The sequence below is a fragment of the Amycolatopsis sp. M39 genome, from assembly GCF_001651785.1.
GTDB classification, from domain to species: domain Bacteria; phylum Actinomycetota; class Actinomycetes; order Mycobacteriales; family Pseudonocardiaceae; genus Amycolatopsis; species Amycolatopsis rubida.
Genome location: NZ_LWSF01000001.1, coordinates 445,346 through 503,016, shown reverse-complemented (window position 1 = coordinate 503,016; position 57,671 = coordinate 445,346). Strand labels below are relative to the sequence as shown.

Here is a 57,671-nt window from a genome sequence, read left to right as displayed (position 1 = left end):
GACACTTTCAAGCCATGCGGGCGCAGTCCGAGCCTTACCGGGCCGTCGTCGAGCCCTTGCAGCTCGACGGTGCCCAGCTTGGTCCGCACCACCCCTTCGGTCGCGGTGCCGTCCAGGAACGTAGTGACCCCAAGGAATCGCGCCACTTCGTCGTCGACCGGCTTGTTCCACACCGACCGGACCGCGCCCTCCTGCCGGATTTCCCCGGCGTCGAGCACGGCCACGCGATCGGCGAGGGTGAACGCTTCCTCCTGATCGTGCGTCACCAGCAGCGCGGTGATTTTGCTGCGCCGCAACAGATCCGCCAGGTCGATCGCCAACTGCTCGCGCAGGCCGGCGTCCAATCCGGACAGCGGCTCGTCCAGCAGCAGCAAGCGCGGTTCCGGCGCCAGCGCGCGAGCCAACGCGACCCGCTGCGCCTGCCCGCCGGACAGCTCGGTCACCCGTCGCCGTTCGTAGCCTTCCAGCCCGACCAGCTTCAGCAGCTCCTCGACGCGTGCCGCGTGCCGCTCGCGAGGCACGCCGTGCATCCGCAGGCCGAACGCGATGTTCGCCGCGACATCGCGGTGCGGAAACAGCTGTCCGTCCTGGAACACCAGACCGAACTCGCGCTTGTGCACCGGCACCGCGGCGAGATCAGTACCGTCCCACGACACCGAACCGGACGACACCGGCTCCAGTCCGGTGATCGCCCGCAGCAACGTCGACTTGCCCGAACCGGACGGGCCGAGCAACGCGAGCACCTCGCCGTCGGCGATGTCCAGCTTCGCGTCGCGGACCGCGGCGAATGATCCATAGTGGACAGTCAGATCCCGTACCGTTAAGGCCATCAGAACTCCCCGACCGTGCTGCGGCCGCGGACCGAGCCGAACCGGTCGATCAGCGCCACCGCCACCACAGTCACCACCATGAGCAGGGCGCACGAGGCGTACGCCATCTGGTTGTTCAGCTCCCCCGGCCTGCCGATCAGCGTCGCGACGGCCACCGGGAGCGTCGGCGCGTCCGGCCGGGCGAGGAAGCTGGTCGCGCCGAACTCGCCGAGCGCGACGACGTACCCGAAGCCCGCCGCGGCCACCACCGACCGCGCGACCAGCGGAAAGTCGATCTCCCGCCACACCCGCGCCGGGCTCGCGCCGAGCGTCGCGGCGGCCTGGCGCAGCCGGACGTCGACCGCGCGCAGCACCGGCAGGATCATCCGCACGACCAGCGGCATGATCACCAGCGCTTGGGCGAACGGCACGAGCAGCGGCGACGTGCGCAGGTCGCCGGGCAACGCGTCGAGCGTCACCAGATAACCGAAGCCGACGGTCACCGCGGACACGCCCAACGGGAGCATCAACGCGACGTCCATGGTCTCGCCCATCCCGCGTGCCAGCCCGCCGGGCGAACGGCGAAGCGCCACCAGCACGACGCTGGCGACCAGTCCGACAGCCATCGCCAGCAGCGTCGCGTCAGTGGCCGCGGCGAGCGAATTCTGCGCTGCGATCCAGCCGGACACCTGCAGCGCGTCGTTCTGCCCGACAGTGTTCAGCGCCCGGTATCCGGCGAGGCTCCATCCGTCCGAACTCGATACCGACTCGACGAGCAGCGAGACGATCGGCGTCAGCAGCAGACCGAGCACCACGACCGCCGCGCCGACTGTCCACCACTCCCCGCCGCGCGGCCGACGTGCGGTGACCTGCGCGGACCGCAGCTTCACCGCGTTCTCCCGCTTCCGGCGCGCCACCGCCCCGAGCACCAGCGCGGCGACCACGGCGGCGAACTGGATCAGCGACAACGCGGCCGCGCCGGAGAGGTCCAGCAGGTCGACCGTCCGGAGGTAGATCTCGGTCTCCAGCGTCCGATAACTCCCGCCGCCGAGAATCAGCACCACGCCGAAACTGGTGGCGCAGAACAGAAACACCACTGCGGCGGCGGACGCGACAGCCGGGCCGAGCGCGGGCAGAGTCACCGATCGGAACGCTCGCCACGGCGAGGCCCCGAGCGCCCGCGCTGCCTCGGTCGCTCGCGGATCGAGGTGCGCCCACAGTCCGGCGACCGTGCGCGCGACGACGGCGACGTTGAAGAAGGCGTTGGCCAGGATGAGCGGCAGTACGCCCCCGTCCGGCCAGATCGCCCGGAAAGCCAGTCCGACGACGACCGTCGGCAGCACGAACGGGACCAGCACGATCGTGCGCGCGAGTCCGACCCCGGGCAGCCGGACTCGCGCCAGCAGGTACGCCACCGGCAGCCCGGCGAGCACCGCGACCGCGGTCGACGCGGCCGCGCTGGCCAGCGTGAACCCGGCGAGCCGCCACGTCTGCGGGTCGCCGAGCACGGTGTCGACGCCGCCCGCGGAAAACCCCCGGCCGACGATCGCGACGACCGGCCAGGCGAAGAACACCACCAGGAACGCGACCGGCAGCAAGCCGAGCAGCGTGAGCCCGAGAGTGCGCGCGGGGATCACGCGCCCATGAGCGAGCGCCATTCCCCGATCCACTTCTCCCGGCCGGCCTGCACCTTGTCCGCGGGCAGGGTCGCCGGCGTCTGCGGCAGCGGAGCCGCGGTGGCCCAGCCTGCGGGCAGTTCGACGCCCTGGCGCGCCGGGTAGACGTACATGTTCGCCGCGACCGTCGTCTGGAACTGCTGCGACAACAGGAAGTCGACGACCTTCTGTGCCTGCGGGATCTGCTTGCCGTTGGTGAGCACGCCCGCGTACTCGACCTGGCGGAAGCACGTGTCGAGCAGCGCCTTGGTACGCGGCTTGCCGTCCTCGCCGAGTTCGGCGGCCGGCGACGACGCGTAGGACACGACGATCGGCCGCGAGCCCTTGCCCGACGAGCCGGAGAAGTCCTTGGTGTAGGCCTCCTCCCAGCCGCTGACGGTCTTGAGGCCGTTGTCCTTCAGCTTCCGCCAGTAGCCCTGCCAGCCGTTCTCGCCGTACTTCGCGACCGTGCCGAGCAGGAAAGCCAGCCCCGGCGACGCAGTGGCCGGGCTCTCCGCGACGGTCAGGTCCTTGTACTTGGGGTCGGCGAGGTCGTCGTAGCTCTTCGGCTCCGGGAGGCCCTTGCTCGCGAAGTACGCCGGATCGATGTTCACGCAGACGTCGCCGAGGTCGACCGCCGCCAGCCGGTGCTGCGGGTCGACGGAGTAGCGCTGCGGGCCGCGGTCGGCCTCCGGGCTCGTGTAGGGCTGGAAGACGCCCTCGCTGAGCGCGCGCGAGGCGAAAGTGTTGTCGACGCCGTACGCGACGTCGCCGATCGGACTGCCCTTGGTGAGCACGAGCTTGTTGGTGAGCGCGCCGGCGTCGCCGGACTTGAGGATCTTGAGCTTGATCCCGGACTGGCGCTGGAAGGCGTCGAGCACGTCCTGCGGGGCGGCGAACGAATCGTGCGTGACCAGCGTGACGGTCGGCGTCTGCTGGTCCTGGCTCGCGGACGACCCGCCCGAGTCGCCGCTGGACAGCGAGCAGGCGCTGGCGAGCATCGAGACTCCGGCGAGGCCTGCCACTGTGCGGACGGTCCGCGACATCATTCTTCCCCTCCTGCACTGCGCCGGACGAGGGAGAGCGATACGGCCTCCCTACGCCGGCATGATCCGGATCCAGGTGCGAACGGTCGCGGGTTGACGGCCCGCCTCTCAGTCCGGCGTACCGGACTCCCGTGGCAATGCCGCAGCGTAGCCGACACCATGGAGTGATGACGCAGCTATTGAACGACTCGGCAGTGGAGCAGGCCCTCGGCAGCGTTCCGGAATGGCGGCGCGAGGACGACAGCATCGCGCGGACGGTCGAACTCCTGTCCTTTCCGGCGGCGATCGAGGTGGTGGACCGGGTGGCCGAACTCGCCGAAGAAGCCGACCACCATCCCGACATCGACATCCGCTGGCGCACCCTGACCTTCCGCCTCAGCACCCACTACCTCGGCGGCCTGACCGAACGCGATTTCGCACTGGCCCGCCAGATCGACGAGGTCCTCGCGGCCCGCTGACCAGGTGTGATGTCGGCAACCCTGGCAACACAAGCGGCCCCTTCGCGCGTCTTCCGGACAGACGCGAAGAAAGGAGGCCTCATGGTTCAGGCACTCGTGGTGGGAATGGGTTCGTTCGGCCTGATGGTGGCCGCCGCGGGCGGGGTGCTGTGGCACACCGCGCGTAATCGACGTGACCTTGATCACAAGAGGTAACAGTGAGCTAGATCAAGGCGCTATCCCAGCGGAACCGTCGGCACTCGCCCCGCTAGGACTCGCCATGAACAGCACAACCGCCCAGCTCACCGCCGCACAGCGCACGTGGGTCGCGGCTTTCTCGACCGCTGTCGTCCTCCTGTCGATGATCGTGCTCGGCCTGCTCGGCTGAGCGTCACGGCAGCGGAAACATCCGGATGAGCCAGCACATGGCGATCCCGATGAGCCCGAGCACGACCGATCACCCACATCCTGGCCGGCCCGCAGGGTTCACCGGGACCTGACGCCTCGCACCTCGCCGCGGCGAGTTGTCGCTGACGGTCTCGGGAACGCCCTGATCGGCCAGCGATCGGCACGAGTGGGACGTTTCGCCGAAATTGCCTCGCGCGGGTCAGGTCACCGCGTCCCCGGGCGGCAAGGCCGGGACTCTCCGATGCCACCTCGCGTGCTCGACCCAGCCAGGCGGCAGCCACTGTCCGGTGACGAGCTGCGGATGCCGGGGATGTTCGGCGTTCGCCCAGGTCACGAAGAGCAGTTCGGCCCACTCCGACTGGATCAGCCAGGACACCGGGCCGTCCTTGCTGTTCCCCGTCACGTGCACGACCGCGGGAGCGACCATCGCCGCGCCAGTGATCGCCCCCCAGCGCCACGAAAGCACGCGCGGCGTGTAGAGGTGGAAGCCGTGCACGCTCAGGTATAGCCCGCCTTGCTCGATCGGCACCCAGCGCGGAACCGCGGCCGCGGCCGCCGCCTGCCGTGCCCGGGACCGCGCGATCGCCCCGCCCACCAGCGAACCGGCCACGAGCCCGACCCCCAGTGCGCCCGTCCCGGCCACGAACGGCGTCGAGACGCTCCAGCTCCCGTCTCCGACCGCACGGAAGTCCGAAACCACAACCTGCCCGGTAGCCCAGAATCGTTCGCCGGCCACGTTCCGGCCGGGAAACGGCGCGAGCACTTCCTCGACGTGGCCGAGGTCGGCGTTGTCCGCCATCAAGCCCGCCAGGTAGCAGGTATAGCTCAGCACGTCGTCGCGATAGGTCCAGGGCGGTGTCATCGGGGACGACTGTTCTTTCGCCATTCAAACCCCCTCGCTGAATGAGGGACGATCGTAGCGGTACGCACCGCCTGGATCCGAAATCGGATCATGGAGTATGGTCCCGCTGCACTCAGTGGAGGGGAGCCATTCCGGTGCAGGAAAATGTGCGCGCTGCGCACCTGCTGCAGTTCTGGCGCACGGTGGAAATGTTCGGTCCGCAGAATATTCCAGACTTGACGTCGCCTCGTTCCATGGCGAAGACCGAGTACCTCGTATGCGACGTCGAGCCGGGCCAGCCAGCCCCGTGGGAGGCAGGACATCCGCTGTCCCAGGCCCGGTTGCCGCACGACAAGACCTGGCAATTCGTCGTGTACGGCGCGTTGTACGACGTCTCGTCGGTCCACGCTGAGCTCAGCGCGCAATTCGGCAAGGAAGACACCCCGGAGGAACGACGAAAAGACGGAACCACGGCGGTGTACGCCTTCACAGTGGACTCCGAGGGAACCCTCATTGAGGATTCCCCGGTATTATCCGCGTGCGCCTGGGCAATCAGCAGACTGAAGTCTCCAGGACCGCGTGATCCGAAGTGGCTGGACGGTTTCGACGACGAAAGCGGTTCCTTTGCCGAACAGCTCAACCGGCTTTCGCCGAAGAAGAAACCGGGTGGCAAGCTGGCCGCCGCAGTAGCCGGCCAGGTCAAGGAAGCCGCCCACGAAGCGGCTGCTGCCGGGGCGAAGGCGACCGGCTCCGCGGTGAAGACCGCGGTAGCGGCCGGTGCGACATCGCTTGCGGGCCCCGTCGTCGGGCCGGTCGTCGGCGGGATCGCCGGAGCGACAGCCGGAGCCTTCGCCGAACGGCTCCTGACCCCGCCCGGCGCGAAGAAAGCCGCGGACGAAACCGAGCAAGACCGCGAGCCGCGAGTGGAACTGACTTCGAGGACGTTGCATGCGTTCACCCGGGAACTGGTCACGGCCCTCGGGCTGAAGGACAGCCTGCACGCGACCGGGATCCGAGTGAAGTGCTTCCAGATTTCCCGCCGGAACGCGGGCAGGGCGGACGATCAGGATTTCCTCAACAGCTCGATCGCCGGGGACCTCGGGCTCCTCGGGAAGGAGGTCCGGGCCGGCCACCGGGGCGAAGCGCTGCGCGCCTTCCTCAGCGAGGAGCCTTCCGCAGCCGGGTCCGACCGCGTCGATCTCCGCGAGCAGCCCGGTGCGCTGCTCGCCGGTGTCGAACCGGCCGCCATCCCCGGCGGGCGCTGGCCTTCGGCATACCCTCTCGTCACCGGACAGCAATTCGCGGTCGACTGGATCATGGCCGGACCTGATGCGGGTCTGTTCGCGGTGAACGGACCGCCCGGCACCGGTAAGACCACGATGCTGCGGGACGTGCTCGCGGGGATCGTAGTCAAGCGGGCGAGGTTGCTCAGCCGGCTCGGAACTCCGTCGGACGCCTACACCGAACCACGGGAATCTGTTCGCCCTTACTCAAGTCCGGTTCGCGCGCTCCGGCCTGAGCTGACCGGGTTCGAAATCGTCGTCGCGACTGCAAGCAACGACGCGGCAGCCAACATCACCCAGGAGATGCCGGCGCTGAGCGCGGTGAAGGGAGTCGAGGAAGAGGCTGTCGCCGCTGACTACTTCACCGAACTGGGCAGCCACGTACTGGGGAAGCCGGCCTGGGGCCTGGTCGCGGCGATGCTCGGGAAGATGGAGCACCGCAGGGATTTCGCGAACAAGTTCTGGTGGAGCGCGCACACCAAGTCGAAAGCCGAAGCGAGCGCCGCGGGCGAAGTCCTCGGGATGAAAGGTCAGCTCAAGGAAGTCCGCTCGGCACCAGAGCAGTTCGACGGCTGGGAAGGCGCGGTCAAAGCCTTCGCCGAAGCGGACGCAGCAGTCCGCGATCTGACCACCGCCCGCCAAGCCGCGGCCGCCAGCCTCGGCGAGCACGCCCGGTGCACCCAGGCCGTCGCGTGGACGACCGAACGCCTCCGGCAATCGCACACCTACTGCGGTCAGCTCGGCGAGGCCGCGCGGCAAACCGAGGAACTCCGCGCGAGGTCAGCGCAATCGCTGAACGAAGCCGATCAGCGGATTCGCGGCTGGCTGGATTGCCGGCCAAGTTTCTGGACCTCTGTGCTCACTTTCTTCCGCGCGTCACGGGAATGGCGGACGGCCTATCGCGAAGCCATCAAAGCCCGGATCGCGACCGACCAGACCTACCAGCAGCACGCGGGTGCCGCGGCGCGACTGGCGGATGAACTCCGGCAAGCGCAGCAGAACCACGCTCGGCTGGCGGCCGAGCACGCTGCCGCCGAGCAGGCGCTAGCGCGAGTCCGGGGGCAAGTGGACGCGGCATGTGCCCGCTGGCCGGGCGTCGTCCCGTTCGGACCCGCGATCGCCGGAGACGAGCAACTTCAGCTGTGCGCGCCCTGGGCGGATCCCGAGTTCATCGCGGCCCGCACTCGGCTGTTCCTTCGCGCGCTCGCCCTCCACAAAGCCTTCCTCTGCTCGACCGCGGAACAGACCGACGTCAATCTCGCCGCCGTCGTCCAGCTCATCCAGGGCAAAGCGAAGGTCGGGCCGCGGACCGCGCTCGCCGCCTGGCAAACGTTGTTCCTCGCCGTGCCAGTCGTGTCCACCACTTTCGCGTCGCTGCCCCGGCTGTTCTCGGATCTCGGCAGCGAGTCGCTCGGCTGGCTTTTCGTGGACGAGGCCGGACAGGCCACGCCACAGCAGGTGGCAGGCGGAATCTGGCGCTGCCGCCGCGCGGTGCTGGTCGGAGACCCACTCCAGCTCGAACCGATCGTCACACTGCCGGTGCCCGCGCAACACGCGCTCCGCCGGTATCACGGAGTCGCTGAACAGTGGAGTCCAGCGGCCCTTTCCGCCCAGCAGGTCGCCGACTGCCACGCCCGGTACGGCACCTGGGTCCCGGCACCGGCCGGTGACGAGAAGGTGTGGGTCGGCGCGCCGCTTCGAGTCCACCGGCGCTGCGACTATCCGATGTTCCACATCTCCAACACCGTCGCCTACGGCGGCGACCTGATGATCTACGGCACTCCCGAGCGCCCGGAATTCCCCGGGCGAAACGAATGGCTCGACGTCCGTTCCGATCAGGCGAAGGACCATTGGATCCCGGCGGAAGGAACGGCGTTGATCGCGCTGCTCAACACTCTCACCGGCCACGGCACCGCGCCCCAGGACATCCGCGTCGTCAGTCCCTTCACCGACGTCGTGCGGGGTGTCAAGACCTGCGTCGCCGACGCCTTCGCCGACGCCTTCCCGGCGCGCAACATCGGCACCGTGCACACCGTGCAAGGCCAGGAATCCGACGTTGTGGTGCTGCTACTGGGCAGTGCGCCGAACCGGTCGGGGGCTCGGCAGTGGGCCGCGGAGAAGCCGAACCTGCTGAACGTCGCGGTGTCCCGGGCGAAACGGCGCTTCTACGTCATCGGCAACCGGGAACGGTGGAAGGACCTTCCGCACTTCACGGTGCTGGCGGCGCAACTAGCGGTGGCGGAACCGGTGCGATGACCAGTCCGGCCACCTCGTTAACCGATCCGGAACCGCTCGCGGTATTCATGCGGCGTCGTGGTCAGCGTCCGCCGAAATGAGCGGTTCAACGTAGAAACAGTCCCGAATCCGCAAGCCCCGGCGATCCGCGACAACGTCTCGTCAGTCGTCTCCAGCCGATGCCGCGCGGCTTCGACCCGCGCGTGCTCGACGTAGGCGGCAGGGGTCATCCCCAACTCCGCCTTGAACACGCGCGTGATCTGCCGGTCCGTCACATGCGCGTGCGCGGCGAGATCGGACACCGTCAGCGGATCCGCCAGATGAGCCGCGATGTACTGCCGCAGTTCGTCGACCCGCCGGGTCGCGGACGCGGGCTCCAGCGACACGCTGAACTGGCTCTGCCCGCCGGGCCGCCGCAGGAACATCACCAGTTGACGAGCCACTCGCGAGGCTGATTCCGGACCGAAATCGTCGGCTACCAGCGCCAGCGCGAGATCGAGGCAGGCACTCAGCCCAGCCCCCGTCCACACGGACCCGTCGCGGATGAAGATCGGGTCCGCGTCGACGGTCACCTCGGGATGCTCCGCGGCCAGCTGCCGGGCCGTCGACCAGTGCGTAGTGGCGCGTTTGCCGTCAAGCAGCCCCGCCGCCGCCAGGATGTGCGCGCCGACGCAGACGGACGCCACCCGGCGCGCCCGCCCAGCCAGGCGGCGCACCTCCTCGACCACCGCTGGGTCGCACTGGGCGACGATCTCCCCGCTTTCCCCTGTCGTCACCGCACCGGGGACGATCAGGGTGTCGATCGCCTTTCTCGCCAGCTCAGCGAACGTCACGTCCGGCAAGACGCGCACCCCGGCCGAGGTCGTCACCGGGTCCAGCGTCTCAGCCGCGAGCACTACCTCGTAGCCCGTCGGACGGTCCAGTTCCCGCTGCAGCAAGGAAAACACCTCAGCGGGACCGGTCACGTCGAGCAGGTCGATCCGGTCGAACAGGACCACGACCACCAGTCTCGTCATTCGCACCCCATGTCGGTTTCTGCGCTTTGCATGTCATTGCCGACATCCGGAGCCGAGTCTAGCGTCGGTCGAGCGGAACAGAAACGAGAGGAAACCCCCACCATGGCAAGGAAAACGCTGCGAGAGCTGAACGGTCTCGACCAGACCCCGGCAACGCTGGCCGACGCGACGCTGATCCTGGTCGACTACCAGAACACCTACACCCGCGGCGTGATGGAGCTGGAAGGCTGGCGTCCGGCGTTGACCGCGGCGAAAGACCTGCTCGCCAAGGCCCGCGCCGCCGGGGCGAAAGTGGTCCACGTCGTCAACGACGGTGGCGAAGGCACGCCGTACGACATCCGGGCCGAGATCGGCAGCATCCACCCGGACGTCGCCCCGATCGAGGGCGAACCGGTCGTCGTCAAGGGCGCGCCGAACTCGTTCGTCGACACGGACCTGGGCGCACAGGTCGACGCGGCCGGGCACAAGAACGTGGTGATCGCCGGGTTCATGACCAACATGTGCGTCACGTTCACCACCGAGGGCGCCTTCCTGCGCGGCAACCACCCGACCGTCGTCGCCGACGCCTGCGCCACCCGTCCGCTGCCGACTCCGGCCGGGGAAGTCAGCGCGGATCAGCTGCACAACAGCGCGCTGGCGACCATCGGGGATCTTTACGGCGTGGTCGTGCCGAGCGTTGCCGAGCTGAACTGAACCCCCTGGCCTCGGCAGGCCTGTTCTGCCGAGGCGGGTTCTTCAGAACTCGATGAACCCCGCGACGACCTCACGCACGGTCCCGTCTGCTTCCGGAGTGCCATAGAAGTAGACCGGCCCTTAGCCCCAGAGATACTCCTCGACCGGCCAGCCCTCTTCGTTGACCCGAAAGAGAAACTGATGCCCGTCGGCTCGTACGGCATCGGCGTAGCTCGGCTCGTTTCGAATCAGCACCGGTTCGACCCGAACTGGACAAGGGCGATCGCGTCTTCCGCGTCAGGCATCTCGGAGCGCGCCGCCGAGCGAAGCTCAGGCCACCCGAGGTCGGCTCGCTCACCGCGCGGTGAGGGTGCGTGTACTAGCGTCCACATCGTCGATGTCGAATCCGTTGTGCAGCACCACGGAAACCTCGTAGCCCGGGACCATGGAGTTGCGGGGACGGTCAGCAGGTAGCGATGCGTCGCGAGAAGCGGATGCGCCTCGATCGCAACGGGCGGCGCGCCACCCGGACGACCTCCCCCGCGCTATCCGGCAAGGGAGGAGGTGAAGAGCCCCGGCAATCAGTCGAAGACTGACGACCGGGGAAGCCGTTCAGCCGCGAACCCGATCAGACGTTGAAGCGGAACTCCACGACGTCGCCGTCCGCCATCACGTAGTCCTTGCCCTCCATGCGGACCTTGCCCGCCGAGCGCGCGGCCGCCATCGAACCCGCCTCGACCAGGTCCTCGAAGGACACAACCTCCGCCTTGATGAAGCCGCGCTCGAAGTCCGTGTGGATGACGCCGGCGGCCTGCGGGGCGGTCGCGCCCTGTGAGATCGTCCAGGCGCGGGATTCCTTCGGACCGGCCGTGAGGTACGTCTGCAGGCCGAGCGTGTGGAAACCGGCACGGGCCAGCGCGTGCAGGCCCGGTTCCAGCTGGCCGACGGACTCCAGCAGCTCGCGAACGGACTCCTCGTCGTCCAGCTCCAGCAGCTCGGCTTCGACCTTCGCGTCCAGGAACACCGCGTCCGCCGGCGCGACGAGCTTCGCCAGCTCCTCGCGGCGCGCCTCGTCGGTCAGCACGGCCTCGTCGGCGTTGAAGACGTACAGGAACGGTTTCGTGGTGAGCAAGCTCAGCTCGCGCAGCGCCTCGCCGTCGATGTCCTTCTGCGCCTGGAACAGTGTGCGCCCGGAGTCGAGGATTTCCTTGGCCTTCTGGGCGTTTTCGAGCGCCGGACGCGCTTCCTTCTTGGTGCGCGCCTCTTTCTCCAGCCGCGGCAGCGCCTTCTCCAGCGTCTGCAGGTCGGCGAGGATCAGCTCGGTGTTGATGGTCTCGATGTCGGACATCGGGTCGATCCGGCCGTCGACGTGCACGACGTCCGGGTCGTCGAACACGCGGATGACCTGGCAGATCGCGTTGGCCTCGCGGATGTTCGCGAGGAACTTGTTGCCGAGCCCCGCGCCCTCGGACGCGCCCTTCACGATGCCCGCGATGTCCACAAAGGACACCACGGCGGGCACGGTCTTCTCCGACGAGAAGATCCCGGCCAGCCGGTCCAGCCGCGGGTCCGGCAGCGGCACGACGCCGACGTTGGGCTCGATCGTGGCGAACGGGTAGTTCGCGGCGAGCACGTCGTTGCGCGTCAGCGCGTTGAACAGGGTGGACTTGCCGACGTTGGGCAAGCCGACGATACCGAGGGTGAGACTCACGGCCGGTAAGTCTACGTGCTGCGCGCGGACCGTCGCCGACCCGGTAACGTCGTGTCGGTTTTCCGCCAGTCAGAGCTCTCACCTGCTGGCATCATCGACCACATGGCTACCTCGACCATCCCCATCTGGCGCGACACCGAGCGCTGCTACCGCGCGGTGACCGCCCGCGACCAGCGGTTCGATGGCCAGTTCATCATGGCGGTGCGCACCACGGGCATCTACTGCCGCCCGTCCTGTCCGGCGCTCACGCCGAAGGCGCAGAACGTCCGGTTCTACCCCACGTCGGCAGCCGCGCAGGCCGGCGGTTTCCGCGCTTGCCGCCGCTGCCTGCCGGACGCGGTCCCCGGTTCGCCGGACTGGAACGTGCGCGCCGACCTGGCCGCCCGCGCGATGCGACTGATCTCGGACGGCCTGGTCGAGCGCGAAGGCGTGCCCGGCTTGGCCCGTCAACTCGGCTACTCGGAACGCCAGCTCGGACGCGTTTTGACAGCCGAACTGGGCGCAGGCCCGATCCGCCTCGCCCGAGCACACCGCGCCCACTCGGCGCGCTTGCTGATCGAGATGTCGCAGCTGCCGCTCACCGATGTCGCATTCGCAGCCGGGTTCTCCAGCATCCGGCAGTTCAACGAGACCATCCGCGAGGTGTTCGCGACGACCCCGTCGCAGCTCCGAGCAGCTTCGCTTCGCCGCGGAAACCGCAACGAACCCAGCGGCGCGACGCGGCTCAGCCTTCGCCTGCCGTTCCGTGCCCCGTTCGACGCCGCGAGCGTGCTGAACTACCACGCCTCGCGGGCGTTGCCAGGCATCGAAGCCGTCTCCGACGACGGCTACGGCCGCACCTTGCGCCTGCCGCACGGCCCGGCGTCAGCGTGGGTCAGCCCGCGCGCCGGTTACGTACAATGCGACCTGGCTCTCTCGGACCTACGCGACCTGAGCAGCGCCGTCAGCCGCGTACGACGCTTGTTGGACCTGGACGCCGACCCGGAAGCCGTCTCGCGTGTGCTCTCCGCCGACGATGCGCTGGCCCCACTGGTCGCCGCCGTCCCCGGCATCCGCGTGCCAGGCGCTGTCGACGGCCCGGAAGTCCTGCTCCGCACCCTGCTCGGCGAGGACGTGGCCGACGTTGTCGAACTCGGCGAGCCTGTCCCACCCGCCGACCCGCCCATGGACACCCTGACAACCCTTTTCCCGACCCCGTCCGCCATCGCCGAGGCAGAGGTAAAACCCCTGGTCAAGAAAGTCGCCGCCGCAATCGTCGGCGGTGCACTGGACCCGCACGTAGGCCGCGACGCGGACGAGCTCCGCACCGAAATGCTCGCGGTCGGCGTCGACCCCGCCACCGCCGACTACGTCGTGATGCGCCTGCTCGGTGCCCCCGACGTCCTGTTGACCGCCGACCCAGCCGTCCGCCGAGGCGCGGCCGAGCTGGGCATCGACCTGGCGACGTCCGCGCGCGGCTGGCAGCCGTGGAGTTCGTACGCCAGCCGGTATCTCAGTTCCCGAACCGCTTGAGGAGACTTTTCCCGTGCCCACCGCCTTCTGGTCCACTTTGGACACACGCATCGGCCCGTTCACCGCAGTAGTGACCGGCGACGGCGCCGTACTGGCCTCCGGCTGGACCGCCGACGTCGCCGAGCTGACACCCCTCATCTCGCCGTCCCTGGCCCCGGCGGCTCTGACCGAACGCCGCGACCTGGGCCCCGTGACGACCGCAATCCGCCGCTACCACGGCGGCGACCTCGACGCCGTCGCCGACATCGAGGTACGCCAACGCTCGGGCCCGTTCCGCGAGCACGCCTGGGAGATGCTGCGCAAAATCCCAGCAGGCAGCCCGGTGAGCTACGCGGAGTACGCCGCCCTCTCCGGCAACCCGTCGGCAGTCCGCGCCGCAGCAACTGCCTGCGCCCGCAACGCTGCGGCTCTGTTCGTGCCGTGCCACCGGGTGGTGCGGACTGGCGGAGCGATCGGCAACTTCCGCTGGGGCGTCAACGCCAAGCGGTGGCTCCTGCACCACGAAGAGTCCGCCTGACGATCCGCTACGGGTCGGGGGTTGGCTTGGCTGGCTCAAGTTGGCTTGGCTGGCTCAAGTTGGCTTGGCTGGCTCGGGTCGGCAGGCTGGCTCGGGTCGGCTGGGCTGGGCCGACGCGGCGAGCGTGGTTGGGGCGGCTTGGCTGGCTCGGGTCGGCGGCCTGGGTCGGCTGGGCTGGGCCGGGTCGGCAGGCTGGCTCGGGTCGGGTCGGGCCGGGCCGGGCCGGGTCGGCTGGGCTGGGCCGACGCGGCGAGCGTGGTTGGGGCGGCCAGGCCGACGTGGCGAGTCTTGCTGAAGTGACCGGGCTGAGCCCGCCGCTTCAGCAGCGTCCCGCCGCAGCACTCGGCCCGCCACCGCAACGGCCGCCCGCCGCAGTGTTCAGCCCCGCTCACCAGCCAGCGACACCCGGCTAGGCGAACTGCGAGCATCACGACGTGACTGTCGCGCTTCCCTCACCACACCAGCCGCACAGCACCAGCGGCTTTGCGGCTGTGGCCACGCAACATGCTTCGCGGTCGACGCTCCGCGGCCAGCCAGCACCTTGACACCAGCTTCCGGCTTGCCCGCTTCCAGCTCAGTCCGTTTCCAGCCCAGCCCGCTTCCAGCCGAAACGTCCGGCTACCCGGTCACAAGCCAGCCCCGCCATCCAGCCGCACCAACCGTTTGGCCGCCGCGCGCCCCAGTCATCGGCTGCTCAGCCATCCGGCCACGCGGCCAGCCCAGCGGCAACTCGGTGCAGGAGCCAACCGCCGTCCGGCGCAGGCTCATCCTGCTCTCGTCAAGCCATCTGCAGCTCCACTCTCGACCCGGTGCGGGACTTCCGCACCCGCAGCCGCGTGGGGATGCGCTGGCGGAGTTCCTCGACGTGCGACACCAGGCCCACCACGCGGCCGCCAGCGCGGAGTTCGTCGAGGATGTTCATCACCACGTCCAGCGTTTCGGCGTCCAGGGTGCCGAAACCCTCGTCCACGAAGAGGGTGTCGAGCAGCGCGCCGCCGGTTTCGCCTGCCACCACATCGGCCAGACCCAGCGCCAGCGACAGCGACGCGAGGAACGACTCGCCGCCCGACAGCGTTTTCGCTGGGCGCACCGCGCCGGAGTAGTCGTCCAGCACGTCGAGGCCGAGGCCGCCCCTAGTGCCGCGCGCGCCGGCCGCGTCCGAGTGCACGAACGAATAGCGGCCCTGGCTCATGGTCCGCAGTCGTGCGGTCGCCGCGAGCGCGACCTCTTCCAGCCGGGCAGCCAGGACATACGAGCGCAGCGACATCTTCCGCGCGTTCTGCCCTCGTCCATTGACCACTTCGGACAACGCCCGGAGTTCGGCGTGTTCCTCCTCCAACGGCACCAGCTCCGACAGTGCCTTGCTCAACCGCCCGGCCAGCTTCACCAGTTCGCGGTGCTGCGCCGAAACCGCTTGCTGCGCGGCGAAAGCGGTATCCGCGCGAGCCCGCGTCTCCTTCGCTTGCTCGGCCAGCGGCGCGACGTCCACCGCGTCGTCCGGCGAGATCCCGAACAGTTCCGGTTGCGCGAGCATCTCCCGCGCACCGGCGGCGGTCGCTTCCGCCTCGGCGAGGCCCTGTTCGAGCTTCGTGATCTGCTCTTCGGTCCGGACGGCGGCGCGCATTTCCACCAGAGTCGAGAAACCCTTGGCATGCAACGAGATTTCCACCAGATCCCGTTGCTCCGCAAGCCGGGCCTCCGCCCCGGACACCGCCGTGTGCGCCTCCGCCGCCAGGTCGAGCGCGCCGGCGAACGTGAGCAGGTGCTGCCGCCGGGCGGGAACGTCCGGGAACTCTCCTCGGCCCGCGACCAGCCGCTGCTCGCGCTCGGCCATCCGCTCGTCCAACGCGCGGATCTCGCCGTTCGCCTCGGTAACCGTCTGCTCGGCGAGGCGACGCTGTTCGGCCAACTGCTCGGCACCGCGCTCCAGTTCAGTGACCTTCGTGTTCAGCTGGTCCTTGCGCTGCGCCTTCTCGGAGAGTTCGGCGACGTGCGTCCGGGCTTCAGTCAGCGCGGTCGCGATCTCCTCCGCAGTACGCCCGTCCAACCGTTCGCGCAGGGAGACAGCCCGTGCCTTGGCCTCTTCCAGCGCGGACACCACTCGCTGGCGCAACGCGGACGCCTTCTGCTCGGCTTCTTCCGCAGCACGTTCTTCGGCCGCGTCCACCAATGGCGCGTCATGGTTCGCCGGTGCCGGATGTTCGGCCGACCCGCACACCGGGCACGCCGCTCCCTCGGCCAAGCCAGCAGCCAGCTCTGCTGCCATCCCGTCGAGACGCCGCTCGCGGAGATCGAGCCGACGTTGCCGAGCCGTCTGGTGCTCGTCGACCACTTCGCGCAGTTTCGCTTCACCACGCTCGACTCTGGCCTCAGCTGGTGGCAACTCCTCGGCTGCACGAGTGAGCACCATCAGCTCTTCGACGCGAGATTTCGCACCGTCCAGCTTCGCCGCCGCTTCTCCGGCTACCGTCGCTTCAGCACGCGCAGCGGCAATCCGACCGGGCAGCTCGGCCAACCGCTCGGCGAGCCCAGCAACTTGCTCGGCGGCTTTCTCCGCGGCTTTCTGCCGCTCCGCGCGGCGTTGTTCGTCGCTCTTCTGCTGGTTGGCTTCCGCGGCCAACTCGGCGAGAGCGCCCGCCTCCTCGCGAACGGAGCCCGCGCGCTCGCGCAGGTCCGCGACCGCGAGCCCGACCGCGTCGAAGCCGAGGTCGGCGAGATCTCGGATCCGATCGGCCACCAGCACCTGCGCATCGCCGAGTTCGGCCGTACGCCGGTCCATCAACTCAGCCTCGGGAACCACCGCGGCAGCACGCCGAGCCGCTGCGATTTCTTCCGTCCACTCAGCACGTTCGGTCGCCTGCTCGGCGATCTGCGCCAGCCGGGTGTGCGCGGTGCGGACCCGGCGGATCTTTTCCGCGTCCTCTTCCGCCTCGCGCAGCGCGACCTCAGCGGACTTCGCCGCCGAACGTGCTTGCCCTGCCTCGGTTTCCGCCGCCTCGGCCTGGACAGCGATCTCGGCCAGCACAGCCTCGACCCACTCCGGCCGCCCTTCCTCCGGCGGTTCCTGCTGCGCTTCCTGGGCGTAGCGGGCGAGCAGCTCGCGGACCTCCTGCTGCCGCTTTTCCAGCGCACGGCCGCGTTCCGCGCGAAGGTCCGCGAACCAGCGTTCGACGTCGGAGAACCGCTCGGTGCCGAAAAGCCGTTCCAGCAGCTTCTCGCGCTCGGTGGTGTCGCTGCGGAGAAACTTCGCGAATTCTCCTTGCGGCAGCAGCACAACCTGGAAGAACTGCGGTGCCGTCATGCCCAGCAGCCGCTCGACGGTGCGCGCCACCTCGTCGATGCGGATGCTCCCGTCCGGCGGCAGCCCGGCGGGCGGTTCGCCTACCCAGGTCAGCGAAACCCGGGCCTGCTGCGTGGTGAATCCGTCGCCGCGTTTCTTCGGCCGCTGGTACTCCGGGCTGCGCACGATCCGCAACCGCTGGCCCTGCACGGTCAGCTCCAGCACGACCTCGGTCTGCCGATCCGGTTCGGCGAGATCGCACCTCAACCGCTTGACGTCGCCGCGCGCGCCCGGCACCACGCCGAACAACGCGAACGCGATCGCGTCGAGCAGCGTGGTTTTGCCCGCTCCGGTGTCGCCGTGGAGAAGGAAGAGACCGTCGGTGCCAAGGGCGTCGAAGTCCACCACCTCCCGCCCCGCGTAAGGGCCGAAGGCTTCTACCTCCAGCAGATGCAGTCTCACAGCTTCTCCACCGCCGCCCGGTTCGCTGCTTCGAGCGCCAGGTGCACGAGCCGCTCCTCGCGTTCGCTCGGCGGAGCGCCACGGCAATCGTCGAGGAAGCTGCGCGCGATCTCGATGTCGCTGCGCCCGCGCACCGCCTCGGCGTACTTCAGTTCGGTGCCGGCGACCCCGCCGTCGGGCCGCCAATCCATGTGCACCGCATAGGGAAAACGGTCCTGCAGCAACCGCATCGCGTCGATCGGGCGCACTCGATCGGTGACCGTGATCGAGAGGAAATGCTCGCGCCATTGCTCGTGTTCCGGGTCTTCGAGCAAAGCGGCGAGCTCGCCGGAGAGCGTCGCGAGCGGACGCGGCACCGGCAGCTCATGCCGGCGGACCTCGGCCAGACCGGTCGCGTCGAGATCCACGAACCACACCGATTTCCGTTGCCGCGCTTCGGAGAACGAGTACGCCAGCGGACTCCCGGAGTACCGGAGGCGTTCCGCGAGCGTCTGCGGTCCGTGCAAGTGCCCGAGCGCGACGTAGTCCACGCCGTCGAACACCGAGCCGGGAACCTGCTCGACTCCGCCCACCGCGATGGTGCGTTCTGATTCGCTGGCCTCGCCGCCGGTGACGAAAGCGTGTGCCAGCACTACGGATCGAGCCCCCGGACGACTGGCCAGGTCGTCCCGCACCCGCCGCATCGCCTCGCCGAGCACACCGGTGTGGCCGCGCGCCTCCGGCACGCCCAGCGCGTGCCGCGACGGCTCGGGTTCGAGATACGGGATGCCGTAGAACGCGACCGCGCCGTGTTCGTCGTGCAGCACAACGGGTTCCGCGATGCCTTCGACTGTCGCGCGGACGTGCAGCCCGCCCGCCGCCGCGAACTCGGCGAACGCGCCCAGCCGCGCGGCCGAATCGTGGTTGCCAGGCGTGACCACGAGTTCCGCGCCGGCCCGGCGGATGCGGGTCATTGCGGCCGTGGCGACGCGGACGGCTTCGGCGGACGGCACCGCTCGGTCGTAGATGTCACCGGCCACCACCACGACGTCGACCGACTCGCGGTCGACGAGTTCGGCGATGTGCGTGAGGGCGGCCTCCTGTTCGGTGAGCAGATCGGCGCCGTGGAACGTGCGGCCGATGTGCCAGTCAGACGTATGGAGGACTCTCACGGCGACCACGTTAGGAGCAGACCCCGACGAAATCCCGGAGGCACGCCGATGCCCCACTCGAACGTGTGTACGAAGCCGATCAGGTCCACTGCGGACACGCCCAGCCTCGAATCTGGAAAGTCGCAGGTCAGCTACGCAGCGCGACCGCGGGTGCCGGTTTTTGTCGGTGGGGTCCGCCATGATGTCTCGCGTCCGGACACCCGCCGGACCCGACGGAGAGGAGGACCGGGTGGAGACGGTGATCACCACCGCGGCCGTCGTGCTCGCGCTGCTCCTGTGCGTCGCGGTTGTCGCGCTGTGGCGGCTGTACAACGACGGAATGCGCCGCGCCGACGCGGCCGCGCGGCTCGTGGCCACGGAGCGCGCGAAAGGCGACCAGCAGCAGCTCGCGCTGCGCCGGTACGAGGTGGCGTTCGCGTCGATTCACGGCCGCGGCGAACTCGGCGAACAGGTGCTCGTGGAGACCGCGCGCGCACTCGGACTGCGGGAGGGACTGCACTTCACCCTGCAGACCGATTTGGGCGGCGGTGGAAGCGCGAAACCCGACCTGGTGCTGAACGTCGGCGGCGGCCGGGCGGTGCCGGTCGACGCGAAGGCAAGCATGGCCATCTGGGCGGAGGCGGTCGAGACCGACGATCCGGAAGAACGGCTCGACGCGCTGCGCGTCCACGTCCGGCAGCTGCGCTCCCGCGCGGCGGAGCTGGCGGGCAAGGGCTACCAGCGCTGGGCGGACGCGATTTACGGCACCATCATGTTCGTCCCGTCCGACGCGGCCGTGGTCGCCGCGCTCGACACCGATCCCGAACTGCTGCGCTGGCTGATCGACCGCCGCGTCTTCCTGTGCGGCCCCACGGGATTCGGGGTGCTCGCGTCCGCAGCGCTGTTCGCCGCCAGCGACCGGGCGCTCGTCGAGGACGTCGAGCAAGTGCGCGCGGGTGCCGCCGCCGCGCACCGAGCCGCCGGCAATGCGGTGGAGGCGCTGAATCTGTCCTCTACGCACCTGCAGCGCTTCGTCTCGGCCCGCCGCCGGGAACTCGAGGCGCTGGAGTCGTTCCGTGCGTCGGTCGCGCCGCTCACCGACGCGTCGGGCAGTCCGGCGCCGGTACCGCAGCTTCGGAAGGGAGACGAGGTGGCAGCTGGTTGAGGTCGCGGCGCGATGGCCGCGGGCTCGACAGTCGCGATCGGACGATCGACGATCTCGTCTTGCGGGACGGGTTCGGCGGCGTGGCTTGCTGGCGTCAGGATGACGGCATTGGGTTCGCGGGGCGTGGGCTGATGCTCTCGCGCGTGGAGCGCGCTTGAAGCCTGGCCGTGCTGTTGGGGAGGGCGAGGTTTCGGTTGCCCGGCCCAATGGCACGACGGCCGTGCGGACTTGGCGGGCGCGCACGTGGCGAAACAGTTCGCCGAAATGCGGCCGGGGCACGGATCCGGTGGCGCGGTCGCGAGCAGGCACGTTCCGACGAGCCGGACCCTGCAGCGCGGTCTAGCGGCGGAAGCCGCAGCAGCACGGTCTGGCGGCATTGGCCTCGGCGGCTCGTCGCGGCGGAGCAAGCCAGCCCCGGTGACGTGGGCGTCGGGAGCAAGCCAGGGCACGGCGGCCGGGCGGACCTGGGCATCAGCGGTGCGTTCCGCCGGAGCCCCGCCACGGCACTGCGATCTGGCGGTGTGGGCCCTGGCGGTGCGATCCGGCACTGCGAGTCTCGGCGGCGCGATCTGGGTTGGCATCGTCCGGCGGGAGTGAGCCTGGGCGCGGGAGCGGCTGAGCGTCCTAGCTCGGTCCGGCTCGGGCGCCCTGGCGCTCTTCGCACGCAGAGCGCGAGAGCTCCCTCGGGAGTCGCCGTGGGCGGTAGCGCATCGCGGTGGCGAGGTAGGCGTCCAAGGTGAGTTGAGCGCCCTCCCGGTGAGCGGTGGGCCGGGGGCCTCCGGATCATGCGTCGGCAGCCGAGACCGTCACACGGCCCAAGCGGTCATGGCCGGCCATCCGCGACAGCTGGCGGCTTGCGGCTGAGCGTGGAGGCGCGGCAGGCGCGCACCACGGTCTGGATTGCCCGGAACGAACAGCGAAGTCCAGGTTGGACACTGCGGCGGGGCGAGCGAAAGGGCATGGTTCCGACGTCGCGCGGGCAGGATCTGGACGCTCAGGTGCCTCACGGGAACGTCAATTCCCGGTCAAGTTCCAGAACGGCGAATGTTCCGGAACAGGACCGGTGGCGCCGCCGTCGCCGTCGTCGGCTCGTGGCATAGCCTGGGGTCAGCGCAGGGCCGGGAAACGGGCAGCTAGGCCATACCGCCGGTATCACCGCTGGTCAGAGGTCTGGTCCACCGGTTCCCCGTCCGGCGGAGCGGTACGGGCAGGCCGTACCGCGGGTACCGCTCGACCGAACTAAATGTCATGCGGTCGAGTGGCCGCTTCGTGCTGTCCTCGGCAGTGCCAACAAGATCGTGACAAGTACGGGCTACGGTGTGCCTCGTGACCGCGATACGCGATCGCCAGAGCGATCCTGATGCCGATGACGCCCCCGTGCCGTGGGACGAGCGTCTCGTCGTCGGCACGAGGCGCGGCCTGCCCTGGTGGGCGGCTGTGCTCGTGGGCTTCGGCTTGGCAGTGCTCGGCGCCATCATCGACGAGAAGTCCACCGGCAGCCTCGGTTTTGTTTTCAAGGCGGGCTACTTCCTCGGGGCCGTGATCGCGGTCGGTGCCGTGCAAAGACGCGGGCTGTTCGGTCCGATGGTGCAGCCGCCGCTGGTGCTCGCCGTCACCGTGCCTGGCGTAGTACTGCTGACCGGCGGGGGTCCGGAAGCGAGCGACACCCTGTCGAAGCTGCTCAACATCGGGACGCCGCTGATCAAGGGCTTCCCGACGATGGCGGTCACCACTGGCGTCACTCTGCTGTTCGGCTTCTTCCGGATCTACCGCGAACGCGACCCGGACGCGCCGGTCAAGATCAAGGACGGCAAGGTTCCGCGCACTCGGGACGAGGACGACGACAAAGCCGCCAGCCGTCCGCGCTCGCGGCCGCCTGCCGGTCGCGCCGGGCAGTCCGGCCAGACGCCGCCTCCGGGCAACCGTCGCCGTCCGCCGCGGGATCGGGATCTCGACGCTCCTCCGCCGCGACGGCCGCGTCCGCCTGGCGAGCCGGGTGCCCGGCCGCGGCGTGAGCCGATGGACCCGAACGCTCCGCGCGGTGGTCGCAAGCCGCCGCCGGAGGGGCGTCGTCCCCGGCCGCCGGAGGGCGATCCGCGCCGTCGTGATCCGCGGGGTGACGCACCGCCGCCGCGTCGTCGGCCGCGTGGGGACGAGCCGCCGCCTGGGCGTCCGCGTCCGCCTCGCCGGGAACCGCCCCGCCGTCAACGTCCTTGGGAAGACGAGGGCTGACCGAGTAGCGCAGGAAACTGGACGACGCGACGAGGGCTGAGCGAGCACGCGAGGCACGCCGGAGTCGGACAGCACAAGGCAAACGAGAAAGGCCGCCGATCCCCGCGCTGGGGGTCGGCGGCTTTTTCGTTGCGGCTAAAGGGATTCTCTCGTCCCGGGTCGTGGCTCAGCACGAATTACCGCACAGCTCAGCGGCCCAAGCATTCCGGAAGCTCTCCCGTCGAGCGCGCATCAGCTCTCACGACTGCGGTACAAGCTTTGCAGGCGCGCGCCAAAAGCACCCGACCGGACTTCCCCGGCCCAATACCGCAGCACCTAACGAAAGCCCGCGGCAAGGTAAGAGAAAAAACCCTCAGGACTCCGACTTCACAGCCTTCCGAAGCTCCTTCGGCAACGCGAACGCGATCTTCTCGTTCGCCGTGGTCACCTCGTCCACCTGCCCGTACCCGCGCTCGGCCAGCCACTTCAGCAGGTCCATCACCAGCACGTCCGGCACCGAGGCCCCGGACGTGACCCCGACCGTCGAAACGCCTTCCAGCCAGGCCTCGTCGATCTCCGAAGCGAAGTCGATCAGGTGCGAAGCCGACGCGCCGGCCTTCAGCGCGACCTCCACCAGCCGCTTCGAGTTCGACGAGTTCTTCGAGCCGACGACCAGCACCAGATCGCATTCCGGGGCCATCGCCTTGACCGCGACCTGGCGGTTGGTGGTGGCGTAACAAATGTCGTCGCTGGGCGGGTCGGCCAAGGTCGGGAAGCGATCGCGCAGCTGGTCGACGCGTTCCATCGTCTCGTCCACCGACAGGGTGGTCTGCGACAGCCAGATCACCTTCGACGGATCGCGCACGTCGACCTTGTCGACGTCCTCGGGCTTGTCGACCAGCTGCACCTTGTCCGGCGCTTCGCCCGCCGTGCCCTCGACCTCCTCGTGGCCCTCGTGGCCGATGAGGAGGATGTCGTAGTCGTCCTTGGCGAAACGGTTGACCTCTTTGTGGACCTTGGTGACCAGCGGGCAGGTCGCGTCGATGGTGCGCAGGTTCCGCTCGGCGGCCTCGGCGTGCACCGCCGGCGAGACGCCGTGCGCGGAGAACACCACGAGCGCGCCCTCGGGCACCTCGGAGGTCTCGTCGACGAAAATCACGCCGCGTTCGCGCAGGGTATCGACGACGTGCCGGTTGTGCACGATTTCCTTGCGCACGTACACCGGCGGCCCGTACAGCTCAAGCGCCTTCTCGACGGCGACGACCGCGCGATCAACGCCGGCGCAATACCCGCGCGGCTTCGCGAGCAGCACGCGTTTGGCGGCGCCGGACCGGGAGATCGTCGGGGTACCGGCGGGTTCGGTTCCGGGACTCGCAGAAGTCATGCCTCCAGGGTACGGGCAGTGCCGATCCGGGGTTGAAGTCCTCGTTCGGATGATGGCGGCGGCCATTCAGGCTGTGCCGGGCGTCACGTCCGGCGCCCCAGGCCACCCGTTCGGTTGGGCAGAACAGCCCTGATACGGCACGCTGGACCCATGAAGCCACTCCCGCTCCCCCTCCGGGTCGCCGCGGGCCTCGCCGTCACCACCGCCGAGCGGGTTCGTGAGCTCCCGAAGCAGCTCACCGGCCTGCCGGTCACCGTCGTGAGCCAGGTGCTGCAGCTGTCCATGCGCGTCCAGCAGCAGGTCACCGAGCTGGCCATCAAGGGCGACGACGCGCTGTCGATGCTGCGCCCGGTCGAGGACACGCCCAGCTGGGCCACGTTCGACGAGGACGCCGAACCCGAGTTCACTCCGTCCCGGCCCACGCTCGTGCCGGTCGACGACCTGCCCGAACCGCGCACCAACGGCCACCGGGCGCAGCCGCCGGACACCATCGACGATCCGTGGGTCGAGGAGACCCGCGCGCTCGCCGAGGAGCACTCCGAGGGCGAGAACGACAGCTCCGGCCCGGCCGGGCTGGGCAATTACGACGAGCTGACCCTGCCGCAGCTGCGCGCTCGGCTGCGTCGGCTGACCGTGCCCCAGCTGGAAGAGCTGCTGGAGTACGAGAAGGCCAACGCCGACCGCGCGTCGTTCGTCGGCATGCTCGCGCGGCGGATCGGCAATGCGCGCAAGGCCGAGGAACAGCCGGGCGACCCCGCGGAAGGCCAGTGAGCAACGACCCCGCCACCAGCGCGGAGAACCCGTGGCCGGTCCGCACTGTCGCGCGCAAGATCGGCGACTGGGTCCACCGGCTCGGCGACGTCTGGGTCGAAGGCCAGGTCACGCAGATGAACGCGCGGCCCGGCACGCAAACCGCGTTCCTGACCCTGCGCGACCCGTCCGCGGACGTCTCGATGTCCGTCACCTGTCCGATGTGGCTGGTGCGCGAGCTGCCGACGCCGCTGCGCGAAGGCGACCGAGTGGTCATCCACGCCAAGCCGTCGTTCTTTTTCGGCCGCGGCACGCTGAGTCTGCGCGCGGACCAGATTCGCGCAGTCGGCATCGGCGAACTGCTCGCGCGGATTGAACGGCTGCGCAAATTACTGGCTGCCGAGGGAATGTTCGCCCGCGAGCGGAAGCGCCCGATTCCCTTTCTGCCCAAGGGAATCGGGCTGATCACCGGACGCGCGTCAGCGGCTGAGCGGGACGTGCTGGCGAACGCGCAGGCGCGCTGGCCGCACGTGTTGTTCAAGGTGCTGAACACCGCCGTGCAGGGTTCGCAGGCGGTGCCGCAGATCCTCCGCGCACTGTCCATATTGGACAAAGACCCGGACGTCGACGTGATCGTCATCGCCCGCGGCGGCGGCAGCGTCGAGGATCTGCTGCCGTTCTCCGACGAAGCGCTGTGCCGGGCGGTCGCGGCCGCGGGCACGCCGATCGTCAGCGCGATCGGGCACGAACCGGACACCCCGCTGCTCGACCACGTCGCCGACCTGCGCTGCTCCACTCCGACCGACGCGAGCAAGCGCATCGTGCCGGACGTCCGCGAGGAAACCGCGCGGGTGCGGCAGATGCGCGACCGCGGCCGGCGCGCGCTGCACGGCTGGGTCGACCGGGAGACGCGGCTGCTGACCCAGCTGCGCAGCCGTCCGTCGCTGGCCGATCCGCTGGGTCCGATCGAACGCCGCCTCAGCGATATCGAGATGCACCGCGAACGCGGCCGTCGCGCGATGCTCAGCCTGCTCGCCAAGGATCAGGCGGAAGTCGCGAACGCGCGAGGCAAGCTGGCCGCGCTCGGCCCCGCGGCCACGATGGAGCGCGGATACGCCGTCGTCCAGTTCACGGATTCCGCAGGCAACCTCCACGTGCTCCGCTCCGTCTCCCAGGTCGAGGACGGAGCGCAGCTGCGCGTACGGGTCGCCGACGGAGCGGTCCACGCGGTGGCCGAGTCCGTCGAGCCGACGACACCCGTACCGGAAGGAGACCGGCCGTGATGCACCGGGCCCCGGCGTTCCTCCCGCTCACGGTGGACGCCGCCGCCCGGCTNCGCCCGGCTCGATGCCGGTCTTCTCCTGCGGCAGGCCCTGGTCACCGACCGCGCGGCCGACGAATGCTGGACAGCGCTGCTCGCCGGCTGCGGCACTGCGGCCCGGCGCGGGCTGGCACCGCAGCTCAGGCGGCTGTCCGAGGCGACGTCCGAGCACGTCGGCGTCCGGTGGTGGTTCGCCGAGGGGACCGGGCATCGGCGACGCGTGGCGAGCGCGCAGGAGAACCTCGAGGACGCCATCGCCGACGGTGACGGGCAGGAGTTCGCGCTGGCGTTCGTCGGATATGACCACGCGATGGCCAGCGCGGTGGTCGCCTGCCCACAGCGGGCCAGACCCGGTTCCCGGGGAATGTCGGCCGAGCGCGGTAGTCTGCGCCGACAGCCCCGTGCACCACAAGGTCGGAGAACGTGAGCGAAGCAGACACCGCCGGACTCGGTTACGAGCAAGCCCGCGACCAGCTCGTCGAGGTCGTGAAGGAGCTGGAGGCCGGCGGGCTTTCCCTGGAGCAGTCTCTTGAGCTCTGGGAGAAGGGCGAGCGGCTCGCCAAGGTGTGCGAACGGCATCTGGAAGGCGCCCGCGAGCGGATCGAGGCCGCGCTGGCCTCGGTGGAGACCGACGACGCAGAGTGACGTGCACCATGCGTGGCTGAATCGGTCAGGTGGTTCCGGGATCTGACAGACTGGGCACCCGCTGACGAACCGTGTTCCGGGAGGCCACCATGACCACCGCCAGTGACCGCAGCCGACGCGAAGCGCCTGACCGCAACCTCGCCATGGAACTGGTGCGGGTGACCGAGGCAGCCGCGATGGCGGCCGGCCGCTGGGTCGGCCGCGGCGACAAGATCGGCGGCGACGGGGCTGCCGTCGACGCGATGCGCCAGCTCGTCTCCACCGTCTCGATGCGCGGCGTCGTCGTCATCGGCGAGGGCGAGAAAGACGAAGCGCCGATGCTGTTCAACGGCGAAGAGGTCGGCAACGGCGACGGCCCGGACTGCGACGTCGCGGTCGACCCGGTCGACGGCACCACGCTCATGGCGAAGGGCATGCCGAACGCGCTGGCCGTGCTCGCCGTCGCCGAACGCGGCGCGATGTTCGACCCGTCCGCGGTGTTCTACATGGAGAAGCTGGCCGTCGGCCCGGACGCGGCGGGCAAGGTGGACATCTCCGCCCCGGTCGCGGAGAACATCCGGCGCGTGGCGAAGGCGAAGAACTCCAGCGTCAGCGACGTGACGGTCTGCATCCTCGACCGGCCGCGGCACGAGCAGCTGATCAAGGAGGTCCGCGAGGCGGGTGCCCGGATCCGGTTCATTTCGGACGGCGACGTCGCCGGCGCGATCGCCGCGGCCCGGCCGACCACCGGCGTCGACATGCTGCTCGGGATCGGCGGCACGCCCGAGGGCATCATCGCCGCGTGCGCGATGAAGTGCCTCGGCGGCGAACTGCAGGGCAGGCTGTGGCCGAAGGACGACGCGGAGCGCGAGAAGGCGCTCGCCGCGGGCCACGACCTCGACCGGATCCTGCTGAACGACGACCTGGTCACCGGCGACAACGTGTTCTTCTGCGCGACCGGTGTCACCGACGGCGACCTGCTGCGCGGCGTCCACTACCGGGCGGGCGGCGCGACGACGCAGTCGATCGTCATGCGGTCCAAGTCCGGGACGGTCAGAATGATCGACGGCTACCACCGGCTCGAGAAGCTGCGGGCGTACTCGTCCGTCAACTTCGACGGCAACCTCGACCTCGACGAGGACGAGCGCGCGGTGCCTCCGCTTCCCTGATCTGCCAAGGAGTTTCCCGGTGTCGAAACGGCTGTTCGCACTGGTGCTGACTGTCCTCGCCGGAGTCGTGCTCAGCGCGGGCAGCGCGGTGGCCGGGCCGTCCATCGTCGGCGGGACCGACGCGGACCAGCCGTACCCGTTCGCGGTGTCCCTGCACACCTCGGGCGGCGCGCTGTTCTGCGGCGGCTCGCTGATCACGCCGACCTGGGTGGTCACCGCGGCGCACTGCCTGTCCGCGAAGGACCCGGCGACGATCGGGTTGCGCGTCGGCAGCAACGACGCGGAAGCGGGCGGCGAAACTCCGAAAGCGGCGGAATTCGTGCTGCACCCGCATTTCAACGCTGAAACGCAAACCGGCGACGTCGGCCTGATCCGGCTGACCGCACCGGTGAAGGCCGCGCCGATCGCGATCGGCGGTTCGGCGTCGCCGGGCACGGGCGTCCGGGTGATCGGCTGGGGCCAGACGTGCGCGACGCCCAATTGCGGCCCGGTGTCGAAGACGTTGCGCCAGCTCGACACACACCTGGTGGCGGGCGCGAAATGCACGGCGGCGTTCGACGGAACCTCCGAGCTGTGCACGGAAAGCCCCGGCGGATCCGGTTCGTGCTACGGCGATTCCGGCGGCCCGGAACTGATCCGCGACGGCGACCGGTGGGTGCTGGCCGGGATGGTCAGCCGCCCGGGCAACCGCTCGTCGACGTGCGGATCGGCTCCGTCGATCGCGACCTCGGCGGTGGCGTATCAGCCTTGGCTGGCGGAGAAAACCGGCTGATTCACTCGACGTTGCTCGAATGCCCCGGGAACAAATGCGCCTCGGGATTCAACGCCACCGCGATGTTGTTCACCGCCGTGGCCGCCTCGCCGAACCCAGTCGCGATCAGCTTCACCTTCCCCGGATACGCCGCCACATCCCCGGCCGCGTAAACGCGCGGCCGCGCCGTCGCCATCGTCGAATCCACCGAAATCGCGCGGTGATCGATTTCCAGCCCCCAGCTTTCGATCGGCCCCAGATCCGCGGTAAAGCCCAACGCCGCGACCACAGCGTCCGCGCGCAGCTGTTCGTCCGCACCGCCCGTTACCGTCACGTCGACCGCCGCCAGGGAACCGTCCGGGGCTTCGACAAAACGGGCCACCTCGGCGTCCGTGACCAACCGCACGCCCAGCTCCCGCACCTGCCGCACGATCGATTCCGCGGCCCGGAACCTCGCGCGACGGTGCACGAGCGTCACGCTCGCCGCGACCGGATGCAGCGCCAGGCACCAGTCGAAGGCCGAATCCCCGCCGCCGACCACGACGACGTGCTGGCCCGCGTGGGCCGCGAGTGCCGGGACGAAATGGACCATCCCGCGACCGAGCCAGCCGTCTCCGGCGGGCAGCGGACGGGGCGTGAACTCGCCGATGCCCGCGGTGATCAGTACCGCGCCCGCGCGCAGCACGTCGCCGCCGTCGAGAGTCAGTTCGAGACCGCCCTCGACGCTCTCCAGCTTCTCCGCCTTGCGGCCGAGCAGGTAGTCCGGCTTCCACGGGGCGGCCTGGTCCACCAGGCCCTGCACGAGATCCCGGCCGCGGACCGCGGCGAACCCGCCGACGTCGTAGATCATCTTCTCCGGATACATCGCGGTGACCTGGCCGCCCGGTTCGGGCAGCGAATCGACGACAGCCATCGACAGGCCGCGGAATCCCGCGTAGTAGGCGGCGAAGAGGCCGGTGGGACCGGCTCCGATGACGACGAGGTCGTAATCCATGAGGCTCGCTCCATGCCAGTGGTGGGTGGCGGTGATCGAGAACACAGCCGAGCTTACCGAGGTGGGCGACAACACCCAGCCGTAAACCGAAATCGGGGCCAGAATCGGGGTATGGCTGAACAGGAATACCGGATCGAACACGACACGATGGGTGAGGTCCGCGTCCCGGTCGACGCGCTCTACCGCGCGCAGACGCAGCGTGCCGTCGAGAACTTCCCCATCTCCGGCCGCGGTCTCGAGCGCGCCCAGATCCGCGCGCTGGGCCTGTTGAAGGCCGCCGCCGCCCGCGTGAACGCGCGCCTCGGCGTCCTGGACGCCGACGTCGCCGACGCGATCGCGAAGGCCGCCGACGAGGTCGCCGAGGGCCGCCACGACGAGCACTTCCCGATCGACGTCTTCCAGACCGGCTCGGGCACGTCGTCCAACATGAACGCGAACGAGGTCATCGCGACGCTGGCCACTCGCGCGCTCGGCCGCGACGTGCACCCGAACGACCACGTCAACGCGTCGCAGTCGTCCAACGACACCTTCCCGACGACGATCCACGTCGCCGCCACCGAAGCCGTTCTCACCGACGTCGTCCCCGCGCTGGAGCACCTCGCCGGCGCGATCGAGGCGCGCGCCGAGGAGTGGCAGGACGTCGTCAAGTCCGGCCGCACGCACCTGATGGACGCCGTGCCGATCACGCTCGGCCAGGAGGCGGGCGCGTGGGCCGCGCAGATCCGGTTCGGCATCGAGCGGCTGCAGTCCGGCCTGTCACGGCTGGGCGAACTGCCGATCGGCGGCACCGCGGTCGGCTCCGGCCTGAACGCGCCCGACGGCTTCGGCGCGGCGGTCTCGGCCGAACTGGCGCAGCTCACCGGGTTGCCGCTCACCGAGGCACGCAACCACTTCGAGGCGCAGGCGACGCAGGACAGCGTGGTCGAGACGTCCGGGCACCTGCGCACGGTCGCGGTGTCGCTGAACAAGATCGCGAACGACCTGCGCTGGCTGGGTTCCGGCCCGCGCACCGGCTTGGCCGAGCTGGCTTTGCCGGACCTGCAGCCGGGTTCGTCGATCATGCCGGGCAAGGTCAACCCGGTCATCCCGGAGGCGACGCTGCAGGTCGTCGCGCAGGTCGTCGGCAACGACGCGGCGGTCGCGTTCGCCGGCGCGGCGGGCAACTTCCAGCTCAACGTGAACCTGCCGGTCATCGCGCGCAACGTGCTCGAATCGGCGCGGCTGCTCGCCGCCGTCTCGCGACTGCTGGCGGACAAGGTATTCGCCGGGGTCACCGCGAACGTCGAGCGCGCGCGGCAGTACGCCGAAGGCTCGCCGTCGATCGTCACGCCGCTCAACAAGTACATCGGCTACGAGGAAGCGGCCGCGGTGGCGAAGCAGGCGCTCAAGGAACTCAAGACGATCCGCGAGGTCGTGCTGGAGCGCGGGTACGTCCGCGACGGCAAGCTCACCGAAGCGCAGCTGGACGAGGCGCTCGACGTGCTGCGGATGGCGCGCGGCGGCAAGTAGCGCTCAACCGAGCGTAGCGGCTCGTTCGGACATTTCCGGGCGAGCCGCTTCGCGTTTCCACAGTCCACATGCGACTCCCGCGGCGACCAGGGTGACCCCAGCCAGATCCTTGAGCTCGAACTGTTGCGCGCCGATCAATACCGCGACAGCCAGTCCGGACACCGGCATCAGCCCGATCAACACGCCCGCCCGGTCCGCGCCCAACTCGACGACGCAGCTGTACCAGAGCACAAAAGCCACTGCGGTCACCACGACGGCCAGCACCAGCAACGCGACGAGTTCGCGTGCGTTCGGCCACCGCCAGGCCCCGCCCGGATCGACCACCGTCCCGACCACGGAACCGCTTGCCGCAGCGGTGAAACAGCCCCACGTCGAGGTGGCCAACGGCCCGAGCCGCCGCAGCAATCCCACCGCGAGCAGGGTGAACGACGCCTCGCACAACATCGCCAGCGCAGCCAGCAACAGCCCTGGCGCGGAAGCGGATCCGCCGCCGGACAGCACCACGATGCCGAGCCCGGCCAGTACCGATCCGGCGACCGGAGCGGCGGACGGACGGCGACCGTCGAGCATCGGCGCGAGCACCGCGAGCACGAGCGGGCTGGCCCCGAGAAACGCCGCTACCGCACTGGGCTCCGCGTAGCGCTGCGCCAGCAGCAGACAGGCCTGGAACCCGATCATCCCGGCCGCGGCGAGCCCGAGCAGGGTTGGCAGATCGCCCAGTTTCGGCCGCGGCAGCGGACTGCGCGTGACCTTCGCCCAGCCCAGCAGCAGAAGGCCGCCCAGCGCGTACCGCAACGCCTGCCCGGTGATCACCGGATATCCGTCCAGCATGCCGGTGACCGGCACCGATCCGCCGACCAGCACCGCACCGGCCACCCCTGAAAGCACCATCAACCGTTTCACGCCGCTCAGTCTTCAGCCGAGAGTGGTCTATCCAGAAGGACCACTCAACCCTGGCCCAACTGGACCACTTCGCCGTATTGTCGAGGTCGTGGAAACCATCCGCGAACTGCTCCTGCCCGCCGCCACCGGAGGACACCGGGGCCGCGCCGTCGAGGTCGCGTTGCGCGACGCGATCCGCACCGGACGGCTGGCAGCCGGCACTCGGCTGCCATCGAGCCGCGATCTCGCGCGCCAGCTCGGGGTCGCGCGCGGCACCGTCACCGCGTTGTACGAGCAGCTCACCGCTGAGGGTTACCTGCTGAGCAAGCACGGGTCGGGCACTCGCGTCGCGCCGGTCGACGGTCCTGCGCCGAATCCTCGGGTCAGTGCAGCGAAAACGCCGACCTGGGAGTTCGACCTGCGCCCCGGACTGCCCGCGTTGTCGGCGTTCCCCCGGGCCGAATGGCTTGCCGCCGAACGAGAAGCCCTGAACGCGACGCCCGACCTAGGTCTCGGCTACCCCGATCCGACCGGCCATCCGGCGTTGCGGGCGGAACTGGCCGCCTACCTCGGGCGCGTCCGGGCGTTGCCGACGAACCCGGACGACATCGTGATCACCAGCGGAGCCGCGGAAGCGTTGTCGTTGCTGGCCGACGCCTTGCCGGACCAGCGCATCGCCGTCGAAGACCCGAGCCACCACGGCCAAGCGAACCTGCTTCGCGAGCACGGACTCGCTCCGGCCGGAATCCCGGTCGACGACAAGGGCATCAACGTCGACGCACTGTCCACTTCAGACTGTTCCGTCGTGTTGGTGACCGCCGCACACCAGTTCCCGCTCGGCGTCGCGTTGCATCCGGAACGCCGTCGGCAACTGCTTTCCTGGGCGGCGGAAACCGGCGGGCTCATCCTGGAAGACGACTACGACGCCGAGCATCGCTACGACCGGCCCGCGCTGGGCGCGATGCGTGCGCTCGCACCGGATCACGTCGCCTACATCGGCAGCGTCAGCAAAGTACTCGCACCAGCGCTGCGGATCGGCTGGCTGATTCCCCCGAGACGATTGCGCGACGCCGTGGCCCGGGTCAAGGAAATGCATGACCTCGGCTGCCCGCCGCTCCCGCAAGCCGCGCTCGCGCAGCTGATCGCCACCGGCGGTTACGACCGGCATCTGCGCCGCACTCGACGGCTGTACCGCGCTCGTCGCGACGCGCTTATCGAAGCCCTGACCCAACGTCTTCCGCAGTGGCAGCCGGTCGGGATCGCCGCCGGACTGCACCTGGTCGTCCGGCTCCCGGACGGCATCGATGACCTACGGCTGCAGGAAAAACTCGCCACGGCAGGCGTGCACGCTCCGGCTTTGTCGACTTATTCCCATGCTTCAGCCGGATATCCGGGTCTCGTGCTCGGGTACGCCGCGCTCCCGCCGGACCGGCTCCGCGCCGCCGTCGAGCGGATCGCGTCGGCCGGTTGAACCGCTGGTGAACACCTGGTGCACCAGGGAGGGGTCCCCCGGCTGACGCTTAGGGTTGTTCTCCTCGGGAGCGGGCAAGGGGGAGGCGACCGTGAGCTTCGGGGAAATAGTGCGAACACTCGCCGACGTGCTCACGTCCAGCCGCGGCATCGTGCCCATCGCCGTCGTCGCGGGCGCGACCATCCTCGCCCCGATCATCGACCGCTACGTAATCCGCCGCAGGCGGGTGATCTACCGGGAGCTCTACAACTCCAAAATCGGCCTCAACCCGGTCACGCTCAGCGACTCGGACAACGGTGCGGTACAAGCGGATCCGGAACTCGTGCGGACCGTGCAACTGCTGGAACCGCTCAGCGTGGTCGTGATCCGCATCCGCAACACCGGCAGCTTCGACATCGGCCCCGACGACTGGGAACACCCGCTGCAGTTCACCTTTGGCAGACGGGTGGTGTGGGACGCGCGCGTGTCCGACGCCAAGGACGGCTTGCGTGAAGTGGTCCGGAACGGACTCGAATTCTTTACTCATGATCAGCCTACGCCGGAAACCGGAACCGCGCGACTGTCCGGCGTGCGAGCGTTGCTGCCGCAGCGGCTCACCGCGCTGCTGCGGCAATCCGACGCACCGGCCGCCGCGGCACCGCAATGGCACGGCGTCCGCCTCGAACAGCTTTCGCTGAAACGACGGGAAAAGTTCAAACTCGTCGTCGTGCTGCGCGAGCCGGACAGCTGGCGCGGCGGGCCGTTGTCGAAGGAACTGGACGTCATCGGAAGGCTCAGCGGCGGGCGGATCAAAGACGAACGCAAACAGCGGTGGCTGTCGTGGCCGGTGGTCACGGGAGCGATCGGAGTGCTGCTGACCGGGGCGTTGCTGAGCATGCTCCTCGTCGCCGTGTCGCGCGGGTCCGAACCCGGCTGCGGCAACGGATCCCTCGCAGTGCACGGATCCAGCGCGTTCGCGCCGATCATGACCAGCGTCGCAACCGAGTACCAGAAGCGGTGTCCTGACGCGACGATCACGACCCAAGCGGACGGAAGCGTGTCCGCGGTGCGCGAACTGGGGCCGTTGCCCGCCGAACAAAAAGACAGCATGGCAGTGCTTTCCGACGGCAAGGCTTCCGACGCAGGGCCGGATCTGGTCCCGCAACCGGTCGCAGTGCTCGTGTACAGCTTGGTAGTAAACAAGACCGTCGGCGTCGACCGGCTGAGCGGCGAGCAGGTGCGCGAGATCTTCAGCGGGAAGTACACCAACTGGGCACAACTGCGCGAGGGCCCGTCGATCCCGGTCCGGGTCGTCGGGCGCGGGCAGGAATCGGGTACGCGCAAGACGTTCGAGGAGAAAGTGCTGGGCGCGGCCGAGCCGGGACTGTCGTCGGACGACTGCCGGACGCCGACCCGCGACCCGCACGCCACAGTGGTGCGCTGCGAACGCGGCAAGACCGACGAACTGCTGCGCGCCGTCGGCGACACCCCCGGCGCCATCGGCTACGCGGACGTGCCCGCGGCCAAGATCGCCGCGGCGCACGGCCGGCTCGCGATGGCAAAGCTCGACGACCGCTACCCCGACGTGACCAGCGTCGACGCCGGCTATCGCTTCTGGACGGTCGAGTATCTCTACACCAAGGGCGTGCCGGAGAACGATTCGCTGCTGAAACAGTTCATCGACTACCTGCGCAGCAGCACGGCGCGGGCGGAACTGCAGGACGCAGGGTACACGCCGTGTGTGACGAAACAGGGGCTGCTGGACCAGTACTGCACTCGTCCGGATGCCTGACCAGCTCTTTTTCACCCGGTCGAGGCTGGGGCGGGAGTTTTTGTCGGTGGCGGGGGCGATGATGGCCGGGTGTTGTTCACCGACCTCGTCACCGCCTCCGCCGAACTGGCGGCCACGCGGTCACGGAAAACGAAGATCGCCGTGCTGGCCACCGTGCTGCGCGCGGCCGAACCCGGCGAACTGCCCGCGGTGATCGCGTATCTCACCGGGCAGACCGCACAGGACCGGCTCGGTGCCGGCTGGCGCACGCTCGCCGATCTCGCCGTCGAACCCGCGGCCGCGCCTGCCGTCTCCGTGGCGGAGGTCGACGTCGCGCTCACGGAAGTCGCGGCCGCGGCGGGCGCGGGGTCGGTGAAGCGACGGGCGGAGGTGCTCACCGCTTTGTTCGCCCGGCTGACCCGTGCCGAGCAGGAGTTCGTGTTCCGGCTCGTCACCGGAGAGCTGCGGCAGGGCGCGCTGGAAGGCGTGATGGTCGACGCGGTCGCGGCGGCGGCCGAGGTGGGCATCGACCAGGTGCGGCGCGCGTTCATGCTGTCCGGACGGCTGCCGGTCACCGGGCAGGCGGCGCTGACCGGGGGCGCGGCGGCGCTCGCGGAATTCGGGCTGGAACTGGGCCGTCCGGTGCGGCCGATGCTCGCCTCGCCTGCGGAATCGCTGGAGGAAGCCGTGACCGAGCACGGCAACGCGATCGTCGAGTACAAAATGGACGGTGCACGGATCCAGGTGCACCGGCAGGGTTCGGAAGTGCGCGTGTACACGCGCACGCTGCGGGAAATCACCGGCAGCGTAGGCGAATTGGTCGAACTGGTGCGGGCGCTGCCGTGCGAATCGGTGGTGCTGGACGGCGAAACCCTCGCGCTCACCGACGAGGGGCGGCCGAGGCCGTTCCAGGAAACGATGAGCCGGTTCGGCAGCACGCGGGACGAACAGGTGCGGGCGTTGCTGCTGCGGCCGTACTTCTTCGACTGCCTTCATCTGGACGGGGTCGATCTGCTCGACGCGCCGTTGTCCGAACGCAACGAGGCGCTGCGCCGGGTGGCGGGCGAGCACGTGATCCCCGGCTCGGTCCGGCCGGAATCGCCGGCGGCGGTGCTCGACGCGGCGATGGACGCCGGGCACGAGGGCGTGATGGTGAAGGATCTCGATTCGGTATACGCGGCCGGACGGCGCGGGCGCGCGTGGCTGAAGGTGAAACCAGTGCACACCATCGATCTGGTGGTGCTGGCGGCGGAATGGGGGCATGGGCGGCGCACCGGGAAACTGTCGAACCTGCACCTCGGCGCGCGCGATCCGGACGGCGGGCCGCCGATCATGGTGGGCAAGACGTTCAAGGGCCTCACCGACGAACTGCTGGCCTGGCAGACCGAGCGGTTCCAGGAGATCGAGACGCACCGCGACCGGTGGACCGTCCATGTGCGACCGGAGACGGTGGTCGAGATCGAACTGGACGGGGCGCAGGTCAGCACGCGGTATCCGGGCGGGCTGGCGCTGCGGTTCGCGCGGGTGGTGCGGTACCGGCCGGACAAGGAGCCCGGCGAGGCCGACACCATCGACACCGTCCGGGGGTTGCTGCGCGGCAGCCGTCCGGCGCTGGACTCCGGCCAGGCCGAGCGGCCCGGTGCGGAGGAGGCGTCCGGATGAGGTTCGCCGCGCCTGCCCTCCGGATGAGTGGGCACATTACGGACATCGGGCAGTTTTTCCCGTTGTGCTCAGGAAAACGCCCGACGAAAGTCGATGTCGCACCCGTGGCCGCGTGCCCGAGAGTGGGAGCACTGGCCTGCGTCGATAGGAGAAAAGCATGACGTTCCGGGTGAAATCAGCCGTCCGGCGAGCCGGGCGGCCGATGACCCTGCTGGCGGGCGTGGCGCTCGCCGCCACCGTGGTGGCGGCACCGGCCAGTGCCGCGCCAGCCCCACCGCCACAGCCGTCACGACACCACTTCTCGGCTGCCGCGCAGTCGTTCGTCGGCGCGACGACGGTGCGCGAGCGGGTGGCGCGGCTCAACGCGGCGATGGCCAAGCTGCCGAAGGAAAGCGGCGCGTACAACGCGACGAAGCTGTGGAACCAGGGCATCACCGGAGCCGGGTCCACCGTGGCCACGCTGGTGTCGTTCGGCGACGACAAGGTCAAGCAGGTGCTGGACGAGTACTCCCGGCAGCACGGTTTGCCACCGGCGAACGTCGAGGTGCTGCAGCCGTCCGGTGCGGTGCCCGCGTGCACCGATCCCGGGGTGGACACCGCCGCCTGCCAGTCATGGGGCGGGGAAACCGATCTCGACGTCACGATGATGCACGCGATGGCTCCGGGCGCGAAGATCGTCGTCGCGGCCACCCCGGTCGCCGAGACGCAGGGCTTCGCCGGTCTGCCGGAAATGATGCACGCCGTCGACTACCTGACCGAGCACCGGATCGCCGACGTGGTCTCGATGAGCTTCGGCACCACCGAGGAGAACTTCCCGTCGTTCGAGTCGATCAAGACCCTCGACCCGGCGCTGGAGCGGGCGAGCAAGGCGGGCGTCACGCTGGTGGCCTCGTCGGGTGACGACGGCCCGACCGGGGCGTATCTGCAAGGCCCCGGCAGGTATCCGTACCGCGTGGCGAGCTGGCCTGCCAGCGACCCGAACGTCACCGCGCTCGGCGGTACCCAGCTGCACCTGGACGCGAACGGCGTCCGCACCCAGCCGGACGACCTGGTCAACGCGGCCGACAACGGGTTCAGCGAAGGTGCGGGCCTGTCGAAGGCGTACGCGCGGCCGTCCTGGCAGAACCACGTCAAGAAGATCACCGGCAGCACGATGCGGGCGTATCCGGACATCAGCATGGAAGGCGTCCAGGGCACGTCGCAGTCGGCACCGTTGTTCGCCGGGGTGCTGGCGTTGGCAGTGCAGGCCAAGCACGGGCGGCTGGGCCAGATCAACCCGGCGCTGTACTCGAAGCTGGGCCCGAAGGGCACCGCGGCCGGGATCGTCGACGTCACCAAGGGCGACAACAGCCAGTTCGACGTCGAAGGCTTCAAGGCCGGTCCGGGCTACGACATCGCGAGCGGCTGGGGCACGATCGACGCGTCGGTCTTCGTGCCGGCGCTGGTGAAGGCGGTGCGGTGATGCGGTAGCCCCCGCGCCGCGAGCGGGCATCCGGGCAAGTTCACCCGGCCCGGCTCGATCGAGCATGGTCGTGTCGGGCCGGGCGGACCATCCCGGAGCCGTACTGTCAGCGGCATGTCCTCGAAAGCGTTGGCCCGGCTGTGGTTCGGGGTGACCGCGGTCGTTGTGCTGGCCGCGCTCGTGATCCAGATCGTCGCGCTGGTGCCGCCGCAGGGACGGTACGTCAGCTTCGGCGGACGAGTGGCGAATCTGTTCACCTATTTCACGATCATCTCGAACGTCCTCGTCCTCGTCACCAGCGCGGCCTTCGCTCGCGGACGCGGCTCCTCGCCGCTGATGCGTGTGCTGTGGCTCGACGCACTGGTCGGGATCGTGGTCACCGGCGTCGTCTACCAGGTCGCGCTCGCCGGGCTGTACGAGCTGCACGGGCTCAGCCTCGCCGCGGACATCCTGCTGCACCGCGTCACCCCGGTGCTGTGCGTGCTCGGCTGGCTGATCTTCGCTCCGCGGGTGCTGGAATGGCGCACCGTCTGGTGGTCGCTCGGCTACCCCTTGGTGTGGCTGGTTTTCACGCTCGTCCGCGGTGCGATCGACGGCTACTACCCGTATCCGTTCGTCAACGCCGACGACCTCGGCTACGGACAGGTCGCGCTGAACTGCCTGCTCATTGGCGTCTTCTTCATCGCGCTCGCCAGCGGTGCCCGGGTCGCCGACCGGCGGCTCACGCGCGCACCCGCCGAAACGCGTTCAGCGGATCGCTGAGCCCGGCCTTGGCGAGCGCCCGCCACGCGCCGCGCTTCAGGTCCACCGGTTTGCCCGCGGCGACGCGGTGCATCTGCTGGGTGTGCCACTGGATCTCGAGCAGGCTGTCGGCGAGCCGGATTCCCGTGTGCGGGCAACGCCGTTCGGCTCGCACGTCCTCGCCCGCGAGCAGTCGTCCCGGCAACGCGGGGTCCACAGTGAACGGACGGCCGATCCCGATCACGTCCAGCGCACCGGATTCCAGCGCCTGCGCCATCCCGGCCGCTGTGGCGAACCCGCCGGTGACCATCAACGCGACGTCGCTGATCTGGCGGGCTTTCGCCGCGTAGTCCAGGAAATACGCTTCCCGCCGCTGCGTGCTCGCCCGGCCGGACCCCATCATCACGGCCCGCTCGTACGTGCCGCCGGAAATCTCCAGCAGATCGATCCCGGTCTCGCCCAGTGCGCGGACCACCCGCAACGACTCGTCCTCGGCGAAGCCGCCGCGCTGGAAGTCAGCACTGTTGAGCTTCACCGAAACCGGCACGCGATCCCCCACCGCGGCCCGAACCGCGCGCACCACCTCAAGCAGGAACCGGCTGCGGTCGCGCCCCCACTCGTCGTCGCGACGGTTCACCAACGGCGACAGGAACTGCGAAATCAGGTACCCGTGCGCGCCGTGAATCTGGACCCCGGCGAACCCGGCGTCGACGAACGTCCGCGCCGACAACGCGAACCTCGCCACCACCGCTTCGATCTCGTCCCCGGTCAACGCCCGCGGCGCGGCGAACGCCGTCCGCACCCCTCGATCGCCGAACGGCACCGCCGACGGCGCGACCGGCTGGCGAGACAAATACCGAGGACTCTGCCTGCCGGGATGGTTGAGCTGCACCCACAGCTGCGCGTCCGTGCCGTCCACGGCCTGCCCCCACGACCGGTACGCCGCCGGGTCAGGCACAGTCGGCACCGCGACGTTGCGCGGTTCGCCGAGCGCGGTGGGATCGACCATCACGTTGCCGGTCACCAGCAGGCCCGCACCCCCGCGTGCCCAGGTCCGGTACAGCTGCGCGAGCTCGGCGGAAGGCGCGTTCCGACGGTCGCCGAGTTGCTCGCTGAGCGCCGACTTCGCGAGCCGATGCGGCAACACGGCCCCGCAGTGCAGCTTGAGCGGTTCGGCGAGCAGATCCCGGGGGTCGGTCATGAGCAGTCCCGTCGTCGCGGCTAACTTACCGCGAGTAAGTATACTCGAAAGTAGGTACCGGCGGTATGCCTCGCGGGCCACTAGGGTCTGCGGCATGACGGCCATAGTGCAGAACCTGGTCACGTCGGGCGTGTTCGAGCTCGACGGCGGCAGCTGGGACGTGGACAACAACGTCTGGATAGTCGGCGACGGCTCCGAGGTGATCGTGATCGACGCCGCGCACGACGCGGACGCCATCGCGGACGTAGTCGGAGACCGCACGGTCCGCGCGATTGTCTGCACCCACGCGCACAACGACCACGTCAACGCCGCCCCCGCGCTGGCCGACCGCACCGGCGCCCCGATCCTGCTGCACCCGGCCGACCGCGTCGTCTGGGACCTGACCCACCCGGACCGCGCCCCCGACGGCGACCTGGCCGACGGACAGGTCATCACCGTCGCGGGCACCGACCTCACCGTGCTGCACACGCCAGGCCACGCCCCCGGCGCGATCTGCCTGCACAGCCCCGACCTGGAAGTCCTCTTCACCGGAGACACCCTGTTCCACGGCGGCCCCGGCGCGACCGGCCGCTCGTACTCCGACTACCCGACCATCGTGAAGTCCATCCGCGACCGCCTCTTCCCCCTCCCCGACGCGACGATCGTCCGCACCGGCCACGGCGAAGCGACGACCATCGGCAAGGAAAAAGCCGCGTCGGCCGACTGGCCCGCCGCCTGACCGCCCCTGGATCTCGCCGGGCGGGCCGACCTGGCTGCCGGCCCGCCCGGCGAGTTCCGCAACCAACTGCCGGAAGCGTTTGCGCATAGCCTGAACAGCCCGTTCGACGCTCGCCTGCCCACACCGACACGCGCCGGATCCGCGCGTGACACCGCCGCAACCGCCCGGCGCGCGGCCCCGCGCACTGGTTCGGCTCCCCTCACGGTCGCAGCTCAAACCGCACCACGCGATCGCCCGGCCTCGACCGGCCGCCACCGTGAGCCACCCCGCCGAACCAAGCGGCCAGCCCATCGGCGCAGGCACAACTCGGCCCGGTCAGCCGAAACAGGCCGCACCTTGCTACGGGGCCAGCCGAGGAACCTCCGGAACCACCCGAACCCGCTCCCGGGCCTCCGCCGCAAGCGATTGCGCCCACCGCTGCAACCCGGCCACGTCCACTCCGTGCGGCGGCTCCTCCCGGAACGGCGCGATGTTCTCCGCACCGCGCTCCAGCAGCGCGACCGCCCCGCTCCCGTTCCCCCGCAACGCGTGGGTCAGCCCCACCGCCAACTGGGCCAGGCCGCGCCACAGCTCGCGCTCCGGCCCGTCCGTCGCCTTCCACGCGTCCTCGAAGACCTCGTGGGCGTGGAACGGGCGGCCGGCGTCCAGCAGGTCCTGCGCCTCGGCGAGAGTCTCCTCCGGGGTCCGCTGCACGCCTTCGGGCTGGCGCGGCACGCCGTCGGAGCCGTACGGCAACGGGCGGCCCAGACCATCACGAGGGCGGGCGTTGCGGGCCCGCCCCTGGTCGTCGCGATCACGGCTGTCCACCTGGCCATTGTCCCACGTGCCACGCCGGGTTAGCGTCTCGTGCGCAAGCCACGTAGCCTGGTGACTCGTGCGCTTTCTGGATGGGCACGTGCCCGCTCACGACCTGACCTACGACGACGTGTTCCTGCTGCCGAACCGTTCGGACGTGGAATCCCGCTTCGGCGTCGACTTGTCCACGGTGGACGGCACTGGCGCGACGATCCCCTTGGTGGTGGCCAACATGACGGCCGTCGCCGGGCGCCGGATGGCCGAGACCGTCGCCCGCCGCGGCGGGCTCGTCGTGCTCCCGCAGGACGTCGACACGGCCGCGGTGACCGAAATCGTCTCCTGGGTGAAGTCCCGCCACGCCGTCTGGGACACGCCGCTGGTCCTCACCGGCGGCGACGCGGTGGCCGACGCCCTCAACCTCGTGCACAAACGAGCGCACGGCGCGGTCGTCATCGTCGACGGTGACGGCAAGCCGGTCGGTGTCGTGGACGAGGCCGCCTGCGCCGGCGTCGACCGCTTCGCGCGGCTGGCCGACGTCGCCGAGCCCGCCGTCGTCGCTGTGCCGCTGGACACGCCGCCGCGCGAGGTCTTCGAACTCCTGCACAGCCACGGCGGACGGCTCGCTCTCGGTCTCGACACCGAGGGTCGCCTCGCCGGTGTCCTCACCGCGGTAGGCGCGCTGCGTTCGGATATCTACACCCCGGCCGCCGACGCTGACGGGAAACTGCGCGTCGCCGCCGCGGTCGGCGTGAACGGCGACGTCGCGGCGAAAGCCGAAGCGGTGCTGGCCGCGGGCGTCGACACGCTGGTCGTCGACACCGCGCACGGGCACCAGGAAAAGATGATCGCCGCGCTCAAGGCGGTTCGTTCGGTGTCGCCGAAGGTGCCGGTCGTGGCGGGCAACGTCGTGACCGCCGAAGGCACCCGCGACCTCATCCACGCGGGCGCGGACGTCATCAAGGTCGGCGTCGGCCCCGGCGCGATGTGCACGACGCGGATGATGACCGGCGTCGGCCGCCCGCAGTTCTCCGCGGTCGCGGAATGTGCCGCTGCCGCCCGTGAACTGGGCAAACACGTGTGGGCGGACGGCGGTGTCCGGCACCCGCGCGACGTCGCGCTGGCGCTGGCCGCGGGCGCGTCGGCGGCCATGGTCGGCTCGTGGTTCGCCGGCACCCACGAATCCCCCGGCGACCTGCGTTACGACGAGCAGGGCCGGCCGTACAAGGAGTCGTTCGGGATGGCGTCGAAGCGCGCCGTCGGAGCCCGCACGCGCACGGACAACGTCTTCGACCGCGCGCGCAAGGCGCTGTTCGAGGAGGGCATCTCCACGTCACGGATGGCGCTGGACCCGGCCCGGCCTGGCGTTGAAGACCTGATCGACTCGATCTGCTCGGGCGTCCGCTCGTCCTGCACGTACGCGGGCGCGCGCACGCTTGAGGAGTTCCACGAGCGCGCGGTGCTGGGCGTGCAGTCGGCGGCTGGGTTCGCCGAGGGGCGTCCGCTGCCGTCTGGCTGGTAGGGGCCTCGTGAGTGGCAATCACGGTTCTCCCCGTGATTGCCACTCACGCCCAGCTCAGCCGTGGTCCTCCAACATCTCCGTCACCAGCGCCGCGATCGGCGAGCGCTCCGAACGGGTCAGGGTCACGTGCGCGAACAGCGGGTGCCCCTTCAGCTTCTCGATCACCGCCGAGACGCCGTCGTGCCTGCCGACGCGCAGGTTGTCCCGCTGGGCGACGTCGTGCGTGAGCACCACCCGCGACGCCGAGCCGAGCCGTGAAAGCACGGTCAGCAGCACGTTGCGCTCCAGCGACTGCGCCTCGTCCACGATCACGAACGTGTCGTGCAGCGAGCGGCCCCGGATGTGGGTCAGCGGCAGCACTTCGAGCATGCCGCGGTCGAAGACCTCGTCCAGCACGTCCTGGCTGACCAGCGCGCCGAGCGTGTCGAACACCGCCTGCGCCCACGGCTGCATTTTCTCGCTCTCGGACCCGGGCAGATAGCCGAGATCCTGGCCGCCGACCGCGTAGACCGGGCGGAACACCACGACCTTGCGATGCTGCTGGCGTTCCATCACCGCTTCCAGGCCCGCGCACAGCGCCAGCGCCGACTTGCCGGTGCCCGCGCGCCCGCCGAGCGAAACGATGCCGACGTCGGAGTCCAGCAGCAGGTCGAGCGCCACGCGCTGCTCAGCCGAGCGGCCGTGCAGGCCGAACGCCTCGCGGTCGCCGCGCACCAGCCGCACCCGCTTGTCCGCCGTGACCCGGCCGAGCGCGCTGGAGCTGCCCGCGAGCAGCCGCAGCCCGGTGTGGCACGGCAGTTCGCCCACCTCGCCGAGACCGAACTCCGCCGGATCCGCCGAACCGCCCGAGAAGAGCGCGTCGATCAGTTCCTGCGGCGCGTCCACGTCCGCCATGCCCGTCCAGCCCGACGGCGTGACCTCCTGTGCCCGGTACTCGTCCGCGGTGAGCCCGACCGCACCCGCTTTGACCCGCAGCGGGATGTCCTTCGTCACCAGGGTGACCGCCGGCTGCTCCGTCGCGAGGTTGAGCGCGCACGCGAGGATGCGGTGGTCGTTCGAGTCGGTGCGGAAGCCCACCGGGAGGACGGACGGGTCGGTGTGGTTCAGCTCCACCTGGAGGGTGCCGCCCTGGTCGCCGATCGGGATCGGGGCGTCGAGCCTGCCGTGCTTGAGCCGGAGGTCGTCCAGCAGCCGGAGGGATTCCCTGGCGAACCAGCCCAGTTCGGAGTGGTGGCGCTTGGCCTCCAGTTCGCTGATGACGACCAGCGGGAGCACCACCGCGTGTTCGGCGAACCGGGTGACCGCCCACGGGTCGGAGAGCAGCACCGACGTGTCGAGCACATAAGTGATGCGTGGGGATTCGGGCGAGATCGAGGCTTTCTCCGGCGCTTGAGCACCGGTCGAAGAACGGCCTGAGGCCTTGCGGGGTGAACGCTGCGCAGTCACGACGGCATCTCCCTCGAGGGCGTGTGCACCCCACGCCCGCACTCGCTGGGCCGGGCACCTCCCTGGCTGGGTCCGCACTCCCTGACGCTGGCTGCGTCAGGCGGCACGGCCACGAGGGCCGGGTGCCGGCCCCCTCGTGCATCTCGTGGGCGGCTGAGCCGCCCCCTCGATCAACGCCACGACCAGGGCCTCCCGCGAGAACCCGCACGGAACGCGAGCTCTCTATTCCGGAAGGTACCTACGTCCGCCCCGTCGTGCAGGCAGCCACACAGGTGATTCGCCGATTCGTCATCCCACCGTCGGTCGCCCGAAACAGAGTGTCCACAGCGCTCACTCAGCGTGACCGGGCCCGGCGATCAGGGGGTCGCACGGATGGATGATCATGGAAAATTAATCACCGAGTGCAGGCAATTCCCCGGTAAAGGGCCTTGTACCACGGGGCAGACCGGAATGCATTTCGCGTCCTGGACACTGAACCGTACCGAGTGAACTGGCCCTTCCAGCGCTCACACAATGGGCGTACACACCATTCGCTAGAGGCCATTCGGGGGTAATTTCCTTACTGCGGGACACACCACCGGAACACTCCGGTGCCCCGAATCCCAGTATCTCTACCTAGGAGTGTGCGAAGTGCTGAAGAAGGCTGGAATTGTCGCCGGTGCGGCCGCGGGCCTGATGATGATCGGCGGGACGGCGTTCGCCTCCCCGGCCGCCACCCAGGGCGCTCCGGACCCGACGTTCGGCGACGCCTACGCCACCTTCATCGAGGGCGGCGGCGCGCTGGGCTACGGTGCCGCTTCGCTGGTCGCCGGCGCCTACACCGGTGTCGCGCTGACCCCGGCGCTGGTGGCCCACTCGATGGAGCACCACCACGGCTGAGCCGTCTTGCGCGAAGGCCCCGGAGCCCGGCTCCGGGGCCTTCGCGGCGTTCGCGGCCGGGCGGCATCGCCGCTCAGACTCCGAACCGGCGATGCCGCCAGGCGTAGTCGCGCATCGCGCGGAGAAAATCGACGCGCCGGAATGCCGGCCAGTAAGCCTCGGTGAACCAGAATTCCGAATGCGCGGACTGCCAGAGCAGAAATCCGGAAAGCCGCTGTTCACCGGACGTTCGGATAATCAGCTCCGGATCCGGCTGGCCGGAGGTGTACAGATGTTCCGAGATGTGGTCGACATCGAGGATTTTCGCGAGTTCGCGAATCGAAGTGCCCTCGTCGGCGTGCTGCAGGAGAAGCTTACGGACGGCGTCGGCGATCTCCTGCCGCCCGCCGTAGCCGACCGCGATGTTCACCTCCATGCCCGAGTGGTTCTCGGTCCGCGCCGCGGCGGCGGTGAGCTTCTGCGCCACCTCAAGCGGCAGCAGGTCGAGCGCGCCGACGATGCGCAGCCGCCACGGCGCCGCGGCTCCGGCGAGCTCGTCGGTGACGTCGGTGATGATTTTCAGCAGCGGGGTGAGCTCGTCCGGATCGCGGTTGAGGTTGTCGGTGGACAGCAGCCACATCGTCACGACCTCGACCTCGGCTTCCTGGCACCAGCTCAGGAAGTCGGCGATTTTCTTGGCCCCGGCGCGGTGCCCGTCGGCCACGTCGGCGAACCCGGCCTCGCGAGCCCAGCGGCGATTGCCGTCGAGCATGATCGCGATATGCCGCGGATGACGGCCTGCCGACTGCTGGATCAGACGGCGGCTGTAGATGCTGTAGACAACGTCGGACATGAAGGACCGGAGGCTCACGTCGCCCGAGCGTACGCACCCCCGGAGTAAGGGTGTGACGCGCCACGGGGGCTGGCGAAAAACCTACGGTCCCGTAGCCTTGGCTCGGTGAGCGTGACGATCGAGCCCCCATCCGTCCCCGAGGACACTCGCCCCCGGCTGCGCGGCCACATCCACTTCTGGTCGTTCTTCGGCGCCGTCGCCGCGGCCACCACGCTGATCATCCTCGCCGCGTCGACAGTCTCCCCAGTAGCCGCGCTGGCAACGTCCGTGTACGGCCTCACCGTGCTGGGCGTCTTCGGCGTGAGCGCGCTGTATCACCGCAGGCTGTGGAGCCCGCGCGCGTACAAGTGGATGAAGCGCGCCGACCATTCGATGATCTTCCTGTTCATCGCCGGCACATACACGCCGTTCACCCTGCTGGCCATGTCGAAGCCGACCGGATACATCGTCCTCGGCATCGTCTGGGGCGGCGCGGTCCTCGGCGTGGCGATGAAGATGCTGTGGCCGCACGCACCACGCTGGCTGGGCGTGCCGATCTACATCGCGCTCGGGTGGGTCGCGGTGTTCGTCCTGCCGGAGTTGCTGAGCCATGCCGGGGTTGCGGCGTTGGTGCTGCTTTGCGTGGGCGGTCTGTTTTATACCGTTGGGGCGATTTTTTACGCGGTGAAGTGGCCTAACCACTGGCCGGAGACGTTCGGATACCACGAGTTCTTCCACGCCTGCACGGTGTTGGCCGCGGTGTCCCATTACATCGCGATCTGGCTGGCCATGTACTCCTGACCGGCCTTTGCCTTTCTCAGGCCGTCTCCAGGCCGTCACGCTGCCTGGAGGCGGCCTGAGTCGTTTCCGAAGAGTCGACCGGGCCCGGACAGAGGCCGTGCCGCTCAGAGCAGATCGAGCGCTGTCGCGATCTCGTGGACCTCGGTGCGGGTGGTGTAGTTGGGGTGCACGTCGATCCACCGGATCGTGCCCTCGGCGTCGACCAGGACGACCGTCGGCATCGGTACGCCGTGGCTGCCGTCGGCGTTCGCCTCGGTGAGGTCCACACCGAGAGCCGCCTGCGCGGCGCGGGCGGCTTCAGCGGGAGCGGTGAGCACGCCGAGAGCGGCGGTGATCTGGTTGCCGGGATCGGACAGCACGGTGAAGGTCAGCTCGTTCTTCTCCGCCATGGACAGCGAGCCGTCCGGCTTCTGCGGACTGATCGCGATCAGTCCGATGCCCCGTTCCGCCAGCACGGGCACAAGCTGCTCCTGGTAGGTGCGCAGCGCCACGTTGCAGTACGGGCACCACGCGCCTCGATAGGTCACGACCACGGCGGGCTTGCCATGCCGGGCGGATTCGAGCGTCGCCGGGTCGCCGTGAACGTCGAGCAGCTCTCCGTCGGGCATCGCCGCGCCCTCGGCGAGCACGCCCTCGGGCGAGCCGGCGGCGTCCAGATCCGCCTGCTCGCCGCCAAAAGCAGCCCAGGCCTCGGCCGGAAGCTGACCTGCGAGGCCCTGACGCAGGGCGGACAAACGCTCGGCAATGGTGCTGTTGATGGTGGTCACGTCAAGCCTTTCGGGCGTGGGAGACACTTCGCGGACACGGGGCCGAGCCCCAAACTGGATTTCTCTATCCAGTAGTACCGCCATAAAACTGGATAGTCAAATCCAGTTTGGCCGAACGTCCGTATCCTGCAGGAGTGAGCGAGACCAGCACGACCAGACGGACGACCCGTGGGCTCGTCACGCGTGAGCGGATCGTCGCCGCCGCCGCGCAGTTGATGTTCGAGCGCGGCGTCGCGGGCACCAGCACTCCCGACGTCCGCGACGCGGCCGGGGTCAGCTCGTCGCAGATCTACCACTACTTCGCGGACAAAAGCGCCCTGACCCGCGCGGTGATCGAGTTCCAGACAGCCCGCATCCTCACCGGACAGCGAGCGCTTCTCTCCCGCTTGGACAGCTTCGAGGCGCTACGGGACTGGCGAGACGCGATCGTGCAGATCGAACACGACCTCGACTGCCGCGGCGGTTGCCCGCTCGGGAGCTTGACCAGCGAACTCGCCGAACACGACCCCGCCGCGCGCACTGCATTGGCGGAGGGCTTCACACTGTGGACCGATGCGATCCGCGACGGTCTGCAAGACATGCTCGACCGGGGTGTGCTGCGCGACGACGCAGACCCGCACCGCCTGTCGTTGGCGACGATGGCCGCACTGCAGGGCGGCCTGATCCTCGCGCAGGCCCAGCGCAGCACCGAGGCGCTGGAAGCCGGGCTGGACGCGATGATCGAACGCATCGCGTTCCACGCTGTCGCTCCCTGACCGGCAGGGTGGCGTTCACCGCTCCCGCTAGCGAACCGCACGCACGTACAGAAACACTGGTGTCGTCCGCAAGATCCTGTCCAGTTCCGGATCCTCCACCCCCGGGGCCGGCTGCGGTTCTTCCACCGCCTCGATCGCGAATCCGGCTTCCAGCAGCGACGTGAAGACCGCCGACACCGGACGGCGGTACATCCGCCCGGTCACCGTCACGCCGTCCCAGTCCCAGTCCTCGCTGATCAGCTCGACGCGGTGGTAGTCCGCACGGTCGGAGCGGAGCCAGCCGGTGATCGGGTGATGGATGGAGAACACCAGCGCACCGCCCGGTTTCAGGCAGCGACGCAGTTCAGCGAGGAGCGGCCCCCAGTCCGCCACGTAGTGCAGGACCAGCGACGCCACCACCAGGTCCGCCGAGGCGCTCGGCACCATGCTCAGCGGTTCGTTCAGGTCCGCGATCTCGAACCTGGCGCGAGCGCCCAGCCGTTTCCTCGCGATCTCGACCAGGCGAGGGTCGTGATCCAGGCCCAAAACCTCGGCACCGGCGGCGGCCAGCTGCTCGGTCAGGCCGCCGCCCGCGGAGCCCAGTTCCAGGACCTGTTTTCCAGCCACCTCGCCCGCAAGACGCAGCGTCGCCGGACGTTCGTAGTGCGCGTTCGGCCCGCTGCTTTCGGCAAAACTCGTGTATCGCTCGGCATGGTCTCCGAAGATTTTCGACACCTCGTCAAGCGTACCGATTTCAGCCGTTCAGCATCGGCGCGTCCAGGAACTGCTCCGGAACCGCGAACCCATCCACCAACGTCCGTGCATGCGGCCGCAGGACCCCGCACAGTGCGTTAACCGCCGCAGTCACCGCCTTGGAGCGGCTTGCTGAGATCCGGCCGTGCTCAAGGAACCACGCGCGGTCCGCTTCAATCGTCGACAGTGCGTACAGGTCGCAGACCCGCTCCAAAAGCGCCTTCGCGGCCGGGTCGCTGCAGGTGTCCAAAGCGCGGGCGAAGGCGTCGAGGACCAACCGGTCCACGTGTACGCGGCCAGCGAGCAGTACATGGTCCTGTACGGAGTTGAAGACACCGAAGGGGTCCGAAGCAGCGCTGCGGAGACGGTTGGCCACACCGCTCAGCACATGCTCTTCACGATCCTCGAAGAGACGCTGTTGCCACTCACGGTCGAAGAGCACCGAAGCGTCGTCAGACTCGGTCAGGCGCTCCAAGACCTTCCACGCGGCCGAGCGTTCCTTGACGGTGTCCACGAGCTGTTCGGCGACGAATCGCGCAGTCGCCAGGGGGCTGAGATCCTCGAAGTGTTCCTTGTACTGCGTCAGCAAGCCCTTCGCGACCAACTGCAGCAGCACGGTGTTGTCGCCCTCGAAGGTGGTGAAGACGTCGGTGTCGGCCTTCAAACCAGCCAGCAGGTTCTCCGCGAGGTATCCGCTGCCGCCGCAGGCTTCGCGGGCTGTTTGGATGGTCGCGGTCGCGTGCCAGGTGTTCGCGGCTTTCAGGCCCGCGGCGCGGGATTCCAGTTCGCGCTGTTCTTCTTCCGGTGCGTCGGAGGCGATGTCGTGCAGGGCGGCGACCAGCTCCTCCTGCGCGAAATGCAGGGCGTAAGTCTTCGCCAGTGCTGGCAGCAGTTTCCGTTGATGTCCCAGGTAATCGAGGATGACCACCTCGTCACCCTCCGGGCGCTGGAACTGCCGCCGCTGGTCGCCATAGCGAACTGCCAGCGCCAGGGCTCGCTGGGTGGCGCAGCCAGCACTGCCGCCGACGCTCACGCGGCCGCGGATGAGCGTGCCCAGCATCGTGAAGAACCGGCGGCCGTCGCTCTCGATCGGGCTCGTGTAGGTGCCGTCCTCGGCTACGTCGCCGAAGCGGTTCAGCAGCGCTTCCCTTGGCACGCGGACCTGATCGAAGGTCAACCGTCCGTTATCGACGCCGTTCAGACCGGCCTTCACCCCGCAGTCCGCGATAGTGACGCCGGGTGCCGGAGCGCCCGATTCCTCGCGGATGGGCACCAGAAAAGCATGCACGCCACGGGATTCGCCGCCGGTGATCAGCTGTGCGAAGACCACCGCGAGTTGTCCGTCGCGGGCGGCGTTGCCGATGTATTCCTTGGTAGCACCAGGATCCGGGCTGTGCACGACGAATTCGCGCGCGGCCGGGTCGTAGGTGGCGGTGGTATGCAGGTGCTGAACATCGGAACCGTGGCCGTGCTCGGTCATCGCGAAGCAGCCGAGCAGGTCCAAATCCATGATGCGCCGCAAGTACTTCTCGTGGTGCGCCGCGGTGCCGAGCAGCTGCACCGCACCGCCGAACAGGCCCCATTGGACCCCGGCCTTGACCATCAACGACAGATCGCCGTAGCCGAGCATTTCGAACGACAGCACCGACCCGCCGACGTCGCTCAGTCCGCCGTACGCGGCGTCGAAGCCGAGCGCGGGACGGTCTGTCTCGGCGAGTTTCCGCAACTGCTCCAGCACCTGGACGCGGTGCGCCTCGACGTCGAGACCGATCGTGTCCCGGAACTTCTCCGTGCTCATCTGCGCGCGCACGTCGCGCTTCAATCCGGCCCAGCGTCCATCGAGGACTGCGCTCAACGCGTCCGGGTCCACTTTCTCGGGCACAGCAGGGACGTCCACGGTTCCTCCGATACAGCAGGTTGCCACCAGCCTGCCGCAGCGGAGGAAGTCCCGCAGCTCAGCCCAGGTCGGGTCCCTTCGACCGCAGGTCGTCGACCTTGGTCATCGCCTCGCGCAGTTCGGTCAGCCAGGTGTCCGCGTGCTCGCCGACCAGCCGCACCGCCCACGCCAGCGCCTCGGACCGCGACCGCGCGACACCCGCGTCCACGAGCGTGTCGAGGACCAGCCGTTCGGGCTGCCGCAGCCGGGTCATCACCGGCACCGACAGCGTCGTGAAGTGCGCCGTCGTACTGCCCAGCTTCGCGCCCCAGGCCACCTTGCGCTGGTAGCGGTGCTCAGCCTGTCGCGCGATCTCGATCCGCTCGTCGCGGGTTTCCTCGCGGAACCTGCTGATCCGCCCGTCCGCCGCGGCCGCGCGGGCCGCGTCGTCGGCGTATTCGCCGGTCAGCGCGGGCAGCTCGCCGACGATCAGGATCTCTTCGCGGTCCACGGTGAGTTCCGGATCGCCGGTGAACCAGCCGTCCGGGAGCCGTCCGCCGAACCACGCCGCCGCGTCGTCCGCCGACGGTGCCTCGGCCTGCTGCCAGCCCCGGCCTTTCCACCCTCGCCCCATGACGACCACCATCCTTGATTACATGATTACGTCACTACTGACGCTACGCTGATTCCGGCGGGATCGGGGGCGCGTTCACCAGGGGCGGAATTCGTCAGAGCTGAGCGATGAGCTGGTCCGCCGCGGTCACCGGGCGTGCACAGACGTAGCCGCGGCAGACGTACGCCGCCGCCTCGCCGCCGACCAGCGGCCGATCGGCCAGCAGCGGGACGCCGGACGCGTCCGGCTCGCCGCCGAGCACGATGCCGCCGCCGTGGATGTGCTGCGCAGCGGCGGTCACCAGCTCCGCCCGGTCCGCGCCGACGACCGCGACCTGCACCGGCCCGGACTGCGCCGCCTCCGCCACGGACAGCCAGTGTCCAGCGAACCGCGGCACGCGCGCGGCGAGCAGACCGACGCGACGCAGCGCGAGTTCAGCAGCGTCGCGGTAGCGCGCCGCCTGGTCAGACCCGGCCAGCGCGGACGCGGTGAGCAGTGCGCCAGCCAGTGCCGAAGCACCGGACGGGCTCGCGTTGTCCGTCGGATCGGACGGACGCTGCACCAGGATCTCGGCGTCGTCGGCGGTGTCGTGATACGCGCCGGGCGCGGAGTCGGACGCGAAATGCGCCAGGGCGACGTCCAGAAGGCGGGTCGCTTCGGTGAGCCAGCGCGGTTCGCCAGTGGCTTGATGAAGGGCGAGAAGACCGTCGGCGAAGCAGGCGTAGTCCTCCAGCACGCCGACCGGCGCCCCGACCGCGCCGTCCCGCGAGCTGCGGCGGAGTCGTCCGTCCACGACGTGCAGGTCCAGCAGCAGAGACGCCGCGCCGCGAGCGAGTTCGATCCACTGTGGACGTTCCAATGCGACGCCCGCTTCGGCCAGCGCGGAAATCGCGAGACCGTTCCAGGCCGCGACTACCTTGTCGTCCCGTCCTGGTTGCGGACGCTCCGCCCGCGCTTCGAGCAATGCCTGCCGGACGCGCTCGAAGCGGTCGAAATCATCCGGATCTGTCCGCAGCTGGAGGGTCGATGCGCCTTCTTCGAAAGTGCCCTCTTCGGTGACCTCGAACAGCTCAGCCGCCCACGGGCCGTCCTCGCCGAGCACGTCGTTGAGCTGCGCGGGAGTCCATACGTACGTCAGCCCCTCGACGCCTTCGGTGTCCGCATCGAGCGATGCCGCGAAACCTCCTTGCGGCGTAAGAAGATCGCGCGCGAGAAACCGGACGATCCCTTCCGCCACCCGCCGCGCCGACGCCGACCCGCGACGCGCGAGATGCGCGTACACTCGAAGCAGCAACGCGTTGTCATACAACATTTTCTCGAAGTGGGGAACGATCCACTCCGCGTCCACGGAGTAGCGCGCGAACCCGCCGCCCAGCTGGTCGTAGATACCGCCGCGAGCCATCGCGTCCGCCGCGGACTCGGCGAGCGTGTGCGCCTGCGCCGAACCCGTGCGCTCGTGGTGGCGCACCAGGAACTCCAGCACCATGGACGGCGGAAACTTCGGCGCACCACCGAAACCGCCGTGCACCGGGTCTGCCTCCTGCGCAAGTTTCGTCACCGCTTCCGCCAAAGCGCCGGCGTCGACGGCGGCTTCCTTCAGCGGACCGCTCTGCTCGGCAAGGTGCCCGACGATCTGTTTCGCCCCCTCGCGCAGGTCGTCCGGCCGCTCCTCCCACGCCTCCGCGACCGCCACCAGCAACTGCGTGAACGAGGGAGTCCCCGGACGGGGCGCGGGCGGATAGTAAGTGCCGCAATGGAATGGCTCGCCCTCGGGCGTGAGGAAGCAGGTCATCGGCCAGCCGCCCTGGCCGGTCATGGCCTGTGTGGCGGCCATGTAGACGGCGTCGATGTCCGGCCGCTCCTCGCGGTCGACCTTGATGTTGACGAAGTGCGCGTTCATCAGGGTCGCGGTGCCTTCGTGCGCGAAGGATTCGTGCGCCATGACATGGCACCAATGGCAGGCGGCGTACCCGACAGACAGCAGAATCGGCACTCCGCGACGCCGCGCCTCAGCCAGCGCTTCCGGACCCCATTCCCACCAATCGACCGGATTGCCCGCGTGCTGCAGGAGGTACGGAGAAGTCGCTTCGGCGAGGCGGTTCGACATGGTGCCGAGTGTGCCTCATCCCGGTCGGGAACACTCGCGGCGGGCAGCCCTGAACCGAGTGGGAGAACGGCCGCCGCGGCACCTAAGACCTGGTCTCAAAACTCGGCGTGTCGCTAGGTGAACCAACGGCCCGCCCCTGGCTCCGCACCGCCCGCCTGTGGGCCCGGCCCGACGGACCGGAGGTCTGTCAGAGAGACTGGGGGCCAGTGCCCGCCCTCTCGACCTGGAGACTTTGATGCCGCAAGGGACCGTCCGCTGGTTCGACGCCGAACGGGGTTTCGGCTTCCTCACGCCCGAGGACGGCTCGCCGGACGTGTTCGTGCACGCCTCCGAGATCGTCGGGGACGGCAGCGCGAAAGTGCTCCGCGAGGGTCAGGCCGTCGTGTTCGAGGTCGGCGAGAACGACCGCGGGCCCCAGGCGCTGCGCGTTCGCGTCACCGCCGATGCGGCCACCGGCAGCGCCGTGGGCCTGCTCGGCACCGTCAACTGGTACGAGCCGGGCAAGGGGTACGGCTTCGCGTCGCCGGACGGCGGCGGCGCCGACATTTTCGTGCACAGCTCCGCCATCGTGACCGGCGGCGTGGTCACCGAGGGGCAACGGGTGGCCTTCCTGATCGTCGAAGGCGAGCGCGGCCCGCAGGCCGGGCACGTGATCCCGCTGGGAGCAGGGGCCGGCTCACCCGCTGCGGCTGGTATCGCGGACGGTGCCGACGGCACGGTGGCCTGGTACGACGAGGACAAGGGCTTCGGCTTCATCAACCCCGACTCCGGCGCCGGGGACGTCTTCGTTCACGCCCGGGCCCTGGCCGAGGGGCTGACGTGGCTCGCGGAGGGCGACCGCGTCGCCTACGAGGTGGCTAGCGGAGACAAGGGCCCGCAGGCCCGCGACGTGCAGCTGGTCCGGGGTGCTGAGCCCCAGACGGCGCCGCAGCGGTCGGCACCTGCCGCGGCCGCAGGGCCGGCGGCGCGGGACGCGCCCGTACGAGGCGGCGAGGGCGTCGTCGCGCGCTACGACGACGACCGCGGCTTCGGCTTCATCACCCCGGACGCAGGCGGCGACGATCTCTTCGCCCACGCGTCCGTGATCATGGGGTCGGAGCCGCTGCAGAAGGGCGACCGGGTCCGGTACGCGGTGCGTCAGAGCGACCGGGGCCCGCAGGCCGACCGCATCGAACGCCTCTGAAGAGGCGGCCCCACCGATGGCTGACCACTTCCCGACAAGAGTGCTCGTTCATCCCCGTCGATGATGCCGTCAGCAACGCGGCTGCAGCCTCCTCCAGGAGATCGATCTCCCTCGTGGTGACGGGGGCCCCGTGCCGACCCGAGGACCTGCTCCGCGCTCAGAAACTCACCAGTCACCCCACCCAACGACACAGAGCTACCGATGTATCCCAAACGAGTGAATGGATGCGTTAGACCTGGTCGCAGAGCTCGATCTTTATGAGCCAGCGGACATTGATCACGGTGCAGGCCAGCGTGAGTAGCGCCAGCGTGGTGCATTCGGTCCGGCCGTAGCGCAGCCCGAGGCGCTTGAACCGCAGCAGCCAGGAGATGGTGCGTTCGACAACCCAGCGAACCCGGCCGAGGCGGGACTTGCCCTCAATCCCGCGCCGGGCGAAACGGACCTTGATACCGCTGCGGGTCAGGTAGCGGCGGCAGCGGCGGTAGTCGTAGCCCTTGTCGGCGTGCAGCTTGTCCGGTCGGCATCGTGGCCGGCCCGCCCGGCCGTGGTGGCCGCGCACGGTCGGGTTCGTGTCCAGCAGCGGCTCGAACAGCATGCTGTCGTGGGTGTTTGCCGCCGACAACATGATGTGCAGCGGTAGCCCGTTCGCGTCGCACAGAACGTGGTACTTGGAGCCAGCTTTACCCCGGTCAGTGGGGCTGCGGCCGGTCAGCTCGCCCCCCTTTTCGACCGCACCGACACCGCGTCGATGCAGCCTCTGGTCCAGTCGAGCTCGTCGATGTTGGACAGCTCGTCGAGCACGAGCTGGTGCAGCCGGTCCCACACGCCGCCGTCCTGCCACTCACGTAACCGCCGCCACGCGGTGTGCCTGGAACCGCATCCGAGCTGCTCGGGTAGGTCTCGCCAGCGGCAGCCGGTGTCGAGCACGAACAAGATCCCCTCTAGCGCGGCACGGTCACCGATCCGGGGCCGCCCACCCGGACCGCGCGCCGCTGGTCGGGACGGGATCAGGGGGTTCGATCAGCTCCCAGAGCCGGTCTTCGACCCGCCGCTGCTGCGTCGTCTTCGCCACGACTGCCCACGATCGACGACCAGGACCGGCAGGTTACGCAGTGACACACCCTTAAGTTTTGAGACCAGGTCTAAGTTGATCTTCATGCCGACGGCGGACACGACTACGATCAGGCAGGCCATGAAGAGGAAGCACCCGAAGAGCCACGTCAGGTGGGTTCGCTTCCTCGACAAGGGCTACACGAGCAAGCAGTGCGCGACCGAAACCGAAGACGGCTCGCTGCTGGCGAAGGTGCCGCAACGCGATCGCGATTCCGCGCAGCTGCGGCGACTGGTCGCCAGCGCGCGGAAAGCGGCCGAGTGCGGGATTCCTGTGGCGCGCTACCGGAATCTGGTGCCGCACGAGCCCGCGCTGGGTGGCTAAACGCGAGCGCCGGACCGCATTTCGCGCCGTGCTGGGCGGAAACCAGGCGGCGGTGCCGCGAGAATCGGTCGGCCGAGGTCGAAGCGCTGCTTCCCGGGGAGGCGGCCGAGCAGACCGGTCCAGGCGACATCCTCCGGTCCGCGTTCCCGACTCCGTGGCGCAGCTCGACGAGTCCGCGAGCATCCCCGCGCTCACGCACGACGACCTCTGGCTCCCGAACATCTTGGTGCGCGAGGGGCGGATCACCTGCGTCCTCGAACACGCTGCGTACGCGGACCGGTTCCGCGTCTTCGGCAAGCTGGACGAGCACATCTTCGCTGGGTCCTGGAAGACTGAGCCGTCTTCCTTCAGTCCTACGCCGCCGCGTTCCCGCTGCCGGACGACTGGAGCTCGCGCACGCACTGAACATGCAAGTCCACTTCCGGCACCGGACCCCGCAGTTCGCGCCGGAATACGCGCAGCAGCCAGCCGGTGCCCGCGGACGCCGACTACACAATCAGCGGCCAGGAGACCCCGGTTCGGCAATGCGTTGTCACCGGCAGCAATGTGCACGCTTGGGCCACGCAGGCCAGGGTGCCCGGTCCTCACGTGGCCAGCCGCTGCACCGCGACCAACACCGGCTCCCGGATTCTCGACGCCGGACCGCACCAGCGCTGGCCAGCGGGACGCTAGCCCGCTGTCAGGCATCTCCAGCTGTCCGACGGGCAGTGGATGGGCAGCTCGTACCTCATGGAGAATCCTCCTACCGCGCACAACTGGGTGCTGAGTTGCGCTGAAACGCAGGGCAAGCCGCCGTCGGGCATCGGACCGGCGACATCGGGGTCGCCGGGCAATCGTCTGATGCCGGAGAGTCTTTACGACGGGCAACTGGCCGAACGGCGCTAATCCGGCCCCCTGGCCGTCTGCGGCCTAGGACATTCGGGTGATGCTTGTTGTTGACCGCAAGACAGCCGCCCAGCTCACGTACATAAAACTCGAACTCCGCTGCGAGTTGCAGTTCGCAAATGCAGACAGGCTCAATCGCGGCGACTAAAGTAACCATCCGGTGCCAGAGGGTGACCAAGAGTCTGGGCCCAGCGGACCCGGGACGATCTACGCAAGGGGAGGCGTACATCGTGACCGACAATCAGCAGCCCCACCTGCCTCCAGCCCGGAGGCAGGGCGAGACCTCGT

46 protein-coding genes, 2 pseudogenes and 1 riboswitch (2 of these 49 running past the window's edge) are annotated in these 57,671 nt (G+C 69.4%); of the genes and pseudogenes, 27 read left to right on the top strand and 21 right to left on the bottom strand.

What is annotated here, in order from left to right; translation table 11 throughout:
- The 3 genes in view from A4R44_RS02415 to A4R44_RS02405 are tightly spaced (each overlapping or abutting the next) and all read right to left on the bottom strand, a layout consistent with a single transcriptional unit that may run on beyond the window.
- Positions 1-830, bottom strand: partial view of an ABC transporter ATP-binding protein gene (locus A4R44_RS02415; protein ID WP_067575944.1) — the 5' portion only. 178 nt of this gene lie to the left of the window's left edge; 830 of the gene's 1,008 nt are visible here — the first part of the coding sequence; its start codon is at positions 828-830; its stop codon lies beyond the left edge, outside the window.
- Positions 830-2,467, bottom strand: coding sequence for an iron ABC transporter permease (locus tag A4R44_RS02410; protein WP_232791468.1), 1,638 nt, complete (start codon positions 2,465-2,467; stop codon positions 830-832). Before A4R44_RS02410 ends, A4R44_RS02415 begins: the two co-directional genes overlap by 1 nt.
- Entirely contained in the window at positions 2,443-3,510 is a 1,068-nt protein-coding gene (locus tag A4R44_RS02405; RefSeq protein WP_093573443.1) for a thiamine ABC transporter substrate binding subunit, read from the bottom strand. Before A4R44_RS02405 ends, A4R44_RS02410 begins: the two co-directional genes overlap by 25 nt.
- Before the next feature lie 31 nt (positions 3,511-3,541).
- Positions 3,542-3,653: riboswitch (TPP riboswitch) on the bottom strand.
- Positions 3,654-3,677: 24 nt separating this feature from the next.
- On the opposite strand from A4R44_RS02405, the gene A4R44_RS02400 reads away from it, so the two are divergent.
- Positions 3,678-3,968 (top strand): 4a-hydroxytetrahydrobiopterin dehydratase, encoded by a 291-nt coding sequence (locus A4R44_RS02400; protein ID WP_067575940.1) that lies wholly within the window; start codon positions 3,678-3,680, stop codon positions 3,966-3,968.
- 586 nt (positions 3,969-4,554) lie between these two features.
- Here A4R44_RS02400 and A4R44_RS02395 read toward each other — a convergent pair.
- Positions 4,555-5,241, bottom strand: coding sequence for a hypothetical protein (locus A4R44_RS02395; RefSeq protein WP_067575939.1), 687 nt, complete (start codon positions 5,239-5,241; stop codon positions 4,555-4,557).
- 209 nt (positions 5,242-5,450) lie between these two features.
- Between A4R44_RS02395 and A4R44_RS02390 the strand changes: the two genes are divergently transcribed.
- A complete protein-coding gene (locus tag A4R44_RS02390; protein ID WP_095213194.1) occupies positions 5,451-8,735 on the top strand; it encodes a DEAD/DEAH box helicase in 3,285 nt (1,094 codons plus the stop codon).
- Between the two features lie 17 nt (positions 8,736-8,752).
- Here the strand turns inward: A4R44_RS02390 and A4R44_RS02385 are convergent, their stop codons facing one another.
- Positions 8,753-9,730 carry a GlxA family transcriptional regulator gene (locus tag A4R44_RS02385; RefSeq protein ID WP_067575937.1) on the bottom strand — a complete coding sequence of 326 codons (978 nt, stop codon included), beginning with the start codon at positions 9,728-9,730 and terminating at the stop codon, positions 8,753-8,755.
- Between the two features lie 102 nt (positions 9,731-9,832).
- Between A4R44_RS02385 and A4R44_RS02380 the strand changes: the two genes are divergently transcribed.
- Entirely contained in the window at positions 9,833-10,423 is a 591-nt protein-coding gene (locus A4R44_RS02380; protein WP_067575935.1) for a cysteine hydrolase family protein, read from the top strand.
- Between the two features lie 607 nt (positions 10,424-11,030).
- Here the strand turns inward: A4R44_RS02380 and ychF are convergent.
- Positions 11,031-12,113, bottom strand: coding sequence for a redox-regulated ATPase YchF (ychF, locus tag A4R44_RS02375; protein ID WP_067575933.1), 1,083 nt, complete (start codon positions 12,111-12,113; stop codon positions 11,031-11,033).
- A gap of 102 nt (positions 12,114-12,215) precedes the next feature.
- Between ychF and A4R44_RS02370 the strand changes: the two genes are divergently transcribed.
- Both A4R44_RS02370 and A4R44_RS02365 read left to right on the top strand, forming a co-directional pair.
- On the top strand, positions 12,216-13,625 hold the full coding sequence (locus A4R44_RS02370; RefSeq protein WP_067575931.1) for a DNA-3-methyladenine glycosylase 2 family protein: 1,410 nt from the start codon (positions 12,216-12,218) through the stop codon (positions 13,623-13,625).
- 13 nt (positions 13,626-13,638) lie between these two features.
- Positions 13,639-14,142: a methylated-DNA--[protein]-cysteine S-methyltransferase gene (locus A4R44_RS02365; RefSeq protein ID WP_067575929.1), complete on the top strand. Its 504-nt coding sequence runs from the start codon at positions 13,639-13,641 to the stop codon at positions 14,140-14,142.
- A gap of 778 nt (positions 14,143-14,920) precedes the next feature.
- Here A4R44_RS02365 and A4R44_RS02360 read toward each other — a convergent pair.
- Positions 14,921-17,884: an AAA family ATPase gene (locus tag A4R44_RS02360; RefSeq protein ID WP_067575927.1), complete on the bottom strand. Its 2,964-nt coding sequence runs from the start codon at positions 17,882-17,884 to the stop codon at positions 14,921-14,923.
- Positions 17,881-19,035: an exonuclease SbcCD subunit D gene (locus tag A4R44_RS02355; protein ID WP_067576558.1), complete on the bottom strand. Its 1,155-nt coding sequence runs from the start codon at positions 19,033-19,035 to the stop codon at positions 17,881-17,883. Before A4R44_RS02355 ends, A4R44_RS02360 begins: the two co-directional genes overlap by 4 nt.
- A gap of 229 nt (positions 19,036-19,264) precedes the next feature.
- Here A4R44_RS02355 and rmuC point away from each other — a divergent pair, with 229 nt between their 5' ends.
- Together rmuC and A4R44_RS02345 are read left to right on the top strand one after the other, a co-directional pair.
- Positions 19,265-20,179: a DNA recombination protein RmuC gene (gene rmuC / locus A4R44_RS02350; RefSeq protein WP_095213157.1), complete on the top strand. Its 915-nt coding sequence runs from the start codon at positions 19,265-19,267 to the stop codon at positions 20,177-20,179.
- Positions 20,180-21,505: 1,326 nt separating this feature from the next.
- A complete protein-coding gene (locus A4R44_RS02345) occupies positions 21,506-22,411 on the top strand; it encodes a DUF6542 domain-containing protein (protein WP_067575925.1) in 906 nt (301 codons plus the stop codon).
- 352 nt (positions 22,412-22,763) lie between these two features.
- Here A4R44_RS02345 and A4R44_RS02340 read toward each other — a convergent pair whose 3' ends face one another.
- A complete protein-coding gene (locus A4R44_RS02340) occupies positions 22,764-23,774 on the bottom strand; it encodes a 4-hydroxy-3-methylbut-2-enyl diphosphate reductase (RefSeq protein ID WP_067575923.1) in 1,011 nt (336 codons plus the stop codon).
- A 150-nt stretch (positions 23,775-23,924) separates the two neighbouring features.
- On the opposite strand from A4R44_RS02340, the gene A4R44_RS02335 reads away from it, so the two are divergent.
- The 6 genes and pseudogenes from A4R44_RS02335 (at position 23,925) to A4R44_RS02310 (ending at position 28,410) form a co-directional block, all read left to right on the top strand.
- Complete coding sequence (locus tag A4R44_RS02335; protein WP_067575921.1) at positions 23,925-24,545, top strand: lipid droplet-associated protein; 621 nt, start codon at positions 23,925-23,927, stop codon at positions 24,543-24,545.
- Positions 24,542-25,807 (top strand): exodeoxyribonuclease VII large subunit, encoded by a 1,266-nt coding sequence (gene xseA, locus A4R44_RS02330; protein ID WP_067575919.1) that lies wholly within the window; start codon positions 24,542-24,544, stop codon positions 25,805-25,807. Before A4R44_RS02335 ends, xseA begins: the two co-directional genes overlap by 4 nt.
- A pseudogene (locus tag A4R44_RS49870) lies at positions 25,807-26,272 on the top strand (hypothetical protein). The gene xseA and the pseudogene A4R44_RS49870 overlap by 1 nt, the downstream one beginning before the upstream one ends.
- Positions 26,269-26,490, top strand: a complete 222-nt coding sequence (locus tag A4R44_RS02320; RefSeq protein ID WP_067575915.1) for an exodeoxyribonuclease VII small subunit — start codon at positions 26,269-26,271, stop codon at positions 26,488-26,490. Before A4R44_RS49870 ends, A4R44_RS02320 begins: the two are co-directional and overlap by 4 nt.
- 89 nt (positions 26,491-26,579) lie before the next feature.
- Positions 26,580-27,638 carry a class II fructose-bisphosphatase gene (gene glpX / locus A4R44_RS02315; protein WP_067576551.1) on the top strand — a complete coding sequence of 353 codons (1,059 nt, stop codon included), beginning with the start codon at positions 26,580-26,582 and terminating at the stop codon, positions 27,636-27,638.
- 19 nt (positions 27,639-27,657) lie between these two features.
- Positions 27,658-28,410: a trypsin-like serine protease gene (locus tag A4R44_RS02310; protein ID WP_067575913.1), complete on the top strand. Its 753-nt coding sequence runs from the start codon at positions 27,658-27,660 to the stop codon at positions 28,408-28,410.
- A gap of 1 nt (position 28,411) precedes the next feature.
- Here A4R44_RS02310 and A4R44_RS02305 read toward each other — a convergent pair whose 3' ends face one another.
- Positions 28,412-29,383, bottom strand: coding sequence for an NAD(P)/FAD-dependent oxidoreductase (locus A4R44_RS02305; RefSeq protein ID WP_067575911.1), 972 nt, complete (start codon positions 29,381-29,383; stop codon positions 28,412-28,414).
- A gap of 111 nt (positions 29,384-29,494) precedes the next feature.
- Here A4R44_RS02305 and A4R44_RS02300 point away from each other — a divergent pair, with 111 nt between their 5' ends.
- Positions 29,495-30,892, top strand: a complete 1,398-nt coding sequence (locus tag A4R44_RS02300; protein ID WP_067575908.1) for a class II fumarate hydratase — start codon at positions 29,495-29,497, stop codon at positions 30,890-30,892.
- Positions 30,893-30,895: 3 nt separating this feature from the next.
- On the opposite strand, the gene A4R44_RS02295 is transcribed toward A4R44_RS02300, so the two are convergent.
- Entirely contained in the window at positions 30,896-31,795 is a 900-nt protein-coding gene (locus A4R44_RS02295; RefSeq protein WP_232791467.1) for a DMT family transporter, read from the bottom strand.
- An 88-nt stretch (positions 31,796-31,883) separates the two neighbouring features.
- Here A4R44_RS02295 and A4R44_RS02290 point away from each other — a divergent pair, with 88 nt between their 5' ends.
- The 5 genes from A4R44_RS02290 (at position 31,884) to A4R44_RS02270 (ending at position 38,881) form a co-directional block, all read left to right on the top strand.
- On the top strand, positions 31,884-33,245 hold the full coding sequence (locus A4R44_RS02290; RefSeq protein WP_067575906.1) for a PLP-dependent aminotransferase family protein: 1,362 nt from the start codon (positions 31,884-31,886) through the stop codon (positions 33,243-33,245).
- Positions 33,246-33,336: 91 nt separating this feature from the next.
- A complete protein-coding gene (locus A4R44_RS02285; RefSeq protein ID WP_067575904.1) occupies positions 33,337-35,016 on the top strand; it encodes a PstS family phosphate ABC transporter substrate-binding protein in 1,680 nt (559 codons plus the stop codon).
- Positions 35,017-35,085: 69 nt separating this feature from the next.
- On the top strand, positions 35,086-36,657 hold the full coding sequence (locus tag A4R44_RS02280) for an ATP-dependent DNA ligase (protein ID WP_067575902.1): 1,572 nt from the start codon (positions 35,086-35,088) through the stop codon (positions 36,655-36,657).
- A gap of 157 nt (positions 36,658-36,814) precedes the next feature.
- A complete protein-coding gene (locus A4R44_RS02275) occupies positions 36,815-38,119 on the top strand; it encodes a S8 family serine peptidase (protein WP_232791466.1) in 1,305 nt (434 codons plus the stop codon).
- Positions 38,120-38,233: 114 nt separating this feature from the next.
- Positions 38,234-38,881 carry a Pr6Pr family membrane protein gene (locus A4R44_RS02270; RefSeq protein WP_067575900.1) on the top strand — a complete coding sequence of 216 codons (648 nt, stop codon included), beginning with the start codon at positions 38,234-38,236 and terminating at the stop codon, positions 38,879-38,881.
- On the opposite strand, the gene A4R44_RS02265 is transcribed toward A4R44_RS02270, so the two are convergent.
- Positions 38,841-40,061, bottom strand: coding sequence for an NADH:flavin oxidoreductase/NADH oxidase family protein (locus A4R44_RS02265; RefSeq protein WP_067575898.1), 1,221 nt, complete (start codon positions 40,059-40,061; stop codon positions 38,841-38,843). The genes A4R44_RS02270 and A4R44_RS02265 overlap by 41 nt on opposite strands.
- A 94-nt stretch (positions 40,062-40,155) precedes the next feature.
- Here A4R44_RS02265 and A4R44_RS02260 point away from each other — a divergent pair, with 94 nt between their 5' ends.
- Positions 40,156-40,779 (top strand): MBL fold metallo-hydrolase, encoded by a 624-nt coding sequence (locus A4R44_RS02260; RefSeq protein ID WP_067575896.1) that lies wholly within the window; start codon positions 40,156-40,158, stop codon positions 40,777-40,779.
- Between the two features lie 339 nt (positions 40,780-41,118).
- On the opposite strand, the gene A4R44_RS02255 is transcribed toward A4R44_RS02260, so the two are convergent.
- On the bottom strand, positions 41,119-41,586 hold the full coding sequence (locus tag A4R44_RS02255) for a DUF309 domain-containing protein (protein WP_067575894.1): 468 nt from the start codon (positions 41,584-41,586) through the stop codon (positions 41,119-41,121).
- A gap of 67 nt (positions 41,587-41,653) precedes the next feature.
- On the opposite strand from A4R44_RS02255, the gene A4R44_RS02250 reads away from it, so the two are divergent.
- Positions 41,654-43,093: a GuaB1 family IMP dehydrogenase-related protein gene (locus A4R44_RS02250; RefSeq protein WP_067575893.1), complete on the top strand. Its 1,440-nt coding sequence runs from the start codon at positions 41,654-41,656 to the stop codon at positions 43,091-43,093.
- Between the two features lie 54 nt (positions 43,094-43,147).
- Here the strand turns inward: A4R44_RS02250 and A4R44_RS02245 are convergent, their stop codons facing one another.
- Positions 43,148-44,434, bottom strand: coding sequence for a PhoH family protein (locus A4R44_RS02245; protein ID WP_093573301.1), 1,287 nt, complete (start codon positions 44,432-44,434; stop codon positions 43,148-43,150).
- A gap of 735 nt (positions 44,435-45,169) precedes the next feature.
- Between A4R44_RS02245 and A4R44_RS02240 the strand changes: the two genes are divergently transcribed.
- Positions 45,170-45,418 carry a hypothetical protein gene (locus A4R44_RS02240; protein WP_067576545.1) on the top strand — a complete coding sequence of 83 codons (249 nt, stop codon included), beginning with the start codon at positions 45,170-45,172 and terminating at the stop codon, positions 45,416-45,418.
- 73 nt (positions 45,419-45,491) lie between these two features.
- On the opposite strand, the gene A4R44_RS02235 is transcribed toward A4R44_RS02240, so the two are convergent.
- Positions 45,492-46,250, bottom strand: a complete 759-nt coding sequence (locus A4R44_RS02235; protein WP_067575889.1) for an isoprenyl transferase — start codon at positions 46,248-46,250, stop codon at positions 45,492-45,494.
- A 105-nt stretch (positions 46,251-46,355) separates the two neighbouring features.
- On the opposite strand from A4R44_RS02235, the gene A4R44_RS02230 reads away from it, so the two are divergent.
- Positions 46,356-47,030, top strand: a complete 675-nt coding sequence (locus A4R44_RS02230; protein WP_198545137.1) for a hemolysin III family protein — start codon at positions 46,356-46,358, stop codon at positions 47,028-47,030.
- A gap of 104 nt (positions 47,031-47,134) precedes the next feature.
- Here the strand turns inward: A4R44_RS02230 and A4R44_RS02225 are convergent, their stop codons facing one another.
- Complete coding sequence (locus A4R44_RS02225) at positions 47,135-47,797, bottom strand: peroxiredoxin-like family protein (protein ID WP_067575887.1); 663 nt, start codon at positions 47,795-47,797, stop codon at positions 47,135-47,137.
- Positions 47,798-47,931: 134 nt separating this feature from the next.
- Here A4R44_RS02225 and A4R44_RS02220 point away from each other — a divergent pair, with 134 nt between their 5' ends.
- Complete coding sequence (locus A4R44_RS02220; RefSeq protein ID WP_067575885.1) at positions 47,932-48,552, top strand: TetR/AcrR family transcriptional regulator; 621 nt, start codon at positions 47,932-47,934, stop codon at positions 48,550-48,552.
- A gap of 27 nt (positions 48,553-48,579) precedes the next feature.
- Here A4R44_RS02220 and A4R44_RS02215 read toward each other — a convergent pair whose 3' ends face one another.
- The 4 genes from A4R44_RS02215 to A4R44_RS02200 all read right to left on the bottom strand — a co-directional run bounded on the left by A4R44_RS02215 (position 48,580) and on the right by A4R44_RS02200 (position 53,880).
- Positions 48,580-49,266 carry a class I SAM-dependent methyltransferase gene (locus A4R44_RS02215; protein WP_232791465.1) on the bottom strand — a complete coding sequence of 229 codons (687 nt, stop codon included), beginning with the start codon at positions 49,264-49,266 and terminating at the stop codon, positions 48,580-48,582.
- A gap of 19 nt (positions 49,267-49,285) precedes the next feature.
- Entirely contained in the window at positions 49,286-51,181 is a 1,896-nt protein-coding gene (locus A4R44_RS02210; protein ID WP_067575883.1) for an acyl-CoA dehydrogenase, read from the bottom strand.
- 58 nt (positions 51,182-51,239) lie between these two features.
- Positions 51,240-51,794, bottom strand: coding sequence for a hypothetical protein (locus A4R44_RS02205; protein ID WP_067575881.1), 555 nt, complete (start codon positions 51,792-51,794; stop codon positions 51,240-51,242).
- A gap of 94 nt (positions 51,795-51,888) precedes the next feature.
- Positions 51,889-53,880, bottom strand: a complete 1,992-nt coding sequence (locus tag A4R44_RS02200; RefSeq protein ID WP_067575879.1) for a thioredoxin domain-containing protein — start codon at positions 53,878-53,880, stop codon at positions 51,889-51,891.
- Positions 53,881-54,115: 235 nt separating this feature from the next.
- Here A4R44_RS02200 and A4R44_RS52145 point away from each other — a divergent pair, with 235 nt between their 5' ends.
- The gene (locus tag A4R44_RS52145) at positions 54,116-55,063 is read left to right on the top strand and encodes a cold-shock protein (RefSeq protein WP_067575877.1); all 948 of its coding nucleotides are present in this window, start codon (positions 54,116-54,118) and stop codon (positions 55,061-55,063) included.
- A 229-nt stretch (positions 55,064-55,292) separates the two neighbouring features.
- On the opposite strand, the pseudogene A4R44_RS45205 reads toward A4R44_RS52145, so the two are convergent.
- Positions 55,293-56,135 (bottom strand): annotated as a pseudogene (locus A4R44_RS45205) (IS5 family transposase); the annotation flags it as partial.
- A gap of 120 nt (positions 56,136-56,255) precedes the next feature.
- Between A4R44_RS45205 and A4R44_RS02180 the strand changes: the two are divergent.
- Positions 56,256-56,498: a hypothetical protein gene (locus A4R44_RS02180; protein ID WP_067575873.1), complete on the top strand. Its 243-nt coding sequence runs from the start codon at positions 56,256-56,258 to the stop codon at positions 56,496-56,498.
- Positions 56,499-57,613: 1,115 nt separating this feature from the next.
- On the top strand, positions 57,614-57,671 hold the start of the coding sequence (locus tag A4R44_RS02175) for a PE domain-containing protein (protein ID WP_067575871.1). It continues 332 nt past the right edge of the window; the window shows 58 of its 390 coding nt (coding positions 1-58); it begins with the start codon at positions 57,614-57,616; the stop codon falls past the right edge of the window.

Coding starts and splice junctions, on each gene's coding strand:
- A4R44_RS02405 (WP_093573443.1), bottom strand. CDS start 3,510: ATGTCGCGGACCGTCCGCACAGTGGCAGGCCTCGCCGGAGTCTCGATG.
- A4R44_RS02400 (WP_067575940.1), top strand. CDS start 3,678: ATGACGCAGCTATTGAACGACTCGGCAGTGGAGCAGGCCCTCGGCAGC.
- A4R44_RS02370 (WP_067575931.1), top strand. CDS start 12,216: ATGGCTACCTCGACCATCCCCATCTGGCGCGACACCGAGCGCTGCTAC.
- A4R44_RS02205 (WP_067575881.1), bottom strand. CDS start 51,794: ATGGGGCGAGGGTGGAAAGGCCGGGGCTGGCAGCAGGCCGAGGCACCG.
- A4R44_RS02265 (WP_067575898.1), bottom strand. CDS start 40,061: ATGACCGACCCCCGGGATCTGCTCGCCGAACCGCTCAAGCTGCACTGC.
- A4R44_RS02180 (WP_067575873.1), top strand. CDS start 56,256: ATGAAGAGGAAGCACCCGAAGAGCCACGTCAGGTGGGTTCGCTTCCTC.
- A4R44_RS02340 (WP_067575923.1), bottom strand. CDS start 23,774: ATGACTTCTGCGAGTCCCGGAACCGAACCCGCCGGTACCCCGACGATC.
- A4R44_RS02270 (WP_067575900.1), top strand. CDS start 38,234: ATGTCCTCGAAAGCGTTGGCCCGGCTGTGGTTCGGGGTGACCGCGGTC.
- A4R44_RS02385 (WP_067575937.1), bottom strand. CDS start 9,730: ATGACGAGACTGGTGGTCGTGGTCCTGTTCGACCGGATCGACCTGCTC.
- A4R44_RS02300 (WP_067575908.1), top strand. CDS start 29,495: ATGGCTGAACAGGAATACCGGATCGAACACGACACGATGGGTGAGGTC.
- A4R44_RS02200 (WP_067575879.1), bottom strand. CDS start 53,880: ATGTCGAACCGCCTCGCCGAAGCGACTTCTCCGTACCTCCTGCAGCAC.
- A4R44_RS02305 (WP_067575911.1), bottom strand. CDS start 29,383: ATGGATTACGACCTCGTCGTCATCGGAGCCGGTCCCACCGGCCTCTTC.
- A4R44_RS02260 (WP_067575896.1), top strand. CDS start 40,156: ATGACGGCCATAGTGCAGAACCTGGTCACGTCGGGCGTGTTCGAGCTC.
- glpX (WP_067576551.1), top strand. CDS start 26,580: ATGACCACCGCCAGTGACCGCAGCCGACGCGAAGCGCCTGACCGCAAC.
- A4R44_RS02235 (WP_067575889.1), bottom strand. CDS start 46,250: ATGTCCGACGTTGTCTACAGCATCTACAGCCGCCGTCTGATCCAGCAG.
- A4R44_RS02395 (WP_067575939.1), bottom strand. CDS start 5,241: ATGGCGAAAGAACAGTCGTCCCCGATGACACCGCCCTGGACCTATCGC.
- A4R44_RS02390 (WP_095213194.1), top strand. CDS start 5,451: ATGGCGAAGACCGAGTACCTCGTATGCGACGTCGAGCCGGGCCAGCCA.
- A4R44_RS02380 (WP_067575935.1), top strand. CDS start 9,833: ATGGCAAGGAAAACGCTGCGAGAGCTGAACGGTCTCGACCAGACCCCG.
- A4R44_RS52145 (WP_067575877.1), top strand. CDS start 54,116: ATGCCGCAAGGGACCGTCCGCTGGTTCGACGCCGAACGGGGTTTCGGC.
- A4R44_RS02410 (WP_232791468.1), bottom strand. CDS start 2,467: ATGGCGCTCGCTCATGGGCGCGTGATCCCCGCGCGCACTCTCGGGCTC.
- A4R44_RS02335 (WP_067575921.1), top strand. CDS start 23,925: ATGAAGCCACTCCCGCTCCCCCTCCGGGTCGCCGCGGGCCTCGCCGTC.
- A4R44_RS02275 (WP_232791466.1), top strand. CDS start 36,815: ATGACGTTCCGGGTGAAATCAGCCGTCCGGCGAGCCGGGCGGCCGATG.